The organism is Paenibacillus sp. P32E (genome assembly GCF_001909085.1).
GTDB lineage: Bacteria > Bacillota > Bacilli > Paenibacillales > Paenibacillaceae > Paenibacillus_AQ > Paenibacillus_AQ helianthi.
The window spans coordinates 173,015-230,685 of record NZ_LVYY01000077.1 but is presented as its reverse complement, the minus strand read 5'-3'; the positions used below and the strand labels follow the sequence as shown (position 1 = coordinate 230,685).

Below are 57,671 nucleotides of genomic sequence, written 5' to 3'. Positions count from 1 at the left end.
TGGTTCCCCCCTGATTGAGTTGCTCCCAGCATAACGGATACTTATTTCTAAATAACCCGCCGGATGTTTCCAAGTTGTAAACTTAAGCCCTTCAGGTCATGACGGGAAAAGACAGCTGAAACGCCGCACCTTCACCGTCCGGCTCCAGCAGGGTAATGGTTCCGTTCTGCTTCTCCACCAGATTACGGACCAGAGACAAACCTAATCCTGTCCCTCCAGACTGTCGGGAGCGGTCACGGTTTACGGTGTAGAAGGGCTCAAAAATCTTCTCTCTGAATTCTGCCGGAATGCCAATGCCGGAATCCCTGACCATGATCCAGACCCGGTGATCCCGGACCACGCTGTGAAGATGAACCGTCCCTTGCGGGACATTATATTTGATCGCATTATCCAGCAGATTGATGAAGATATGCATGAAGCTTTCCTTATCGATCCAGATCTGCGCCGGCTGTACGTCCAGCGTGATGGTGAGCCCGTACCGTTCTGCCTTGCCCTTCATGCGGCCGCAGATATCCTGCAATACGCCCGCTACCTCCAGCAGCTCCGCCTGGGATTCAAAATCATATTTCTCCAGCGCCGTCAGCTGCAGCACCTTCTCCACCATTTCATAGAGCCGCTGCGTCTCCTTCGCAATACTGAGCTTGGCATCCGACAATAGCTCGGGATCATCATCGTACATGTTCAAGAGATCGACATAGGCCTTGATTGAAGTCAGCGGCGTCTTGAATTCGTGGCTGATATTGCCAATGTATTGCTTCTGCTGCTGCTCCAGTGCCTGAAGCTTCTGCACGGCGAGCTGCAGCTTGCGCTGCTCTTCATCCTTCGCGGCAATGCTGCTGTCGATCTCCCGGCTCATGAAGTAAATGCCTTCAGCCAGCTCCCCCAGCTCATCTTTGCGCTTGACCGGGGGAGCGGAGATGTACTCGGCGCGGCGGATCGATTCCGCCGCCCTCTTCAGCCGCCCGATGGCTGCGGCGGCCTTGTTGAAATACAGGTAGCCGCCAATGAAGCTCAAGACCAAAACTGCGGCGCCCGTGGTCAGGAAGAGATTCAACAGCGTCCGCTGGAAGCTCTGGGCATCCTGCAGCGGATACTCCAGCTGGATCACCCCCATCTGTTGATCAGGCCCCTGCAGCGGCGCCAGATAGAGCATGGTATCGCCGGCGCTCTGGTAGGCGATTTTGTTCTGCAGCGCATAGGCTAGCGCTTCGGCGGGTTTCTGCTCCGCCGCTAGGTCCCCCCCCTGCCGGGATGTCCCCGCCTGCTGCCCGTCTGCATCGTACAGCGTCACCTGCAGCCCGGTGAACCCGGCCAGCTCTACAGCCAGCGCTTTCCCCCGCTGCTGCATGAATGCCTGCGGCTCAAGCCGTGTGCCGGTATAATAGGTCTGTTTGACGCGCAGATTTACTGTTTTGACATGCTGGGCGAGTGCACTCTCGATCTGTGCCTGCTGGTTACGCTCTACTCCTTGCAGTACGAAATAGCTCAGGATGCTAATCGATAGAATCAAGAGCACCGCCAGAAACAGGCTGAATTTCAGCTTGATGCTAATCCTCATGCGAAGCTACCCGCCGGAACCGCCTTGTAGCCCACCCCATAGACGGTTTGCAGAATATTCTGGTAGGGCTCGCCCAGTTTTTTACGCAGCCGCTGGATGTGAATGTCTACTGTGCGCGTACCGCCGGCATAGTCCATTTCCCAGACCTGCTCCAGGAGTTCTTCGCGCATATAGACCCGCTGCGGATGGGAGAGCAGCAGGTGCAGGAGATCGAACTCCTTCGGTGTCAGCTCCAGAAGTTCCTCTCCAAGCTGGACAGATCTCCGGTCCTGGTGAACCCGAAGCGCACCATATTCGATTAGCTCGCTTTTGGCCTCGGCCGTATTCTTCTCCAGCCTGCGCAGCAGCGCCTTTACCCGGGCCAGCAGCTCGCGGATCTCAAACGGCTTGGTCATATAATCGTCCGCTCCCAGCTCCAGGCCGACGATTTTATCGACAATGTCATTTTTGACGGTGAGCAATATAATCCCGATGTCATCACGGTCCTCCAGCTTGCGGCATACATCATACCCGTTCAGCTTCGGCATCATCACATCCAGCACCATCACATTGGGATGAAAAATTTGCGCTTTGGCAAGCGCCTCTTCGCCGTCTCCGGCGGTATCCACCTCATAACCTTCACGCCTCAGCGCGTAGGCAATCGCATTTACAATACCAGGCTCGTCATCGACTACCAGCACTTTTTTGGTCATTTGAGGTTCACCTCCTTCACTTGCGGTTATTTATTTCATGCCCGGCCTGTTCAGCCTTAATCTTGCCCCTAATTCCACATATACTTCCAGACGGACACCATGCGGAAATGTTCCCGTTGCCTGAAAATAGTTGAGACCCCGTATGATGTAAAACGTAGTATCCGGCAGAGGCCTATTCTTTAGGTTATCTTAAAGAAGAGTTAAGCTTAACCTCAGCTTTGCCGGTTACAATGAATTTAAGCATAAGTATCCTAACCCATGAAACTAATAACCCTGTGCCGATATAATATAACTTGAAAAGAGGATGAATGGTATGAATATTAAACGAGTGATGATTGTCGGGAGCATGATTGTAGCGATCTCCTTCGGTGGAACTACCTGGGGCAAACCCATCGCAAATGCGAGTCCAGTCGCCAAATGGTCTGCCACCAATGTAGCCGAGAAAGATGATTTGCTGGAAGCGTTGAATCAATCCTCCGATCAAGAGCTGTATGACGCGCTGTACGATGGCAAGTCGCTGAAGGATATCGCTGTAGAGAACGGTGGAAATATTGAAAACATCATTAATTTGCAGGTGAACCAGCTTACACAGCAGCTTAATCAACGCCTCGCCAGCGGCAACATCACCCGGCAGCAATATGCCGCACAAAAAGCCGAATTACAAGAGATCGTGACCCAAAGTGTAATGACTTCATTCGGCTGACAGAGGGTACATACACTCTATATAGTCTGGAAAAACAGGCTGTCTCCTCCGCAGAAATGAACTGCTTAGGAGACAGCCTGTTTTAGTTGGGCAACGGCGTCGTTGATGCGCCACCTGCAGCCTGCTGCGCGCCAGTAACGGCATTTATGCCGTTGTTTCAAGCCCGGTGGCCTCATCGGCTAGAATTAACAATGAGAGTATAGCAATCACTTGTGTCGATCTGTTTGAACAATATCGGATACAAACTTCTGATCAGAGAGGTGCGAATTCAAATACTAAGAACATCCATCAAGCTTCTAGTATTATGTAGTTTAGTCGTAGTTGAATCTCTTTTTCACCCAAAGTGCGCTGCCTAACCAATCGACGTTCTCGATTAATTTCGGGAGCGTTTTTATTTGCTTTCATTCTATGAGCAGGCCCATTTGTCCTTCGGACAATTCAAAAAAAGCGACATTCACACTACGGTCAGCAGGAATGTCACTTTGGTTTGGTAAAAATATAAGGATTTATAGGTTTCACGCTATAAATCATCCTTCTATTTCTCGCTGAAACGGATTCCGTCCGTATAAGGACGGCGAAGCCGTTTCCACTTGCTATTGAACTTCGGCAGGCAAGGCTTACACCTTAGGTTTATCCCGGGTAACCTCCAGAATATCGAGGAAAAAGACGAAAATAGGAATCCCAAGGATCAGACCCCATACGCCGATATAATGCTCGGAGAACAACAGCACAATGAAGGTGTAGAACATGGGCAGATTCATTTTGGAGGACATCAGCTTCGGATTCAGGAAGTAGCCTTCCATGAAATGCAGCACAGCAATCAGTCCCAGCACGTACAGCGTCATTACGAGACCACCGATATTGTAGCCGATGATACACAACGGAATGAGTGAAATCAAAAACCCAACCACCGGAATCAAGCTAAGCAGGAAGATCATGATCGCCAGCGCGAAAAGGTACGGGAACGGCTCAAAAAAGAAGCCCATGATCCATAAGCCCACCACAGTGAACAGGGTATTGAAAAGAGCAATGAGAATTTGTGCTTCAATAACCTTGCCGAAAGAAGAGATGAATTTCTTGCCAAAGTACTCCAGTTCCACATAGAACCAGGCAATCTTGCTGTCTCTCAGACGGGAAGTAAAGTTAACAATGCGGGTTTTCTCAAGGATGAAGACAAAGCTTAGAATAGTTGCTAATACGAAGGTGGTCCCCCAGTTACTAATTTTGAGCACATATCCAATGCCGTGGGTCATATAGGATTCATAATTCAAATCCTTCAACTGATTGAACAGGTACTGTGTAATTTCGTTCTGCGGGAGATCTTCAGAGGTTAGAGTGGTTAGAAAATCGGTCAACTGCTTAATCTGCGTATACACTTTGGGCAGATATTTGACGAGCGCCAGCACAATCATCGTGATTAGGGCGAGGTACAAGACGACAATAATAACCTTGCTGTTCACCTTGACGAATTTGCCGATCTGCTTGGACAGCAGCACCTGAAAGCTATTCATTACATAAGCAATCAAAAACGTCAGCAGCACCAGGTTGAGCATATCCCGGATACTGTACAGCAACAGTGCGATCAGCGCCAAAATCAAAAAGCGCCGAACTGTTAAATTCGCGTAATAACGCTTAAATACATCCATTGTTCCTCTGTTCCTCTCCATTCGCTTGCAATTAAGACTTTATCATATAGTCTACATTACCCAAATCACTTATAGCAACTGCAAGCCTCTTCAAATCTGCGAAAACACTAACTTTATGTCGGATTTCGGGAGCTGGACTGTTATATGTTATAATATGCCAGTGGAAACGGCTTCGCTTCTTGTAAAAGCTTATGCTCCTGAAGCAGCGATACTACGTATCGCTTTCAGAAATCCGTTTCAGCGGGAAATAGAAGTATGATTTATAGCGCGAAACCTATACATCCTTATATTTTAAGAACTGGAGGCTTAACCTTTATGGGGAAAATTATCTGCATCACCGGCGCATCATCCGGAATCGGGCTATCTTCGGCTCTAAAATTCGCTAAGGAAGGCTGGACTGTCTATGCGGGAACCCGCAACCTGGAACGGGATCAGGAGCGTTACAGCGAAGTGCCTCATCTGAAATTCGTAGAACTGGAAGTCACAGAACCTGACAGCATTCAGCGGGTAATCGATCAGATTGAGCAGGAGCAAGGCCGCCTGGATGTATTGTTCTGCAACGCTGGCTTCGGCTACCTCAGGGCGCTTGGACAAGCACCGATTGAAGATATCCACCGCGTATTTGACACCAATGTCTATGGGGTGATGCATACGATCCGTGCGGCGCTTCCTCTGCTTCGGAAGACCGGATATGGACATATTGTGGCGACCTCCAGCGTGGGCGGACTAGTGGGCCAGCCTATGAACGAGATCTACTGTGCCAGCAAGTTCGCTCTGGAAGGCCTGCTGGAAAGTATGGCTACCTATTACAAACCACAGTTCAACATTGATATCTCTTTGCTTGAGCCCGGGGCAATTGCCACGGAGTTCAACAACACCGTGCTTGGTCATGTAGCCAATACCGGTGGCATTCTGGAAGACGAATATAAGCCGATTCTGGATGCCTACAGAGCCACGTTCCTTGAGCGTAATACGGAGCCTCAGACCGCTGACTCCGTCGCCGAAGTGATGTGGGACCTGGTGCAAATGGAGACCAAGCCGCTCCGTATCCGCACTTCAGAGCAGGCTGAGAAATTCGTCTCCCGCAAAGTAAGCACAGACCCTACCGGCCTGGAAGGTGTGCTCAGCACCCGTAAGATCCAGTTGAATATGTAGGTCACGCTTACCCTTATTGCTGAAAAAGCACAAATAGATGAAAAAAATAACCGGACTGGGGCAGCTCTTGCCCGGTCCGGTTTTCAGTTTTACCTGCGTTTGGAACAGCCATAGGCGAATAACTGTCTATTGCCTGTCCTCACGTTTCACATCACACTTATCTCTGGATCGGCTCAATCCGGTATACTCCGGTTCCGCCAGTACCTGATGGCCCGCCTGTAATCTGCCAGCCGAAGGAGAGCACAGAAGCCAGTCTGTCTTTCTCGGCTTCGGTCAAAGCCACTTCAGCCGCTTCCTTACCTTCCTCCAGCTCCAGCTCGGCCTGCTTGCCAAGAGCAACAGAAATCCAGCTGCGAATGCCGCGAATGGTATTGTATTTGATCTGGTAGCCTTGCGTTACCGCCTGGCGGAATGTTTCCGGCTGCTCACCCGCCAGAACGGCCAGCTGGGCATAATCAAATTCATATTCACTTTCATCCACCGGCAGTTCGCCTGCCTCTACTCTGCGCAGCAGTTCGTCATCGGACCAGCCGAGGGACCGCAGAGATTCTACCAGCAGGGCATCCCATTGCGACAATTTTACTTTTTGTACGGTCTCTGTCATCTCATTACCTCCCATTATCATTGTAAATTGGTGCTGTATTCAGTCAAGAGCCACATAGTGGCCCGGGCTTACTTCACGCAGCATTGCCTGTGCAGCTGCTTCCCGTTCACCAGAATAGCCCTCCAGCCTGATTCTCTGGCTGCCCTTACGCGGGTCCGTCTCCAGAATGGAGGATAGCAGTGCCTTAGTATAGGGATGGAGCGGGTTGTCATACAATTCGTCGCTGTCCGCTACCTCAACCAGCCGTCCGCCATACATGACACCGATGCGGTCCGATATATGCCGGACCATCGACAGGTCATGGGCAATGAACAGATAGGTGAGACCGAACTCGGACTGCAGGTCCTCCAGCATATTGACGACCTGGGCCTGAACCGAAACGTCCAGCGCCGAAATGGGCTCGTCACAGACGACAAATTCTGGCCGGACCGACAATGCCCGTGCAATGGAGATGCGCTGCCGCTGCCCGCCGCTGAACTCATGGGGAAAACGGTACAGATGCTCCCGCTTAAGCCCTACCCGTTCCAGCAGTGCGGCGACCGCCTCCTTGCGTTCTTTGCCCTTATAGATGCCATGGATCTTCATCGGTTCACTGATCAGTTCAAGCACATTCAAGCTCGGATTCAGGGAAGAGTACGGGTCCTGAAAGATCGATTGAATGCGGCGGCGGAAAGGCTTGAGTCCCTTCTCCCCAAGCTTGCCAAGCGGCTGGCCATCAAAGAAAACCTCACCGCCGGTATAATCATACAACCGGAGCAGGCAGCGCCCCACTGTGGACTTGCCGCTGCCCGATTCGCCCACCAGCCCGAAGGTTTCTCCCTGGCGGATCTGAAAGCTTACGCCATCGACAGCCTTCAGCACAGCTGTATCGCGTCCGCGCATATCCTTGCCTTTAGAGAAGTGCTTTTGAAGATTATTCACATCCACCAATACTTTGCTCTCACTCACCGGAATTCCTCCCCTCAGCATGAACTGCAGTCTGATCCTGCGTACTCTCCGCCAGCCAGCACATAGAGCGGTGGCCCGGAGTGAGTTCTACTACAGGCGGGCGTTCGCTGCAGCGGGCAAAAGCATGGGGGCAGCGCTCCATGAACGGGCATCCCGGCGGCGGGTCGAGCAGATCCGGCGGTGTGCCTTCAATGGGAATCAGCCGCTCACGTGAACCACCGCCGCGCTTCGGAATCGAGCGCAGCAAGCCCTCCGTGTACGGATGCCGGGGACGGTAAAAGATATCCTCCACCGTCCCTTCCTCCATAATCAGCCCCCCGTACATCACAATCACGCGGGTGCAGACCTGGGCGACCACACCCAGATCATGGGTAATCAATGCGATGGCCGTATCAGAATTCTCTTTGAGTTCCTTGAACAGGTCCAGGATCTGCGCCTGTATCGTCGCATCCAGCGCTGTTGTCGGCTCGTCAGCGATCAGCAGCTCCGGCTGGCAGGACAATGCCATGGCGATCATTACGCGCTGACGCATTCCGCCGCTGAATTCATGCGGATACTGCTTCAGACGCTGCTCCGGATTCTGGATACCTACCTGGAGCAGCATCCTGGCTGCTTCGGCAACCGCCGCTTCTTTATTCAATCCACGGTGCCTGCGGATGACCTCCGTCAGTTGCTGGCCGATTTTTTTCACCGGATTCAGGGAGGTCATCGGGTCTTGAAAGACCATCGCGATCCGGTTGCCCCGCAGACTCCGCCACTCCTTCTCTGAAAGTCCGGTCAGACGCTCGCCCCGAAACTCGATATTCCCGGCTGTTATGCGTCCCGGAGGCGTAATCAACGACATGATCGCTTTGGCCGTGACACTTTTGCCGCTACCGGATTCCCCGACAATCCCCACCGTTTCACCAGCATCGATATGAAAGCTGACCCCCCGGACGGCCTGGTTCTCCCCATCCCGGGTAGCGAACGAAACCTGTAAATCCTCAACAGACAGCAGCCGCTTTGTCATGATGTCTTCACTCTCCCTATCTCCGCATCAGCTTCGGTTCAAAGCCGACACGTAAAATATCACCCAGCACATTAAAGCTCAGTACAGTCAGCAGGATCAAAAGACCCGGGAACAGCGCGAGATAAGGCGCCTGGGCAATATAGCCCTGCGCGCTGTTCAGCATGCTGCCCCACGTCGCATTCGGCGGCTGCACGCCAAACCCGAGAAAGCTCAGCGAGGATTCCATCATAATCGCTGAAGCGATATTGTTCGTCGCACCTACGATAATGACCGGGACCAGGCCGGGAAGAATATGCCGCCAAATGATGCCGGAGGCGCTTTGTCCTGAAGCTTTGGCATAGAGCACATATTCACGTTCCTTGATCGTCATCGTCTCCGCCCGGACGACCCGGGCCACGTTCATCCACATCAAGAGGGCAATAATAATGATAAGGTTACCGACGCTTGGCTTCAAATACACGCTGAGCAGCAGCAGAATGAGAAAGGACGGGATCGACATGATTACATCCAGCATCCGCATCAGCAGATTATCCAGCCAGCCGCCAAAGTAACCGCTGATTACACCTATGGTAGCCCCGATGCCTGTTGCCACAATCATCGAAGCGAAGCCGACCAGGAGAGAGATGCGCCCGCCGTATAGCGCTCTCGCCACATAATCGCGGCCATAATCGTCCGTACCGAACCAGTGGCCGGCACCCGGCGGCTTGAGCCGGGCCATGGCCTCCATGGCATTGGGATCATAGCCGGACAGAAAGGCAAACACTGCCCCAAGCGTGAACACGATCAGAGTCAGCAAGGCGGCGACACCCAGACCGTTCGCAAACAGCTCGTCTTTTACATTTTTCCATTTACTGCGGTTCATGAGGTCACCCCTTTAGTTGGATTCGCGGGTCCACGAAGCTGTAGAGTATATCTGCCACCAGATTGCCAAAGATCAGCATCAGGGAGGAGAACAGGGTAATCCCCATGATTAGCGGATAATCCATTCCCTTGACTGCTGTCATGCCCAGTGAGCCAATGCCCGGCCAGGAAAAAACCGTCTCCGTCACGATAGCACCCGCCACCAGATCCCCCATCGACATACCGAGCAGCGTAATCACCGGCAGCAGCACATGCTTCAGGACATGACGGAACAATATCGTTGACTTTTTGGAGCCAAAAGCATACTGAATCTGTACATATTCCTCCTTCAGCTGCCCAATAGTGCTGGAGCGGATATAACGCACATAACCGGCAAGAAAACCAAAGGCCAGCACGGAGCAAGGCAAAATGCCGTGCTTAAGCACATCCGCCGCGGATTCTACCCCAATGGTGCGCATGCCCATGCTTGGGAGCAGGTGAAGCTTGATCGCGAACAGGTACATCAGCAGAATCGCCAGCCAGAATAATGGAATGGAGATTCCAACATAAGAAATGAAGTTAATCAGCTTGTCGGCCCAGCGGTTGCGGTTCGCTCCGGCAATCAGGCCGAGCGGAATCGAGAGCAGCACAGCCAGCGCAATCGCGCTGCCCATCAGACCGGCGGTTGCCGGCAGGCGCTCCAGAATTTGCCCAAGGACGGGCTGGTGATTAACCAGGGAATACCCGAAGTTCCCCTGTGCCATTTCTTTGATCCAGATGAAATACTGAATATAGGCCGGTTTGTCCAGTCCCAGGTTATGACGGATACGCTCAATGTCATCCGCATGCATATTCGGTGTAACAAAAGACAGCACCGGATCTCCCGGAGCCAGCTTGATCATGGTAAAGCACACTACCGACACAAAGAACAGCATCGGCAGTGTTTGCAGCAATCTTCGTACGATGAGTTGTCTCATACGCAGCTTCTCCCGCTCCCCGCCGGCAAAAAAATAAGCTGGGCGGCCCAGCTTATTTTTTCCCGCACTTATTTTTCCCGCGCTTATTTCTGATAGATCTTGGACAGGTCTTCGAAAATCACGACAGGCTTCAGTACCGCTTCTTCAAGACCGCCGTAGTTCTTGGAAATAGCGACAACGGTTTTGGTATATGCGATGGGATAGATCGGCGCATCCCCGGCGACAATCTCCTGCGCTTTTTTGTAAATATCCGCACGTTTGGCTGGGTCGGCTTCGCCCGCACCTTCATTCAACAGCTTGTCGACTTCAGGATTCGCATAATGCGAATAGTTCGAAGACGCTCCCGAGGTGAACAGAATGCGGTAAGCATCTGGATCATAACCCATAATATAGCCGGTCAGGGCCAGTTCGAAATCAGTAGCCTTCAGGTCAATGAACTTCTGGACCCAGGCCGAAGAATCCATACTCTTCAGTTCAACATCCACGCCGACGGCCTTCAGCTTCTGCTGTACATACAGCGAGATGGCTTCCTGTGCCTTGTTGCCGCTCTGCACGATGAATCTCAGCTTCAGATTGCTGACTCCTGCGGCTTGGAGCATTTCCTTGGCCTTCGCTGCATCGTTATCAAAGGTTGGCACATCATTCGTGAAGTACAATGCATCCGGAGTCAGGAAGGATTTAGCCGGATCCGCATATTCACTGGAAGTGTAGGCGGTCTGGATGATTTCATCACGGCTGAGTGCCAGTGACAGGGCTTGACGGACTTCTTTTTTGGCCAGGACACCGGTATCGCTGTTCGCATTGAACATCAGATACGACAAACGTCCTTCGGCGTACGGCAGGATTTCAAAGTTGTTGGTCGCTTGAATCGTGCTTACATCCTTAGGATCAAGGTATTGCACATTAATTTCACCGTTCTGCAAGGCCAGATTGGCTGCGTTCGCATCCTTGGCAATCCGGTAGGTCACTGAATCCAGGTGCGGCTTGCCGCCGAAATAGTTGTCAAAACGCTCCAGTGTCAGATATTCGCCTGCTTTGTATTCTTTGAACTTGAATGGGCCGGAGCCTATCGGAGCAGCGTTTTTGGTGCTTTTCTCAATATCGGTTTCATTCTCAAAAATGTGTTTTGGAATCGGAGTGACCTGCACCAGCGTAGCCTCGAAAGCCGGACTGACCTGCGGCAGCTTGAATTCCACAGTCAGATCGTCCACCTTCGTGGCGGTGATTGGTTGGTCATTAATCAGGAAGTTGGCCCGCAGGAAGCTGTTCTGCTTCTCATCCAGAATCTTCTCGATAGTGAACACTACATCATCGGCTGTAAGCTTCTCCCCATCATGCCAGGTAAGTCCGCTCTTCAGCTTCAGTGTATAGGTAAGATTATCGGCAGATGGTGTCAGGCTGTCCGCCAGATAAAAGGTTTTCTTCCCATTGTTGACCTGGAACAGCGGCGCGTACAGCGCCTGGTCAATCGTCAGGCTGACACGGTCACCCGCATAGTTCGGATTAAGCACTACCGGGTCGGCTGCTACGCCGATAATCAGGCTTCCACCATCCTTCGGCCCTTCGCCCGCAGCAGGCTGCTGTGATTCCGCCGGCGTCCCGCTTGCTGCCGGTGATGCGGCGTTGTTCCCCCCGGAGCACGCACTAATCAAAAATGTTAACAATATGATAGCTATAACCCCAGATAACCCTCTGCGCATATCTTTCTCTCCTCCATTGTCTATGAGCAAGCTCACTCTTTATTTTTCTGAATTATATATCGGAATACTCGGAATTACAATGGATGTGAATTAACATAAATGTAACACGAAGGAAAAACATGGTTTGAACTCTTTATCCCGCAAAAAATGAGGGTTAGTCCAGTACCTCTGCAAATATATTGAATACATATAATCCATACATCTATCTGTACTGGAGTGGACCATGATGAACGAGAGCAAGAAGCGGGTGCTGCTTGGCAGCCCGATTCACCAGAAGCCGCAGATTCTGCAGGAATTCCTGAATTCTCTGCTGCGCTTGCGGCGCGTTAATTTCGAACTGGATTTCTATCTGATCGACGACAACGAGGATGAGGCATCCAGCCGTGTGCTTGAGGCCTTTGCAGCCCGCAGAAATGAAGTATTCCTGCAATCCTCCGGCCTTCATGACGCCTATATCCGCAATGATACAACCCATTTCTGGAACTCCAGCCTCGTCTGGAAGGTGGCGGGCTTCAAGAACCTGATGATCCGGCGGGCTGAAGCCTTCGACTATGATTATCTGTTCCTGATCGATTCCGACCTGATTCTGCACCCGGACACGCTGCTGCACCTGATTGGAACAGACAGGGACATTATTTCCGAGGTCTTCTGGACGCAATGGCAGCCGGGCACCCTGCTGCAGCCGCAGGTCTGGATGCATGATGAATACAACCAATGGGAAGCAGAGCCGGGCGAGCAGCTCAGCCAGGAGGAAATCAACCGCAGATTCCACCAGTTTCTGGCCAAGCTACAGCAGCCGGGCATCTATGAAGTTGGCGGACTGGGCGCATGTACCCTGATCAGCCGTAAGGCGATTACTGCAGGCGCAAGCTATGACAGGGTCCGCAATATCTCCTACTGGGGCGAAGACCGCCACTTCTGCATCCGCGCCGCCGCCCTGGGCATTCCACTCTATGTGGATACCCATTATCCGGCGCTGCACCTGTACAGGGACAGCGACCTTGACAAGGTGGCAGATTTCATCCGGCTCTGCGGGGTGGAACCAGAGGTTCTTGCTCAGGAGGACGCAGAGAATGAAAGAGCTGAAGAAGCGGTAGGGCAGGCTGAAGCTGAAACAACGGAAGAGACGGAGGACAGGGCCGGGGAGAACGAAGGGCACAAGCGGACTGCACCAGATGGTGCCGGGGCTGAAGCGGCTGCACCACCCGCCGCCCGGGACGGCGCCAAGCCTTGGACGGAGGCGGAGGCCCTACAGCGACTGCACAAGGCGCCGCTGCCGGAAGCGGGAACAGACAGCAACAAGGCTGCCCGTGCGGCAGCTGAATTTGCTGTATCTTTTGAAAGACGGGCTGCACTCCGCAGACCCAAGCTGACCCTGACCATGGTGGTCAAGAATGAAGGCCAGCGGTTCCTGCGGCAGGTTCTGCAGACACACCGCCAGTACATCGACGAGGCGGTTATCATCGACGACGGCAGCACCGATGGTACGGCTGACATCTGCCGGGAGGTTCTTCAGGGGATTCCGCTTCACCTTGTGCGCAACAGCATCTCCAAGTTCAGCAATGAATCCGAGCTGCGCAAGCAGCAATGGGAGGAAGTTGTGAAAACTGATCCCGAATGGATACTTAGTCTGGATGCGGATGAGATTTTTGAAGAGCGGTTTGCCGGAGACATCGACAGCCTGCTGCGTGAGGACAACTGCGATCTGTTCTGCTTCCGCCTGTACGATTTCTGGGATGACCGTCATTACCGTGAAGACAAGTATTGGCGCTCCCATCTGAGCTACCGGCCCTTTCTGATCCGCTACCGCAAGGATTTCAGCTATGCATGGAATGATCTCCCCCAGCACTGTGGACGGCTGCCGGAGAATGTTTTTGAGCTTCCCCATCTGCTAAGCAATCTGCGGCTGAAACACCTGGGCTGGTCCAAGGCAGAATTCCGGCTGGATAAATATCTGCGCTATATGCTGCTTGATCCTGATGGCCAGTACGGCTGGAAAGAGCAGTATATGTCCATTCTTGACCAGCATCCTAATCTGGTTCCTTGGACAGAGTGAGCGGTGGTATAATGAACCTCATGCGGTTAGAACCCTAACCAGGACGCACTTTAACTCCAGGAGGTACATCTTGAAAGCTGATCCGGCTCTCCATTCCGCTTCATCCAAACGCAATTATACACTGCAGCTGCTGACTGTATTCATTGGCTATCTGATCTTCGGCTTTTCAGAAAATATTAAAGGTCCCGCCATCCCGCGTATCCAGAGTGATCTCCGGCTGGATGAGATGCAGCTCGGTACCCTGCTGTCGCTGAACTCACTCGGGTATCTGCTGGCTTGCACCCTTACTGCCCTGCTGATCCGCAAGATCGGCATCAAGGCGGTCAGCTTGCTCGCCTTCGGCTCCATGGCCGTTTCCGGTGTGTTCATCTTCCTCTCCCATAGCTACCCGGCGCTGTCAGGCTCTTTTTTCCTGATGTATATCGGTAACGGCATGCTGGAAATCGGTCTCGCAGTGCTTGGAGCAAGGATCTTTGTGAAGAATACCGGGACGATGATGAACCTGTCCCACTTCTTCTATGGGCTAAGCTCAACCGTCGCTCCCTTGATCTCCTCCGGGCTGATGACGGTGACGGTATTCGGCCATATGCTGGATTGGCGCGGAGTGTATCTGATGATTCTGATGCTGTCCATGATTCCTATGATTCCAGCGTTTCTGGGCAAGTTCCCCGGCGATGCCACACGGACAGAGGACCGGATTCCGCTCTCCGCGATTTCCCGTGATCCGGTCATTTGGCTGCTGGTTGCTGTTCTTTCGTTCGGCGTGATCTCAGAGCTGGCTGTCGGCGGCTGGCTGGTCAATTTCCTGGAAAAAGCCTACGGCTGGGAAACACCAGCCGCGGCCGGCATGCTGTCCGCGTTCTTCCTCTGCTTCACGCTGGCCCGGCTTGTGCTCGGACCCCTGACGGACAAGATCGGTTTTGCGTTGTCGCTGATTGTGTTCTCTGCATTCTCGGGCATCTGTACTTTCGCTGCCATCCTCTGGGGAGAACCGGGAGCCGTGTTGTTCGCCATCGCCGGTCTCGGCATCGCGCCCATTTACCCGACAGTTATGGCGCTGATCGCTGACCGCTACCGCAATGGAAGTGATACGGCAATCACCTTCGTCGTCACCCTCATCGGTGTTGCCAGCGTGCTGGGCAACTACTTCATCGGTGCCATCACCGAAGGGATTAAGAAGCTATTCTCCTCGGGACAAGAGGAGGGAATCGGACTGCTGCGCGGACTGCAGGCTGGCTACGGCTTCATCGGACTGTGTGCGCTGTTGTGCTCTGTTTCGGCATATCTGCTGTATCGCCATATAAAAATAAAGGAGCAGCTGATGTAAGGGGGCTTGTCAGGTGCGTTAGCTCCGGCGTCTGTATCGTGACAGGTCCAAAAAAACAAGCGTCCCCAGCCTTTACGGCTTGTGGACGCTTGTTGGCCTGGAGCATAAGCACTCTAAAAAAGGCTGCTAAATATATACAGAGAAGCAGCCAGATTCACGGCGGATGCAACCAGCAGCAGCACATAATTAGCATATTGGCGTGAACCAGCTTTTGCCGGTGCGGCTCTGGTCTCAATCGCTTGAAATAAACACATCATACTTATGCTTAAGCTCGTCAATAGCAACCGTACATTTTCATTAGGCTTGATAAATACAAGAATTGCAAAGACAATGACTGCCGCCGAGAAAAAATAACGAATCCCTTTTAACAAAGATATGTTCCTGATTATCTCACCCCCGCCCGGTTCATGCGGCAAGCCGTCATTAGATTTCCAGCCATCACATCACCATCTATCTATTTTATTGGAACAAACTGGAATATGATAGAAGGAAAAATACGATTGCTTTGCTCAGTGAAATTGGGCAGCATAGCATACAGTTCAACAGCTGCGATGAATTTCGCAGCCTATTGAATTGTACGGGGTACAGCTACGCTATCTTTTTGATTTTCAAAGCGGGCTCCCGGCCACTTCATTATTTGGTGTGTAGCGCCTCTGCCGGCTTCGGATGACTGATCGATACGGACAGTTCGCCTCCAGCCTCGTTGACCTCTATTACCGAGCCTTCTTCTGCCTCACCTGCAATCAGGGCGCGCGCCACACGGGTCTCCAGACTCCGCTGGATGAACCGTTTGAGCGGTCTTGCACCATATACCGGATCAAAACCTTCTCTTGCGATAAACCGTACCGCTGACTCGCTAAGTACAAGCCCAACGCCGCGGTCTGCCAGACGCAGGCGGAGTCCGTCTACCAACTTGACCACAATCTGCTCAATTTCAGCCAACTGGAGCGGTTTGAACATCACAATGTCGTCTATACGATTCAGGAACTCCGGCCGGAAATGGCCGCTCAGCTCTTTCATGACCCGGTCCTTGACAGCATTCGTAAGCTCACCGTTGTCATCGGTGCCCTGAATCAGATGCGGCGAGCCGATGTTCGAGGTCATGATAATAATCGTATTCTTGAAATCCACCATCCGGCCCTGTGAATCGGTCAGCCGCCCGTCATCCAGCAGCTGCAGCAGGATGTTGAATACATCGGGGTGGGCTTTTTCCACTTCGTCCAGCAGCACCACCGTATACGGCTGGCGGCGTACCGCCTCTGTAAGCTGGCCGCCTTCTTCATAGCCGACATACCCCGGAGGTGCACCCACGAGACGGGAAACGCTGTGCTTCTCCATATATTCCGACATGTCGATGCGGATCATACCGTCTTCGCGGTCGAACAGCGACACCGCCAGTGCTTTGGCCAGCTCTGTTTTGCCGACCCCCGTCGGCCCGAGGAACAGGAAGGAACCGATCGGGCGGTTCGGGTCTTTAATGCCTGCTCTAGCCCGGAGTACCGCATCCGCCACAAGCCGGACGGCCTCCTCCTGCCCAACTACCCGCTCATGGAGCGTATCCTCCAGCCGTAGCAGCTTATCCCGTTCACCTTCAACCAATCTCGTCACTGGAACACCTGTCCAGCGGGATACGATATCGGCGATCTCCTCTTCGGTCACAGCCTCACGCAGCAGCCGGCTCTCCTGATCCTGCGAAGCGGCATCCTCTGCAGCCTTTAGCTGCCGCTCCAGATCGGGGATAATGCCATAGCTCAGCTCTGCAGACTTGTTAAGATCGTAGACCTCCTGCGCATCCACCAGGTCTTTCCGGGCCTGCTCCAGCTTTTTCTTCAGCTCACGCAGCCCCTGAATGGCCGACTTTTCTTTCTCCCAGCGGGCCGTCATGCCCAGATGCTTCTCCTTCAGATCGGCCAGCTCACGCTGCAGGGTTTCCAGGCGGCGCTTGCTGGCGTCGTCGGTTTCTTTTTTGAGCGCTGCTTCTTCAATTTCCATCTGCATCAGACGGCGGGTAACCTCGTCCATCTCGCCCGGCATGGAGTCAATTTCCGTCCGGATCATGGCACACGCTTCGTCCACCAGGTCGATGGCCTTATCCGGCAGGAAGCGGTCCGTAATATACCGGTTCGACAGAACACCAGCGGCTACCAGCGCGCTGTCATGGATTTTCACCCCGTGATGGACTTCGAAACGCTCCTTCAGCCCCCGCAGAATGGAGATGGTATCCTCCACATCCGGCTCGTTGACCAGTACCTGCTGGAAGCGGCGCTCCAGCGCCGGGTCCTTTTCAATATATTTGCGGTATTCATCCAGTGTCGTCGCTCCGATACAGTGCAGCTCGCCGCGCGCCAGCATCGGCTTCAGCATGTTGCCAGCGTCCATCGCGCCTTCGGTTTTACCCGCACCGACAATCGTGTGCAGCTCATCGATGAACAGAATGATCCGTCCGTCACTCTCGCGGATCTCCTTCAGCACCGCCTGCAGCCGCTCCTCGAATTCTCCCCGGTACTTAGCCCCGGCGATCAGCGCACTCATATCGAGCGAAAAAATCGTCTTATCCTTCAATCCCTCCGGTACATCCTTACGGACAATCCGGTGGGCCAGCCCTTCAACAATCGCCGTCTTCCCGACACCGGGTTCACCGATCAGCACCGGATTGTTCTTGGTTTTGCGGGAGAGAATGCGGATGACCCTGCGGATCTCCCCATCACGCCCGATGACGGGGTCAACCTTGCCCGCCCGCACCTCGGCCACCAGATCGCGCCCGTATTTCTCCAGCACCTCATAGGTCGCTTCCGGTTCTCTGCTTGTCACCCGCTGATGGCCGCGAATCTCCGCCAGCACCTCCAGCAGCTTGTCACGCGTCACGCCCCGGCTGGTAAATAGTCTGCTGAGTTCCCGGTTCCCGCTGCCGGAATCTGACACCATCGCAAGCACCGCGTGTTCCACCGCCACGAATTCATCCTGCATCTGTGCAGCTTCCTTCTCGGCCTGCTCCAGCACGGCGATCAGCGACGGCGAGGCATACCGCCGCATCGTCCCTGCGCCGGAGCCGCTGACGCTGGGCTTCCGCTGCAGTAGTTCCTCCGTACCCTGCATCAGCTCAGGTACGGGAATATTCATCTTCTGCAGCAGGCGCGGCAGAAGACCCTCATGCTGCTGGAGCAGCGCCTTAAGCAGATGGAGATTGTCAATCTCCTGATGCCCGGCGGCGGCTGCCAGCGACTGCGCTGCGGCAACCGCCTCTTGCAGCTTCTGTGTTAATTTGTTGAAGTCCATTTCCTTCATCACCTTTCTGTGGTTTTGCTTGTTCGCCGGGAACCCGGGCGACCGCGGCGCGCCCAACAACGGCGTTTCTGCCGTTGTTTCCGCCTGTTCCGGCCGCGGCGCGGGCTCGCGCCCGCCCGGCCCTTAACGCATCGCGGCTTTGCGCCGCGATGCACCCGGGCCCTTCCGCTTGGGCCCGGCCTGGAAGCTGCCAGCTTCGGACAGCTGGCGGTACAGCTTCTTCTCCGCCTCCGTCAGGTCGGCGGGGATCACAATCTCCACCGCGAACAGAATATCACCGTTCGCCCCATTCGGCCGCTTCAGGCCCCTGCCGGAGAGGCGCAGCGTCTGGCCTCCGGCCATCCCGGCCGGGATCTTCAGCTTCACGCTGCTGCCGTCCGGCAGCGGAACCTTGGCTTCGCCGCCAAGCACGGCCTGCCACGGCGCAATTTCTACCGAGCCATACAGGTCCCCGCCCTCCGGCTCATAGATTTCATGCGGCAGGAGCTGCAGCGAGATCAGCAGGTCACCGCCCTGCGCTGCTCCATTCCCGCTGCTGCCGGGAATCCGGAGTACGGTTCCCTCAGCGGCACGGGCCGGAATGTTGACATTCACGTCTCTCCCGCCAACCTGGACCCGGATGTCTCCGCCTGTATACGCCTGCTCCAGTGTGACCTCAAGCTGCGCCTGCATCGTACTGCGGGCCTCGCCAAAAGGATTGCCGGCGCCCCCGCTGCCCGAGAAGAAATCAAATCCTGCCCGGTCCGCAGCCCCCCGGCTGCCGAAAAACATGTTAAACAAATCCTCGCCCTCCATACCGCCGCCGAAGGAGGTGGAGCTGCCGCTCCAACCTGTACCAAAAGGCGTCTCCCCATACGACGCATACGAAGCTCCGCCCCGCCGCTGCCCCTTGCCGGCTGCTGCGCCGCCGAAACCATAACGGAGCTCCTCGTCATAGGATTTTCTTTTCTCATCATTGCCCAGTACTTCGTAGGCTTCCGCCGCTTCCTTGAACTTGGCTTCCGCCTCCGGTGCCTTATTAACATCGGGATGCCATTTCTTGGCGAGCTTCTGGTAGGCCTTTTTAATCTCCTGCCTAGAGGCCTTTTCCCCTACTCCCAAAGCTTCGTAATAGTTTGCCGCCAAGGATACCTCCTCCTTTCGTGAACTAGAGCCGTATTCCTTGTCTACCTTTAATTACCCTATTTTCTATTGCGGTGCTGTAGAAGCTACAGCTGATCTATTTCGTGAAAAGGCGCACCATAGCCGGAATCCCCACTACAATGCGCCTGTATGATGGTGCTATATGAAAAGCCCGGTGAATCGGCTGTTCCTGCAGGGATCTTAGGGGAACGGCGCTGGCCGCGGCCCGGAAACCCTTTTTACCAGCCCATCCGGCCGGACTTGAACGTCTGCTTCCTTCAACATTTACAATCCATTGTGCATACGCTCAGCGCGCTCCGCTTCCCCCGGATGCCTGCCACATGCCCTTCCTGATTTGCTTTTATTGAAGCTGCTCACCGGAGTTGCCGCTGTCCTGAATCTCAATGCGTTTGCCCAGTGGTTTTTGCCGTTTCGGTACTGACAGCGTTAGCAGGCCGTCCTTCAGCGAAGCGCGAATCTCATCCTCAGCAATGTCCTGTACGTAGAACCGGCGGACATACTCTCCATATCGGCGTTCTCTGCGCACCACCTGATGGTCCTTGTTTTCCTCACTGTGTTCTTCCTTGCGTACTGCCTTAATCGTCAAATAAGGACTGGCATAATCAATGTCGATTTCCTCTTTTGTGAAGCCGGGCAGTTCCGCCTCAATCAGATACGCTTGCTCACTCTCACGAATATCTGTACGGAAGGACAGGGTGGAGCTTTTCATCGGTGCAAAGAAATCATCATTAAACACTTCATTCAGGGACTTGGCCAGCACACCAAAAGCATCATCTCTGCGTTTTCCAAAAGGAACTAAATCAAACATCTCTCATTCTCCTCTCTTTGACTTTGACTTTATTTGACCTATGGCTTTATTATAGCCCCCTTTCCGGGGGAAGACAAAACCTGTATAAGCCGAAAAACCGGGGAAATCCGGCATATCAGCTCATTTTTGAACCCAAATTTTAGTGTTATTCTTTTTTTGACCTTATTTGACCTTTGTGGCTGAATAACGCTCCCGGTACTCATTCTCCAGCATGCTCATCATCACGGCGTCATGGTACTCATGGTTATAGAAAAGCGTCTGGCGCCGCACGCCCTCCCGGACAAAGCCAATGAACTCACGTGCGCTGCACGTGTATTATATGCATAAACCTCAAGTTCAATCCGGCATGCGCCATTGTAGCCATATATTCCGATTTAACAATTCTCCCCCTATTGTATGGATAATTTATTTATACGACTGTATCGCCCATTCACCTTTTTTATATACCAGCCAATATTCTGAATTAGCCTTCGCCTTATGTCGTTCCATGTTGTTATAAACATCATCAAAATTCATAATTCTTCCAATGATATTAAAAGGGATTCTCCAATGTCTTGACCTAATGGGGGTACATTCTTTCGGTAAGACTTCAATTTATTTGAAATTAGACGTCCAAATACGTCCATATATTGATTTTTATCTTTATAGAAAATTTTGTTGAACCAACCATCATCATGTGCCAAATATACAAACTTATTATTGAGTTTTTCAAAAAACGGGCTTCCGAACGGCTGTTGATAATGACCTAAATACAACAACTCCGCTTTCTCCTGAGGTGTGAGATCATCAAGGGTATTCATTTCATCAAAATCCACCCAACAAAAATCACCATAAGAATACACATTTTCTTCGTATAGGTCCTTTAGATTTTCTTTTCTTACAAATTCTAACCTTAGTCCATAATGGAAATCTTCACCTGTATATCTCGATGCAAGGAGCAAAATATTGTTCGGTTCAACTGTAAGACAATGGATAAAGTCAATAAATTCAATCCCCATTGAAGTTGTTGACTGTTCATTTTCGTTATAGATCATGTAAATGACATCTTTTGTTTTCATCTATAAACCTCCGCAATCGGATTAGTCTTAACAGGCTTCTCAATTATTCTTCACTGCTGCACTAACTATATTTCGCCAGCATTTCCGCGAGCAGGCCCTTAACCCCCGCGACTAGTTCTGGCGGTTCCTGTACCGCAGCCTCAGTGCATAGGCCAATCACGAACCGTGTGAAAAAACCCAGATCCTTGTGCGGGATCTCTCCTTCCAAGTAGCCGGTGCCGTCTTCGCGGATATGGAGCAGGGATGCCGACCATAGCTCACCCTCGCATGCCTGGACGCCTTCATGGGTTAGTTCAACGTACAACCGGACTTGTTGAGGGTTCTGGGCTGACGCCCTTCCCCGTTTCCCGTCTGCTCCTGCCTCTGAATCCTTCTGCCTCTCCGCCCGGTTCCCCTGCTGCATAGTACTGTAAGCATCTTTATTCCCCAGATGCACATCCCGCAGATCCAGCGGTGCGAGGTCAGAGGTGTCATACACCGCTGCATGTATCCGGTCACAGCGGAACACACGAATGCCGCCCCGCAGGAAACAGTAGGCCGGACAATACCACAACCCGCTGCTCGCATAGATGCCGATCGGCTGAATGGCTCTTTCCATACGTTCACCCCTGGTTTCATAAACAATCCGCAGCACTTTTTGCCCCGTTGCCGCTTCCAGCAGAATAGCGAGATATGGAAACTCGGCTTGTCTTGACGGGATTACGAAATCTATCCGGTCCTTCATCTGATCTATTCGGTCGCGGACATCCCCGGACATATAATGATAGAACTTGTGCAAAGCGGACAAGGATTCTTCCTTGAACGGCAGATAGTTGTAATGGCGCAGAGAATGGCTGGCAAAAAAAATCGCTACCGCTTCCTCCTCCGTAAAGGCAATGGGCGGGAGGATTCTCTCGTTCAGCACCTGGTATCCGCCGTGGGGCCCCACTTCGGAATAGAGCGGGACACCCAGCTCACCCAACTCCTGCAAATCCCTAAGGATGGTGCGCGTGGACACGCCGAATTCCACTGCCAGCTCTTTGACGGTGAACTTTCGCTTGCGGTTGACGGTCATCATCAGGTCCAGCAAGCGTTTGGATTTAGACATAGCACAGCTCCAATATCTTTTTATTTGTGACAATACTTGTCACTATTATACCCTACAATGAATATATAGCCCAGCCGCTGGTGGCGGGCAAATCCAACTGTAGGGAGAGATTTGAACATGACTATACAGCTGAATCCTTTTATCCTGCTCGACGGAAATGCGCAGAAGGCGATTGAATTTTATCAGGAGACGCTGGGAGCGAAGCTGCTCTTCAAGCAAACGGTAGGAGAAGGGCCGCAGAACCCCGATACACCGTTGTCAGAGGAAGCCAAAGCACGCATTGCCCATTCCGTACTGCGCGTGGGAGAGACGGATTTTTACGTAGCCGATCTGGAGGAAGGACAGGCGCTGATCCCGGGCAATGGCATCAACATTTGCATTACGGTAGACAACGCCGTAGAGGCAGAGCAGCTTTATCACTTATTAAAAGAAGGCGGACAAGTTGATATAGAGCTCGCCCCCGCCTACTTCAGTCCTGCGTTCGGCATGGTCACCGACAAGTTCGGTGTGGCTTTCCAGGTGTTCACAAAGCGCGGGCAATAATTGAAGAATCCCCTTCTGCTATTGTTAGCGGAAGGGGACTTTTTTGTTCAGAAAACAAGAATGAAAATCTTCTTTTCAATGCAGCTATAGCAGCACCTACATATCATCACTAGAAATATGCTCGTGTATTTTTGTTACATTTTGAAGACCAAAATCCAAGTTTCTCGTCAAATACCTGTTAAAAAATTCAGGCTCAATCCCTGTCAATTGATGAAAGAAGGACATTTCGGCTTTCCAGTCGTTTTCAATCATATGACAAATATCCACTAAGCCTCTCTTCGAAACGAGATCGATAATGGATTTAACCTTCATTGGCTTTTGGATCGGAATTATTTTATCAAGCGGTTCCCTTTCCAAATATTTTTTTCGGTGCATTGCCGCGTAAAAGTTCCGATGATCCTTGGGTTCCATAATCCCAAGTTGAGTTGCCCTATATCCCAACACCTGCAACGAAGTTTTCCATTTCTTTTTCAAATCGAGGTAATCGTCAGGGTTAGTGATATAGACAACATCCTTCATATCCATTGTAAATTTGTCTTCTGGCAACAATAATGCTCCAGCAAACAGATTCGCTTCATTCTCAATCATTTTGTGCTCTTTCCGGTCCAGGTTTGCAAACTCAAGGCGATAATGAAGCAACAGATGACCCAATTCATGTGCGATGTCGAAGTTTCTCCGAACAGCTGATCGTTTCATATTGCCTAAGATGATATACGGACGATCGTTTTGGGTCCAAAGGCTGTAGGCATCAATCTCCTCACCAATGGCCTTCTCAAAAACAAAAACTCCGCTTTTCTCTATCAGGAACATGAGATCATCATTTGTTGATTGTACTAAATCAAGTCTTTCTCGCGCCAAACGAGCAACATGATTGATTTGAGCCACTCTACCATCCTCTGAGTTATTTAAGTACTTAATAGCCTCGTCTCTTAACTTGAGGATTTTCAGAGTAGGAAGGCTAACTTTGGCTGTAATATAGTTCACAAAAGCATCCAAGTATTCTACATGCTTCGCTTCTGCCTGCGTTTTCGAGATAACATTCAAGATTTTCGAACGATAAGCAATTTTCATTAAGTCTATGTTGACAGGAGTCATATACCTTGCAAGCATATCTTCCGTATAAAAATATTTACTTTTCACGTTAAAAATCCGTTTCAACTCATTAACTATTTGCAATTTCGGTGATGTATATGCGTTCTCATACTGCCAGACAGCTTGTTCTGTAACACCTAACTTTTCGGAGAGCTGTTTTCTCGAATATCCATGCATGATCCGTAAATTGGCCAGATTGTCACCAATGAACATGCCTGCTCCCTCCTTATTGAGCTAAAACAATTCTGTTTTCTCATGATTGTTGTTGTTCATCTTCAAATATTCCTATATCAAATGCAGCCGGATCCATAATATCCTCATTCAGTTCCGGTGCTACTACTTCACGATCCTCATCTGTCAGATCAGCTCCGGAGATAAAGTCCGAGAGATCTTCAACTAGATAAGCGATGTTATCACTAGGATTAGGCAAATAATGCTTGATTTCAGATACCTGGTAGGCTTCATCCAGTTCATAGGTCAGTATATGAAACTGATTATAGTAAGAATTAAAATTTTCCAGTTCCTCTTTTACCCTGCTTTCTACAATCCAGAATGAAATTTGCTCAACGAGCTCATTTTTTGATGCTTCTTTGGATGAATTTCCTGTGGGAGAGAATGTTAAGTTTCTATTGATTTTTGAAAGCTCATGAAGATAGGTGCGCCGCTCCCCCTTCTTAGTACTATTGTTCGGCAGCTTTGCTTGTGAAAAAGAATTCTCATCGAAGTAAGCAGCATTCTTAATGAGAAAAAGGATTTTCGAGTCTCCATGGATGAATTGGAGATAGTCCCATGTTAATCCGGCCTTCGATTTCTTGTATATGAAGCCATGATTAACAGACTCTTCTGCAAGCCTACTTTCAATAAAATTACCCTTCGTCCAGGCAAAAGCTGAACTGATTTTCATTTTTGACTTTCGATCCTTACGATGCTCAATATAGTCGTGGTATCCATCTACAATAGCATCAACAATCATTTGATTGTGTTCATCAGTGAATTTATATTCATCCATATCAACCACTCCGATTCACAATTTTAGAGGCGTTTCTAGTGTAATCGAAATCGGAATGGATGGAAATGATTTTTTTTAAATTTTTTAAAGTTTTTTCAATAAATCCTTTAATTTTTATAGTTAAAAGGACTTTCTAGTAAATTATTCTCTTTTTCGGTAAATATTATTCATAGTTCAACAACAAGGATTCCCTAGGGCTTTTCTTTTCTGAATAGCATCAGCCCTCCTACGTATACTATGCCTCATTAGCTTATTCTAAGCGGGGGGCGCTGATAGTGAAAAAACTGGTTTATGCATACATGATTACTCTGCTCCTAATGGTTTCAGTTTCAGCACCTATGATTGAAGCGGCCGGATATACAGTAGAAGCCAAACCAGTGGACCCAGCGCTATTGGCTTCGCTCCGCCAGGGCGGGTACATCCTGTTCGTCAGACACGGTGAAGCAACAACGGGACAAGATCAACCAAACCTCGACCTCAGAGACTGCACAACCCAGAGGAATCTTTCCAATGAAGCTAGAAGGCAGGCCGTACTTTTGGGAAAAGCCATCAGGCGCCTGCACATCCCGGTTCAAACCCCGATTGTAGCCAGCCCCTTTTGCCGGACCAGGGAAACGGCAGCCTTAGCTTTTGGAGCAGACAATGTTCAGACCGATCCCTTCTGGGTCAACATTTACAATTTGAGTGGTAACGTTACCTCAGACGAACAAGAAAGCACATTAACGGCCCTGAGATCTGTATTGGAGAAGACTCCAGCTGAGGGAACTAATCAAGTGATCATTGCCCACAGCTTTCCCAGGGGTCTAGGGTTGGGAGAGATCCCCTACTTAGGGACTGTGGTCTTGAAACCCAAAGGTGAGGGTCATGGTTATGATATTGTGTCCAGGATTTCCTTGAGTGAATGGTTAAGTACACAGTGAACGCTTGGGCTCCGGCAAAAGAATGAACAAACTTACCCTAATAGGGAATCCAACATCTCATTGCCGCAGGTAACGGCATCGCTCCCCAATCAAGGGTATTTATACCTCTCATTCTACCCGCCAGCCCGATTATGGCGAGATCAGACGTATTTATACCTCTCATTCCATCCGCTAGCCCGGGTATGGCGAGATCAGAGGTATTTATACCTCTCATTCCGTCCGCCAGCCCGATTATGGCGAGATCAGAGGTATTTATACCTCTCATTCTACCCGCCAGCCCGATTATGGCGAGATCAGAGGTATTTATACCTCTCATTCTACCCGCCAGCCCGATTATGGCGAGATCAGAGGTATTTATACCTCTCATTCCGTCCGCCAGCCCGTTCACGGCGAGATCAGAGGTATTTATACCTCTCATTCTACCCGCCAGCCCGATTATGGCGAGATCAGACGTATTTATACCTCTCATTCCATCCGCTAGCCGATTATGGCGGGATCAGAGGTATTTCCGCTGAAGGATGGCTTTCCTGGTTCGGGGAGTTACACCGAGGTAGAACCATGAGCTGATTAATACAGCGCCCGCCACAAATAAAAGGTGGCATAGGCCTCCCAGCCGCGCCAGGGCTCCGCCAGCTTCAAAAGCTCTGCCGGGGTCGGCTTCCGGTCCATGCCGGTCAGGAATTTGACCGCATTCTGCAGGCCTACATCCCCCACCGGGAGAGCCGTGGTATCATCCAGACAGCGCATCCGGACATACTGCGAGGTCCACGGACCGATGCCGCGAATCTGGAGCAGCCGCTGCTCGGCAGCGTCCGGGGATGGCAGCGCAAGCAGCTCTTCACGGCTTAAGCCGCCGCTGGCAATTAGTGCCGCCACATCCAGCACCGTCCGCGCCTTGCTGCGGGTCAGCTGCAGGGCGCATAGCTCCTCCTGCTGCACATCCGCGAATACCTCCGGCCTTGGGAATTCATAATACATATGTCCTTCATATTCCAGCGATTCTCCATAGGCAGCCGTCAGCTGCTGCTTCAGCCTGTAAGCAAACGCCAGATTCACCTGCTGGCCCAGAATGGCCCAGCACAGCGCTTCGAACAGATCGGGAATGCCCACAATCCGCAGTCCCCTATGCTGCTCCGTAAGCGGCCCAAGCAGCGGATCGGCTTCTGCCAGACGGTAGAACGGTACCAGATCACGGTCCAGATCGAACCATTCCCTAATGTAGCGGGCCAGCCACGCTGCCGCTTCAGGACCAGGAGTTTCGCCGTATAGCAAGGCTACCCGCAGCTGTCCCCCCTCCGGGACCGTCAGCCGGACAAGAACCGGGTGGTTATCCAGATTGAAGTAACGGGTCACTCCCTCCTGATCCGTCCGGTACAGGCATTCAAGCGGAGAACGGTTCAGGTAATCCAGGCAGACGCCGAAATCGAAGAACTCCGGCAGCGTCAGCTCAAAAAGCAAATCGTTCATGGCCCGCCTCCCCCACATGCAGAATACCTTCCAGCGCCAGCAGCTCCTGCTTCAACTTAAGACCGCCCCGGTAGCCGGTTAATGTTCCGTTCGTGCCAATAACCCGGTGACAGGGCAGAATGACCGGAAGCGGATTCTGCCCGTTCGCCGTTCCTACTGCGCGCATCGCCTGCGGCCTGCCGATCCTCCCGGCAAGCTCCCGGTAGGTAATGACCTCACCATGCGGAATGGTCGCAAGTCCTTTCCAGACCTCCTGCTGAAACGGAGTTCCCCAGATATCCAGAGGGATATCCTTGAAGCTGACCGGTACCCCCGCAAAATAATTCTCCAGCTCCCGGGTAATCCCGAGCTGCGCGAACACAGCCTGATGCTCCTGATAACGGTGCAGCGGAGCAAAGGCTTTTAGCCATGCCCCCTCAGGCAGCTTCTCCTCTCTCCCAAAGGACAGGCGGATTAAGCCTTTGTCACTGGCCCATAGGGTCCAATCTCTATTCCCCAGGTTCAGGGTATGATGGTAAATCGTGATTTCATTCATGATGAATTCCTCCTTGGATTTGGCTGCGGTAATCGGTCGGCGCCAGGCCGGTTTTTCGCATGAACCATGCGGCAAAGTGTGACGGCCCGCGAAAGCTGACCGCTTGTCCCACCTCAGCAACCGCAAGCTCTGTATCCGCCAGCAGCGCGCACGCTTTCTCCACGCGCAGCTGATCCAGCCTCTCCGCAGGCGACCGCCCGGTGACCCGCTTATATGTGCGCTGGAGATGAAACGGGCTGACCTTCAGCTGTGCGGCAAGGGATTGGAGTGTAACCTTCTGCCCAAATTGTGCCTCCATCAGCTTATCCGTCTCGGATGCAAGCACCGCGTCCGGGCGCAGCACACCGCCTTCCTCCGGGCGGCATCTTTTGCAGGGCCGGAACCCCGCCGCTACCGCCTGCTCCAGCGAATCATAAAAAACGACATTGCCTGCCTTTGGCGTTCTTGCCCGGCAGGAGGGGCGGCATACAATATGTGTTGTCAGCACCGCTGTATAATACACACCATCATACTTTGGCTCGCGCCGCACAACGGATTCGTAGATCTGCTCGAATAACGCCTGTTCCATCGGAAATCACCTCTTACCGCCAGTATATACGATTCAATTTGCCTTATGCAGCCCTTTGAAACAGGAGAGCAAGATTACGACAGCGCTACTATAGGCCGTACTTTGCTCTGTACTCCACTCGCCCGGGGAGGTACAATAAGTTATTCATCGAACCAACTACGGTCAGGAAGAACATAATATGGTAATATTATAAATATTTCCATTAGCGAACATTCAGGAGGATCACTATGCAAAAGCACTTATGGCTATTAATCACACTTTTTCTTTCCCTTGCGTTATTTACAGGCTGCAGCTCATCCGCCTCAAGCAATGCACCTGAACCCAGCCCTACGGCCTCTGAAATTGCAGCACCCTCTTCTGAGAGCACTTCGCCTCCTGCTGAGAGTGCAGCTCCTGCACCTGAGAGCAGTACTTCTCCGCAGGACAGCACAGCCGAAACGGCAGCCGTTCAAGCCGCCACAGAGTATAAGAATTCCGAGTACACCGTCAAGGATTACGCAGATGTCCTGTCTGAGGAGAGCATTGAGCAGAGAAACGATGCGATGAGATCCTATCTGACAGAAGATTTTTATCAAAAAGCAGTCAGCACCCGTTACACGGCCCTGCCCTTGCAGGTGGTCCAGAAGCAGCAGATGTCTGTGAAGCCGGAAAATCTGAAGTTCACCCTAACGGATGGAACGAAAAAAGATATCGTCGAACTGAAGTACAACGTAGACCTGGTACTGCTCAATCAGAAGGGTAAGGAAAACAAGCGGGTGCCTATGGAGGGCATATTGACTATGTTTAATGTGGATGGGCAATGGCTGGTGCAAGGCGACCGGTTTGACAACGCCGCGTTCAACAAGCTGATCAACTAATTTCATCGGTTATTCAAAAAAAGCCCCTCCAACTTCCGCCATAACGGCGTAGTTTGAGGGGCTAAATGTATGAGGACACTCTTCTATAAACTGTATAATTTTCGTTGTTATAAGAATATATTATATGGCTGCTTTTGAAGCCTGAAGATCCGCAGGGCCGTCCGCAACCGGCGGGTTCTTCTTCTTCATGTAACCAGAGTAGTAAGCGGTAATGATTGGAACGAGGATGGAAGTCACGATAACCGATGCTGCCACGAGCGCGGTTGCTGTCTGGGCGGCTGGCAGAAATTCAGGTTTCATGTTGGCTACCAGCATAGGGTTGGCTACAGCGGCTCCGGCAGTACTGGAAGCGGCAAGTCCGGCAGTCCCGTCACCACGGCCAATGTACTTGTCAGCCAGAATCAGCGGAACACCTGTAATGATGATAACAACAATCCCCAGCAGAATGCCCAGCAGGCCTGTATCTACAATGACACCCAGGTCAATGGAGCTGCCCAGTGCGAAACCAAAGAACGGAATCAGTGTCTGTGTAGCTTTACCGAAGTAAGCGCGCAGATCATGATCCAGGTTACCCAGCAGGAATCCGACCAGGAAAGGAAGCACAGCGCCAACAAATACGTGCGGTTCGAATATGGCTACCCCGGTGCTGCCCAGGATCAGCATGGTTACAAGCGGACCGGATTCCAGCGACATCAGTACAAATGCGCCAGATTCTTCTTTCGTGCCATACTGCTGCATAATGGAAGCGTACAAGCCGCCATTGGTCATATCCATTGCGGAAATGATCGCCAGAACGGATAATCCGGCAAAAAATCCGGTTTGAACGCCGCCCTCAGGCAGGAACTGAATGGCAATTAAGGCCACCACCCAAGCTACCGCGATTTTGGTCAATACAAGTGTTCCGGATTTGCGGATTACGGTTCCGGTTGCTCTAACATCAATAGCAGCACCCATACAGAAGAACCAGACGGCCAGAATAGGTACCGTACCCGTCATCAGGCCTTTGGTGAAGCCTCCGAAATATTCGCCTGCATTCGGGAAAGCCGTGTGGATAATGGCACCAAGGAACAAAGGAATCAGCATCATGCCGCCGGGAATCTTGTCGATCGTCTGTTTGATTTTCATGTGATTGATCATACCCTTCTTTTAATAGGCTTTAAATTTTTTGCAGAAATTGATTATTTTGTCTTCCATAGGCGCAGCAAATCAGCCCCCCGAATCTAACCATCCGTTACAGTACGCAAACCTGCGGACAGCTGTCTCTGAGAGAAAATTTGCTTGACTACGCTTTCACATCACTTACGGCTAAGTCCGAGCTCCGGGATCATTTTGGCGAATAAATCGTCGCTTTCTTTTAATTGCCTGGAAAAGTCTTTGCCGTCCTTAACCATCAGTCCCAGTCCATTTACACTCATATACTCGCGGAATGCCTTGTCTTCGGTTCCTTTGATAAATGCCCCGGCGAGTATATCCGCAATGGCGTCCGGTGTGTCCTTGGGTACAGCAAGTCCCCTCCATGTACTGGTGAAGTTCACATGAATTCCAGTCTGCTCTTCCAGAGTCGGAACGCCCGGCAGCGCTTCAGAGCGCTCATCAGCGTTAATCGCCAGTGTCCGCAGCTTTCCTTCATCCACATATTTTTTCACTTCGGCGGGACTCACAGGCACCGCATCCACAAATCCGTCCATTAAAGCGGAGACGGCGGGCCCAGCACCTTCAAAGGGAATATGTGCAAACTTCACACCTGTTTCCCGTTCTAACGTTATGGCAGCTAAATGCCAAATGCTTCCCGTTCCTGCGTTTCCCATTTTCAATTCACCTGGATGCGCTTTCGCAAAGTCGAGAAATTCATTTACGGTTTGCCACGGCGCGCCTTGCCTTACGGTTATGGCGGAAGGATCAAAATTCGTTTGAGCGATGGGTTTGAACTTCTCATAGGTAATCGGCAACAGCCCCAGATGTGGAAGGATGGTTAGTTCGGCCGGCAAAAAAGTCACCGTATACCCGTCCCCCTTGGCACTCGCGCCTTCCATCAGTCCGACGGAACCTCCGCCGCCTGTGCGGTTGACAACGATAACCGGCTGCCCCAGAAACTTCTCTGTCGCTTTGGCTAATGCCCTTGCTGTTGTATCGGTTCCTCCGCCTGCAGCGTACGGCACAATTAATGTGATCGGCTTTTTGGGAAAACCAGCCTGATCTCCCTTGTTGCTGCGATCGTCCGTAACGCGGTTTCCAATAAGAAGGAGGATTACTACAGCCAGCAGCGATGCCGCCCAGATTCCTATTTGCATTCCCCGTTTCAAAAGCATCCCTCTTCTCTTATTAAAGGATATCGAGCTGCTGGCGGGAACCTGAAATCCTGCCGTATGCTCTATCGCCCCACCCCCGAATTCTCAAGCATCATAGCTGTGAAAGTTTTCTCAAATAGAACTTTATCGTATTCGGGGGTGTCCCACAATCATATTATCTTATTCTGAATCCTCAGAAACGCCGGAATGGCGCGGTTTTGGCCGATCTGCATACTCGCTGGCATATTTGTTGCTCTCCCGGAACTTGCCGGGTGTCGTCGATTTGATTTTACGGAAGGCCCGGATGAAGCTGTTCTCATTCTGGTAGCCCACCTGGAGGGCAATATCGGCAATTTTCAGACCGCTGTCCAGCAAAAGCTCACAGGCTTTATCTATTCTCAGGTTGGTAAGGTAATCATAAACGGTCGTTCCGGTCTCTTCCTTGAAGAGGGTGCTGACCGAAGATACCCCCATATTGATATGGGCTGCGATGTCCTGAAGTCCGATATTCTCCTGCAAATGACTCTCCATATACGCTATCAGGTTCTGTACCTGCAGATATTCCTTCGATTGCCGGTGTGCGCCCAGCACATTAGCCATATGGACAACAATTCGGCACAGCATGTCCTCCAGCTCGGTAAGATCCATGGTCGTCACCTGAAGCCATGTGTAATCCGCAAGCTCTGTAGGAAGCGGATGGCTCCCGGCTGCGGCAATACTCATCATTTCCTCTAACAGATCATTGATGGAACGGAACACCTTTTGCGGCTGAATACCTTTTTTGCGGGTGTCGGCTGCTCCTCTGCGAACCCACTCCAGTCCCGTCTCGGCATCCGATGACTTCAGCGCCTGCAGGACCTGCTGCCTCCAGGCATCATCGGATGGACCAACGCCTTCTGTATATTGGTTCTCTGTTTCCGAGTAAGTGTGGACAAGTCCATATCCTTCATACAGCCGGCAGGACAAGGCCAACATGGATTCGTTGTAAGAGTGGGCCACCTGGGCAATACCGGCAGAAGTGCTGCCGATCCCGATGGATACGGATATTTTCAGGACTTCCTCCAGAAGGCTAACCAGTCTGACCGCTTCCGCCTGAAGATCGCGTTCTTCCGGCGTCCGGGCCTGAAGCAGCACAGCTAGACTATCCTTCTGCGGAGCTGTGGTTACTGCTCTCCAGGAGGGTTCGAAGTATTCCAGGACAATGTTATTCATGGCGTATTTCAGCAGCATCTGGTCCTCTTCCATAAATGCCGCTGCCCATTGTGCATGGCGGTCGACCGATATCAGCAGCAGCTCAAAAGGCCCCTCCTGCCAATCTGCAAAATAATGCTCCCATTTTGTCTGTATTTCCTGCGTGCCGATGCTGCGGGTAATCAGATCATTCACATATTTGGACCGCAGCTCCGGCAGACTCCACTCCGCTACGAGCGATTTGCTCTGAAAATCACCGACCAGCTTGCCGATTACTGGCTCCAGGTCGTACAGATTGCCATGTCCAGCTGATGCTGTATCCGGAGCCAGCAGCTTGTTGATCCGTTTCAAAGGCCGGAAGGCTGCGAAATTATAATAGTAGATCGCGCAGCAGCCTACAGCGATGGAGATCAGTGACAGCATGATCATCATATTGCGTGCGGTTGTCACATTTTTGAGCAGCTGCTCCATAGGAACGAGTGAAATCAGCCGCCAGCCGGTCACATTGGAGAAGGTCTGGTTCGCCATATAGGCCTTGCCCTCGATCTTCACATGTGCGAACGGGCTTACATCGATGTCTTTCAGCATCTCGTTCATTTCCGCAAGGGGGAACGGCAGGTTCAGCTTCGGATAGATCAGGTCGCCTTCAAGGTCATACACCAATTGATAGCTCGACAGATGACTGTACATTTTGGAGAACAGCATGTCGTAATCCAGATCAATCAGCACAGCTCCTGTAACTTCACCCTCCTGGACAATCGGACGGGCTAAGGACAGCAGCTCCGTGTGGCTGAGCTGGGGATCGGTACCGGTGTATACTCTTCTCTTGATCAGCAGCGGTTTCTCCTTAATCTCCTCAATCCACGAGGTCCAGGCATGCTCCGGCGCCTCATCCCAGGAGCTCTTATAGCCGTAGCCGCTGGAAATCACGGAATGATCCTTGAATTTGATGACGCTGATCGCGTGAATGTCCGGCTCTGTTGCGAGCGTTGTCAGATAATCCTGCGGCTCGGCAGCGATGCCTGCATTCTCTGCTGAGGCTGAGTTAATGTATTTCAGTATAACCGGATGAAACGACAGATCTACCGCCTTATTGTCCGACTCCCGGAACGCCCGGTTGGTGACATCCAGATTGATCTGCAGCAACTCGATATTCGGCGTGTTCAGCTCCGTATCCAGTGCGTTCCGGTATTCCCTGTAGGAGAACAGGCCGATTAGTATAATCAGCAGCGACACACTGACGGTCAACATCAGGATCAGCCGGTTTTGTTTGTTGTTCAGCAAATATTTTAACTTAAATCGCAGCATTGGCGTTGCTTCATCCTTCCGCGGGTCTCATAGTCGAGACCATAGAGTAGCATGTTTTTTCTGTAATTCAATATGGAGCATATCATATTCTTTAAGATTTTAAACGTTTGGAGTGAAGAACATGATAAATGATATAATAGTAGAAGCAAGCGGAAACGGCTTCGCCATCCTTTTACAAGCTTATGAAGCAGCGAGGCTACGTACCGCTCACAGATATCCGTATGAAGCAACCGGATTCACACAGACTTTTGTACAGGAGATTAACCCAAATGCAGCCTAATTTGATGATCAACGATGCCGAATGGGACAAGCTCATCTCGGATGTGGCTTTTTATTTTGAGGATCTGACTCTCAAGCGGGGATTTCAATATTATAAGCAAAAACGCGTAAAGTCTCTCCGGATGATCTCATCGCGGAGAATTATGGCGGTAGTCGAGGGCAGAGAGGATTATGCCGTCAGCCTCGAGCTGGACCACTTGACGGAAAGTCATTGTGATTGCCCGGTTCAGGGGCCCTGCAAGCATATGGCGGCGGTGCTGATGAATGTCGCCGAGTCACAGGAGCGGTCTGTGAACATGCTCGCCAATGCCAAGGCCGTCATTGACCGGAAGAAGACAGAAGTCTTAGAGGCTTCCGCCGCTGCCGGTGTCTCCGGCAGCCGGCGGGAACAGGCGCAGAAACTTGCCGGGCTAATCCCAGGAGCAACGGTTGCGCAGTGGCGCGAATACATGGCACTACTTACCGCACCGCTGGCACAGTCCGTGCGCAATCCGCAGTATTCCGGCAGAGCGCTGTCCGCCATCATGGAGGTACAAGCAGATCTGGCCCCGGCTGCTGCGCTGCTGTTCCAGCTTAATGCCCACCTGTTCATTCTGGAGAGCCTGATTCAGCCCCTCCCTCCGAATCATGCAGGAACCCTCTCTTCTTCAAGCTATTCGCTCGGATATTACACGTCTATTGCGGTCTCTGAGCTTAAAGAGGCGGTTACGCGCCTTATGAAGTCGGGCCTGCCGCTGGCTTCAGAGCCGGAGGAATGGCCCCGGGTTAGAGAAACCCTGGACTACGTCCAGCTTGAAATGCTGACGGAATCACGCGACCGACTGCGGGAGCAGCCCTATTTCTCTTTCTGCTACGACCGGCTCTGGAATCACTGGATTGCCCCGAACACCAGCGGCTCGGAGCTGTATCTGGAGGAGCTTGATGCGCTGCGGGAACGCGCAAGCGGGCTCGGCGCCGCAGCGAACCGCTCCGCACTGCTGCTGGCGGAGAGCCGGATGTACTTCTACCTAAACGACGATAAAGCGGCCTGGGAACGGCTGGCTGCCGCATCGGAGCGTCCCGGCCTTCATCCGGACGAGCTGATGGGCTTCCTCCCGCCACTCGCCGAAGCCGGGCACTGGTCCCGCCTTGCGGCCTGGCTTGAAGCTACAGGCCCGCTGCTGAACAGCCGCCTCTATAATCTGCAAGGCTATGCCGCTTACTGGGAGGACGCCGTGCGTCATCTGCCGGAAGCAGAGCCCCAAATGTGGAACACTCTATCCGGGATGCTGCCGCTCTCACAGGATATCTACGAAGAGAAGCTGCTGGCTGCCGGCAAATGGCGGGAATGGATGGACTATCAGCTGGCCGCCGGCAAAGAGCCTTCCGATTTCCGGGTCAGCGACCTGCAGCCGGTGGAGAAGAACGCGCCGGAGCTGCTGCTGCCGTTCTACCATCAGGCGGCGGAACGGTTCGTGCTGGAGAAGAACCGGCACAGTTATAAGGCTGCCGTGAAGCTATTGAAGCGGCTCGCCAAGCTGTACAAGAAGATGAAGCGCGAGGCACGGTGGGAGGAATTCCTGGATGCCTTCACCGCCAGGCACAGCCGGCTGCGCGCACTGCAGGAGGAGCTGCGGAAAGGAAAGCTGATCCCATGAGTATGCACACGCGAAATATTTCCGTTCAGCTGGCCTTGAGCCAGTATGGCGATGCCCTGATCTACGGCATTAATGAGAGGGATGACTATGTTCCCGGTCTGCTGCTCAAACAGCAATTGTTCGCCTGGCACGAGGACTCCTTCTATGGAACGGAATTGACAACCCAGAGCGCCGACGGCGTCGAGCTTGTCATCCTTCCCGCCGAGCAGGTGGTCCCGTTCTTCGCGGAACTTCAGGTGCTCCGGCATATCGGCTGGAGCTGGGAAGGCAACGCTGCGCTGCTGACCGAACTAGCCCCGGTTCTGGCTGCACTGCTGGACGACAAGCAGTACGTCCCCAGCTTCTCCGCCTTCCGCGAAGGCCAGCTGCGCTGGGACTGGGACGGCCAGGCGCTTGCGCGCTCGGCCGCCGGCAGTCCCGCCGCTGCGGAAGCGCTGCGCGGGCTGCAGGAGCGCAGCGCTCTTGCGGAAGGGCTGCAGGCCGCCTTCTCGGCGGCGGTCTTTCAGCGGTATTACCGCACGGAAGCCGAAGCCGGCGACCTGCGGAGCGAATTCCCGCTGCTGTTCAGCCGCAGCGGGCCCCAGGCCGCCGGGATGGACGCGGACAGCTGGCTGATGTCCATCGGCTGGAAGGCGGACAGCGCGCCGTTCCGCCCTGCGCTGCAGCTGCTGGAGCCGGACGAGGACTCGTCCTCTTGGCGGCTGCAGCTGCTGCTCCAGGACAAGCGCGACGAATCCGCGCTTGTGCCGCTGCGGCTCTCCGATGACGGAGAGCCGCATGGCCGCTGGCCCGCGCCGTGGACGGAGCACGTCCACGAGCGGGCGGCCGGGTGGCTGTCGCGCCTGCGGGACAGCCTGCCCGGTGAGCACATCGGCCGCGGGCGCGATGTGCTGGGAGAACCGCTTAGCGACGAGGTCGCGTGGCGGTTCCTGACGGTAGACAGCCGGCGCCTGCTGGAGGCCGGCTGGCAGGTGCTGCTGCCGGCGTGGTGGGAGGCCGCCAGCCGGAAGAAGCCGCGCCTGCGCGCCAAGATCAACTCCGGCGAGGGCAGCCGCGGCGGCGGGTCGCTCTTTGGGCTGGATGCGCTGGTCGACTTCGACTGGCGCATCTCCATCGGCGACGCCGACCTCTCCGAGGCGGAGTTCGCAGAGCTGGTCGCGCGCGGCGAGCGGCTCGTGAAGTTCAGGGGCCAGTGGATTCCCCTGGACCCGGCCCTGCTGGCCCAGATTCAGCGGGCCATGGCTGGAATGGACAAGTCGCAGGGCTTGTCCTTCCAGGATGTATTGCAGCTGCATCTGCTCGGCAGCAGCGAAGAGGAGGCGGCCGAGGCCGCTGCTGAACAGGCCGAGGAGGAGGCCGCACGCTTCCGGCTGGAGGTCGAGCTGAACGCACATCTGGTACAGCTGATCGGCCAACTCGGGCAGCGCGAACAGTGGCCGCAGCCCGCGGTGCCTGCCGGACTTCACGCGGAGCTTCGAAGCTACCAGCAGGAGGGGTATGCCTGGCTGGCTTTCCTGCGCCGCTTTGGCCTCGGAGCCGTTCTGGCGGATGACATGGGCCTCGGCAAAACCGTGCAGCTGATTGCCTATCTGCTCCATCTGAAGGATCAGCAGGAAGCGGCTGAAGCGGACCCTGCTGCCGGACGGCTGCGGCAGACCGACCCGCCCGGCTGGCCCGCCCTGATTATCTGCCCGACATCCGTGCTCGGCAACTGGCAGAAGGAGCTGCAGCGCTTCGCCCCTTCCCTGAACGTAATGCTGCATTATGGAGGCAAACGCCTGGATGCAGGCTACTTCTACGGCGCCGCTTCGCAGGCCGATGTGGTTCTGACCTCTTATGCCACGGCTGCACTCGACCAGGAGCTGCTGAAGCAATTCACCTGGGCTGCCGTCTGCCTGGATGAGGCCCAGAACATCAAAAATGCAGGGACCAAGCAGTCCTCAGCCGTCCGCAGCTTTCCGGCGCTGCACCGGATCGCGCTGACGGGAACACCGATCGAGAACAGGCTCTCCGAGCTGTGGTCGATCTACGACTTCATCACACCGGGATACCTGGGCAGCGCAAAATCCTTCCAGGACCGGTTCGCAAACGCTATAGAAAAGGAACGCGATCCGAAGCGGACAGCGGATCTGCAGCGGATGGTCAAGCCGTTCATGCTCCGCCGCAAGAAAAAAGATCCGGCCATTCAGCTTGACCTTCCTGATAAAAACGAGATGAAAACCTATGTTCACCTCACTGCCGAACAGGCAGCCCTGTATGACCAGAACGTCAATGGGCTCCTGGAACGGATGCAAAAGCTGGAAGGCATTGAGCGCAAAGGGGCTATTCTGTCAGCACTGACCAGCCTTAAGCAGCTATGCGATCATCCGATGCTGCTGAGCAAAGAGGCCTTGCCTGAGGCAGATCCAGAGGGCCGCATCGAAACGGCTCCCTTGATTGAGCGGTCAGCGAAGCTGGAGCGGCTGCTGGCCATGGTGCGGGAACTGCGCGAGGAGAATGAGCGCTGTCTGATCTTCACCCAGTATGTAGGCATGGGCAAAATGCTGCAGGCTGTGCTGTCGCAGGAGCTGCAGGAGCCCGTGCTGTATCTGAACGGGAGTACGCCCAAAAGCGCCCGCGACCGCATGATTGAACGGTTTCAGGCACCCGCGCCGCAAGAGGGGGAAGCCTCAGAAGCAGGGGGGCAGCAGTCTGACCAGCCGAATATATTCATCCTCTCGCTGAAGGCGGGAGGCGTGGGCCTGAACCTGACCGCAGCCAATCATGTCTTCCATTTCGACCGCTGGTGGAATCCGGCTGTCGAGAATCAGGCCACGGACCGTGCATACCGCATGGGCCAGACCAAGGATGTGCAAGTGCATAAATTCATCTCGCTGGGAACATTGGAAGAGAAAATAGATGAAATGCTGGAGAGTAAGCAGCAGCTCAGCGATGATGTAATCGCAAGCTCCGAAGGCTGGATTACCGAGCTGTCCACCGATGCGCTGAAGGATCTGTTCACGCTGCGCCGGGAATGGGTCGGCTAACCAGACTTGGCCTGATGCGCCTTGGACTTACCACTGTTCGGACATTCTGAACACTGCTGCCAGGTTGTCTGAACCGGCAAGCGAACTGGCTACAAGTGTAATGATCTCGTCCGTCAGATCATATTGGAGCTGCTGATCCGCCAGCTCCACTGCTACATTCTGATAGGCCCCGGCTATCCCTGAGCCGATACCCTGGGTGATGACTCTTCCGCCCGTCACCGTGGTGCAGGTATAATTCACTTGCAGCGCTGTTTCCGTGACCGGTATGGCCGTAGTGGGTGTAGGATAACTGACGAAGGTTCCGTTGACGGTGCCGCCGGCCACGATTTTGTACCGGACAGGTGTAGAGGCCAGAATGTCCAGACTGTCCGGTTTGATTTCAGCGGCAACCGCCTCCGGAATCACAACCGCTGTATTTCTGCGGAAGCTGATCAGCGCGAAGTCGGATGTAGTCACAGCGATATTTTCCCGGAATTCCGAGGTGATCCGGCTGACTTCCAGCTGTTCCAGCGGAACAGGCGCCAAGATACCTGAACTGTCTACAAGGAAAATCTGGATCTGCATCTGTTCCTGGGAATAGACTGCATTGAATTGAAAATAAATATGGGTGATGTTATAGGTTTTGGTCACCACCTCCCGGTAATTCACCTCAAATAACTCCTGGGCAAACAACGTTTCCGGGGTTACATCATTATTGAGACCTGTTATATACACCACAGCTTTGGATGATCCGTTGTTGACCACTTTTACTACTACCTGGCTGATGGTTCCAAGCCCACTGGTAGGTCTGCTCGTTAATGTGTTGGTAATTAGATAAGGCACAGGTCATCCTCCTTCTAGTAACGTCGTTCTTATAGGGTATGCAGTAGAATTTGGAAGTTTCTAGATAAAACGGCAGACGTGCATGCTGATCGCATATTCGGGCACTTCCTGAATTGGTGCAAGTTGCCAGTTCCCGGCAAATGTGCTAAAATCAACGTAACTTTTTTAGAACGGAGGGTTGCGTGTGATAGACTATATCCGGATTCGTACTTTACGCGGCTAAGCTAATTGTATAGCGCGAAAGCTCTGCCCCGTGCAGAGGACTCAGGATAGGTCTATCCATTTTTGAAGGCAACCCGCAGCTTGAACTTTTGTCCGGCAGACAGGAACGGAAGCCGGCATATGCCTTTAGGAATCCTTGCATCTCCATACACCATATCAATGAACCGCCGCGGCATTCGGGTGGAGCAGCTTGCTGTTCCGCCTGGCGGCAGCATTTTCAGTACATTCATTGTTTGCTGTGGGAAGATGCTGACGGAAGAGACTGGGAGCGAATCCCTCTCCTCCATCCTATTCTGTTGTCCTCTATGAATACTGTTAAGCACAGGCAGACGGCTGCCTGTGCTTTTTTTATGGATTAGAAGAATAATTCATCACATTTACTCGTGGAGGTTGTAATAATATATGGAAACTGAAACTGTACAGCAAAAGGCAGTGATCGTCGGTGTTCAGCTGCAGAATGACAAGGATTTCGCATATTCCATGGAGGAGCTGCGCAATCTGGCCGCTGCCTGTGAGCTGGAGGTGGTTGGCGAGCTGAGCCAGAAATCCAGCCGGATTAACCCGTCGCATTATATCGGGACAGGTAAAATCACCGAACTGAGTGCCCTTATGGAGGCGCACGATGCTCCGGTGGTTATCTTTAATGATGAGTTGTCGCCTTCCCAGATCCGTAATCTGGAGTCGGCGCTGGATCGCCAGGTCATCGACCGGACCGTGCTGATCCTGAATATTTTTGCCGAGCGTGCCAAGACAAAGGAAGCCCAGCTCCAGGTGGAGGTGGCACAGCTGCAGTATATGCTTCCCCGGCTGACCGGGATGCGTGAGTCCCTCGGCAGACAAGGCGGCGGCGCAGGACTGAAGAACCGCGGTGCCGGGGAAACCAAGCTTGAGCTGGACCGGCGCAGAATTGAGGAGCGAATCACGGCGCTGCAGCTGGAGCTGCAGACTCAGGTAGCGCGGCGGCAGATCCAGCGGAAGCAGCGGCGCAAAAACGAGGTGCCCGTGGTCTGTCTTGTCGGTTATACCAATACCGGTAAATCCAGTCTGATGAATACCCTGGTAGATACCTTCCACCCCGGTTCGGAAAAAGGGGTCTTGGCCAAGGATATGCTGTTCGCCACACTGGAGACCTCGGTACGCAGTATTGAGCTGCCGGACCACAAGACCTTCCTGCTGACCGACACGGTCGGTTTTGTCAGCCAGCTACCCCATCATCTGGTCAAAGCCTTCCGTTCTACGCTCGAAGAAGTGACCGAAGCTGACCTGCTGATTCATGTAGCCGACATTTCCGATCCGCAAGTCAGCCAGCATATGACCGTAACGGAGGAGACCCTGAAGGCGCTGGGTGCAGATGGAATCCCGGTCGTTATCGCTTATAACAAAGCCGACCTGACAGATCTGCCTTATCCCGTGGTGACTGAGAATTCCGTTACCCTTTCCGCTAAGCAAAATAGCGGAATCGCCGAGCTGATCGGGCTGATCCGCGGGCATGTGTTCAATGATTATATCCAGTGTGAAATTCTCGTTCCGTTCGGCCGCGGCAGCGTGGTCTCCTACTTCAATGAGCATGCCGATGTGCAGTCGGTCAGCTATGAGGAGGAGGGCACACGCCTGAAGCTGGAATGCCGGATTGCCGATTACGAACGGTTTAAGGACGATTTTATTGCAATTCCGCAGTAGAAGCAGATATAGCTCTCAAATGACAGGTTAAGCAGACCAAAGACTCCGCACCAGCCTCACTTGGCTACTGCGGAGTCTTTTTATTTTAGTTTTAGCAGATCCATTATTTATTTAAACGAAGCATAGCCTTCATCAGCCATAACAACGCTGCCGTTGATTGCACTGGCCTCATCCAAGGTAAGCAAATAGACGGAATCGGCTACCTGTTCGGGTGTTGTCAATTTATTTCCGATGACCTTGGCTTTCATGGATTCGACCAAGCCCTGATCTTTATATCCCTGAATAATAGGTGTATCCACCGCACCCGGCGCAACCGCAACTACTCGTATTCCATATGGGGACAATTCTAATGCAGCTGATTTAGTCATCATAATGACAGCGCCTTTGGAAGCATGATAGGCAAAGGTACCGGGGGATGCCAGAAAACCGAAAACAGAGGCTGCATTGATAATCACACCTTTAATTCCGAGCTCTCTCATTTTTTTGCCGGCGGCAATGATGCCATAGGCAACACCATGCTGATTGACATTGATTACACTGTGATAGTCATTCAGGTTCTGATCCAGAACAGGCGTATTACGCCCGATGCCCGCATTGTTAAACATCACATCGATTCTGCCAAAAGCAGCAACTGCTTGTCCAATAAGCGCCTCGACCTCTTCATATTTTGACACATCCGTCCGGACAAAAATAGCTTCGCCGCCCGCTTGCTTAATGAATTCAACCGTCTTCTCGCCGCCCGCTTCATTAAAATCAGCGACAACCACCCGATCGCCTTTACTTGCAAATTTCAAGGCTGTGGCTCTCCCTATTCCGCTTGCACCACCTGTGATCACTGCTACTCTTGTACTGCTCATCAACTTCTCCTCCTCTACGGTGATGTAATAGACTAAAATAGTAATGGGAACCATAAGAGTTATCTTCCATTGAAAGTACTTTCATATACAGTGTAACTCTCCCTAAATTTAAATAAAATTTAATTATATTCACTTATAGTTAATCAAAGCTTAATAAGGAGAGCTGACGATGAATCTTGAACAGATTGAATACATTGTAGAGGTTGCGAAAAAGGGGTCTTTTACAAAAGCTGCTCAGGATCTGCATGTCACTTTATCGGCAATCAGCCAATCCATCTCGTTACTGGAAACCGAATTAGGCATGACCTTATTCACCCGTTCCCGTGGTTTAGGCGCTGTACCCACGATAGAAGGAAATCAAATCATCCAAAAGGCAAGTGAAGTCCTGCTAAAAGTGAACGAGCTAAAAGAAGAGGCTAAAAGCTGCAGCAATACTTTGAGCGGGGAATTGAAGATAGCTACCATACCAGGTCCTATGCATTTACTCGTAGATGTTGTTTCCACATTCAAGGAAGACTACCCCCAGGTCAAAATAGAAATTTTCGAAAAGGGACCGAGGGAGATATTAAATGATCTGGAACACAGCAACATTGATATTGGATTAATCGTGTTAGCGGAGGATTTTATCGAAAGAAGCGAGCATTTGACCTTTGAGAAGCTGTTAGAAGGGAGAATGGTTGTAGGTGTAAGTAAAGATTCGCCGCTGGCCTTTGAAAAGAAAATAACGCCCGAGCAATTAGTTGGACAACCGTTGGTCTTGTATGATGATGAGGATCTATGGGACCATACCAAAGCATTAATCTCCAGATTTGGCCAAGCAAACATCCTTTTTACAACAAATAATACGAAGGCCATTCAAAATGCAGTGAATCGCGGGCTCGCTATTACCATCGGACTGGAGTACTCCTTCACAGATATCCTGCCTGAGATTGTCCCTATAGCGTTTGATATGCCAAGCTTAACCCCTGTACAATATGGATGGGTTCTCCATAAGGGAAAACATCCTTCCCAGGTATCAAAAAGGTTCATCCAAAGACTTCAAATGGAATTCTATTGATTTCGCTTTATCATGGACACAACGAAGAAGACAGGAATGCTCCTGTCTTCTTCGTTGTGCTTTTGAGCAGCTTAACGGGCCGCTCCCTGCAAGCTCTACTCCGCCGGACCAGGGCGCAGATGGAGCGTGAACGCTTCCGTCTCCTCCCCGCTGCAGCATACCCACAGGTTTCCGTCATCTGTCAGCTCCAGCTCCGGCCCGGATTCATCCGGTGCCTGCTGGATATCCAGCGAGAATACCATGGCCGCTTGCTGCAATGCCTTGAAATCAATGGTCCGCCGTGGTCCCGAATAGAGGATCAGCTCCACCAGGAGTAAATCCGCAGTCTTTTGAATCTCCCATGTCCAGTCGCGTTGTGCCCCTGAATGTCCTGCAAATGCTGCAAACCAAGTCGTCAGCATACACTCGGTCTCTCCGATTCGGAGGATCGCCCCTTCCCTGGTGGAAACGGCAGAGACCCCATCCAAATGGCCGCCAATCTCCAGCCGCAGCCGTAAATCATCAGCCTCGATGGCGCCCCCGGTAGGGTCCAGATTGGGATGGGTATCTCCACCATCGGTGATAAAATCAATACCGAACAGCACCTGACCCTGATCCTGCTTCGATTTGAAGCGGGCCGAGCAGTAATCATACCCGTCATGCAGACAGCGAAGCTGAATATAGGCCGGCAAGCCGTTATTATCCACGTACGCCAGCAGCGGTCTTCTCTGATTCCATAAATCACTGGCGGTAAAAGATCCTACACTCACCTGCGGGGTCATATAGGTAACCGCCCATCTGCCGCTGCCATCCTCTGGATTCCCTTCATAGAGCTGTCTGATTTCCTGTGTGCGCGAAACGCAGAAGGCCTCCACAAAAGCAGCCGGACACTCGAAGCCGCTCTTATACCATTCCTCTTCGTACGGCAGCTCTTCCCAGTCAAAAAACATCACCCTCCCCTTAGTTGCCAGTTGCAAAAACGCCTTGCTCTGATCATTGATCAGCGTCTGATAACAACGGGAATGCGGCCCGGACCACTGCGCAGTAGCAGGGTGATAATACCCGGCCACCGTCCTCCAGCTCAGATCAATCAGCCCGCGGCTGAGCATCCGCACCTGGTCATCTATGGTTTCGGCATGAAGCTTGGACAGCTCCAGGATGGCAATGTACGTATAGACCGGGCTGTTGTATTCCTGAAAAGCACCGCGTTCCATCGTATAGTCGTACAGCTTCTGCAGACGCTTCAGTCCATATTCCGCGTAATCTCTGCGGCCCAGCTGTTCCCCCGCGATTCTGGTGACGAAGGCGCCCAGTATCGCGATGTTCGTATAGTCCGGCCCGACATTCCGTTTGATAATTGCCTCACAGGCATACTCAATGGATTGGGCAACCGCCATCCGCAGCGACTCGGGCAACCTGCGGCCGTGGCGCGAGAGAGCCTGAACCAGCCGGCTGCCGCAGAAATCAGCCCAGTTCCAGTCTGGCGGCGCCATCTGTGCCAGCGGTTCTTCGTAGAACCAGGACCAGATGCCGAAGGTATCATGGCTGCGGTCGGTGTCCTGGAGGGACACTACCTGAGCGATAATATCAAAGGCCCGCTGCTCATACGCTGGCAGCTCCGTATCCAGCAGCCCCAGCGCATAAGACAGCGAATCCCGCGTAGAATGGATGAACTCAGCCTCACGCAGCGTGGTATGATAGCCCGGACTGCTGAACGGGGACCAGAGCAAGTGAAGCTCCGGGTCATACCGGGGCTCCAGCATTTGCATTTTACGGATCAGCATCCGCTGATGATCGATGCCCTCATGCTTATAGGCCGTTTCCTCCTTACCCGGTGTTTCAGGAGCCTTGCTTCCCTCTGCGGTTTTCTTCACAATGATCTTCCTTTCCTTTAGGTAGGGGAATCCTAACCACACTTTCCTGTTAACCGCTCCCTCTGGGGAGGACTCATTGTTCAGCTGCGGTTCCAGTCTACAGTTGGCGATCTTTCAGATCCAGTTCCTGCGCAAGCAGCTGCATCACCAGCCCCTGCCCGTAGAGCGAAGGATACACTTCAATTGTATTGTAGGCTTCTTCCGAAGGCATAACGGGCGTGCCGCCTGAGACTCCCTGCACTTGACCATTCTCCGCAATTAGCGGAAGAATACCACTCACCGCAAGCCTGGCAGAGTCCAGAAAAGAGGAATCCAGCAGGCCATTCCTCACTCCCTTGAAGAATCCGCAGGCAATGCCCGCACTGCCTGAAGTCTCCTGAACGTAATCCGGTCTATTCAAGACCGTATGCCATAGTCCGTTTCCGGCTTGGCAGGACCGCAAGGCTGCCGCAAGCGATGAATACCGGCTGTGCAGCTCTTCCGGTATGTCAGCCACGCCTTGAACTTCCATCACAATCTGCGGAACCGCCAGGGTAATCCATGCATTGGCCCGCGCCCAGCGGACCGCAGACATATGATTGCCCTCACGGCTGTTCCAGCCGTGATAGAGCAGTCCCGTAGCCGGGTCCTGGAGCAGCTGCAGGTGAAGCAGCGTCTGCCGCAGTGCGGCATCGGCCAGCCGGGATTCTCCCGTTAGCCCGCCCATACGCGCCAGGAACAAGACGGCCATAAATACCGTATCTGCCCATACCTGTTCCGGGAAATCCACATTTTCCGTAACGGTATGCTCCAGCGCCCCTTCCCGCGTGACCGGCGCAGTGTTCAGCATCCAATCCGCGGTGGACATCGCTTTTTGCAGAAACCACGGGTCACCGGTCTGGCGGTACAGTTCAGGAAAAATCGCGAACGGAGCGAGCGCATTAATGACTTTGACCCCATCGGCCTTGTGCTTGTTCCGGTTCACCCACTGCAGCAGATACTCTATAACCTTTTCCTGCCCGCCAACTGTGGCGTACTCCATGAGTGAAATCACACCCACCCCCGGCACCCAATCCCAGTGGTCAATGTCCATGCCCCAGTCACCCCGGTGCGCCCCCGAGATCATGTATTGAAACAAACGGTCCAGCGCCTCCGCAGGCTTCCGCTCAGTGCTCAAAATGATGCATCCCCCTTAGATCAAGTGAACCACCCTGCGGGTCTGTCTTCACCGGAGACCGTCCCTGAAAAGGCAGCTCCCCGAACAGTGATTTGACCGTAAGCTCCACGGTCTCCTCATGCAGCGAATAGGCATTGACCAGCGCATCCAGAAACGGCATATCCTGCAGCAAATATGGGGTGGCAAAAGAAATCCCGATGGGCCGGATGGTCTCTGCATGCTGCATTGCCCATATCGCTTTGGCCGCCTCGCCTACCGGACGGGCCGTATTCATCATGCCGTGCAAGGGCAGAAAGTAAGGTGCAAAAGCAGCATCCCAGCGAATCCCCGACAACTCCCATTTCCGGATCGTGCCCAGCGGCTCAAATTCATCCAGTATATCTACCTGAAGCCCCCTCGCCCGTAAAAGATCTACAAAAACATTCATCCGCTCATACTTGCGGCCTTCCGTCACTTTGTTCAGCAAGATCACTAGCACCCGGCGGGTAGTCTGCGGATCAAGCGGCAGAATATGGCCACGGTTGCGGACAAGTGTAATACAACGCTCCGCGAGGGACTGGCTCAGGCCCCTTGCTTCCAGATCCAGCTCCGGCGGCAACTTGTCGTTCAGCAGCGGAAGTGCCCGCGGGTCCCGGCCTTCTTCATCTATACCATACATACCCAGCCTGGCCTTGAGCTGCAGAATGCGGCGGACACTCGCATCCAGCTGCTCCATGCGGACGGTGCCCTCCCTGACGGCCCGCTCCATCACCCCGAAATAATCCACACCCGGCCACAGCAGCACATCCGTTCCACAGTTGAAGCAGTCGATCATCCGTTTCTCATAACTGCCCCAGGCCAGAAATCCGCCCATATCCAGCGCATCCGACAGCACCACACCTTCAAACCCCATACGTTCCCGCAGCAGTTCCGTTGTGATCCGCTCTGATACCGTTGCCGGTACTGGCTTCTCCCCCTGATCTCCTTCCATCCAGGGAAGAGCAATATGCCCGGTCATGTACGACAGTACGCCCTGATCAATCATAGATTGGGACACCTGCCCGTAGGTGGCAACCCACTCATCCTCGGTCAAGCCGTTAATGGTGGTCACAATATGCTGATCGCGGTAATCCACCCCGTCCCCCGGAAAATGCTTCGCACATGCTGCCAGGCCATGGTCCTGCATCCCCCGCATGACTGCACCCGCTAGCCTTGCCGCCCGCTTGGGGTCATCCCCCAGGCAACGCGTTGTAATGACCGGATTCATCCAGTTCAGCAAAAGATCTGTGCCAGGTGCCAGCGCCCAGGTAAAGCCCGCCGCCCGCCCTTCCAGTGCCGTAAATTTACCGTATTCATAGGCCAAGGCCTCATCGTCCACTGCGGCCAGCGCGAGGAGCGGCGGGAACGCGGTTAAGCTTTTGACTGCCGATCCCGCGCCGAATTCCAAATCACCGGAGAACAGCAGCGGATATTTGCTGATCCGCTGCAGCTGCTCCGTCCACTCCCGGTACTCCGCCGCCTTGCCCGACGCCTTCTGAATCACCTCACCGCCGATAAAAAAACTGCCCACCGGATACGTCTTCAAATAGGCCGCAAGCGCCTCAGTATCGTTTCCCTTAAACGGCAGCCGCCCTGCATGATCCTGCATCGTTTGCCCAATCTTTTCCCGCAGGCTCATGGACGCGAGCATCCGCTCTACCCATTCCTGCTCCTCCCTTGTTAGAGGCCTTGGCATGGTTGCACTTCCTTTTGAGTGATTTTCGATCCACCTAACTGATTTCGATCCCCCTAAATCCCCCTTAGCCAAGGGGGACCCCAAGGGCCCCGGCCCTCTGGACACCCGGATGGCTGGCGTGGGCGGAGGGATTGTGCTCCCGGGCTGCAGTGTGCGGAGAGCGCTTTACCCCTGCGGGGACGCTTTGGCTGCATTTCACCTGCGTAAGTGCAAGGGGATGCTCCGCTCCCCCCAAACCGTTAACTGCAAGGGGACGCTCCGCTCCCCACAAACCGTAACTGCAAGGGGACGCTCCGCTCCCCCCAAACCGTAACTGCAAGGGGACGCTCCGCTCCCCACAAACCGTAACTGCAAGGGGACGCTCCGCTCCCCCCCCAAACCGTAACTGCAAGGGGACGCTCCGCTCCCCCCCAAACCGTAACTGCAAGGGGACGCTCCGCTCCCCCCCAAACCGTTACTGCAAGGGGACGCTCCGCTCCCCCCAAACCGTCAGATCGTTCTAACCCTGTATAATTTCATCACTACCTTAAGTGTAGCCGGGGAACGGAGGAGACTAAATAAGGTCATCTATAAAAAAAGTTCGAAATCCTACAGAGTCTCAAAGGGAATAACATCTAATAAATGCAATACTCAACCATCTCAATGCTAGAGCAGCACCTCAACAAGGTGGAAAAAGTATCACTAATTCTCGATTTCTGGTCTGCAGTCGAGGTTTAGTTGGAATTTGTTTACTTAATAATGGTTCTAATAGCAAACTGAGGCGTTTTCGGCATAATTAGTTATACTAATTCCACCTCGAACTCGCAGCAGCACAAGTTTCCATAAACTAGTTTTCCTATTTCCACCTAAATTCATTTTCCCCTGGGAGCAACCTCCACTAGCGAGTACATTCAGGTACATTAGGCTTAAACCAGCTTATCTTCCGCCCTTCCACTCAACCAGGTTAACGTCCACCTCAACTCGCGTAACTTCCGCTCAACCCGCTAACTTCTATTTGAACCAGCTTAGCTTCTGCAGGGAGGCAGAAGCTAAGCTTTACAGCATCTCATCAGATATCAGTCCAGATTAATAGCTCTACAGCGTCTTCATCAGCTTTCAATCCAGACTAATACTTAGTGTCTCGCTCAATTTGTTATTCTCCTTGTTCATCTCCTCATACCTCCAGATATCATTCACGAAGAAGGTGATGGTGAAGCCGCCTATGGTCGGAACTGTCCATTTGGGCGTGCCTTGGGCGCTGCTGTTGGCGGTCAGGGTAACCTCTTCTCCAGGCTGGATCACTGTATTGTTCGTGTCCGACCAGGATACGACACCGCCGTTGACGGAGAAGGCACCGCCCGTAATTTGACCCAATCCCGTGGAGGTGTTCAGCGGGGTCGGGCGCACTCCGATATTTTTCACCTTGGCCCAGAAGATTAAGGAATCCCCGAGTTGCGGCGTGGTATGGGAGGATGGAGTGCCATCGCTGTTCACGATATTCCAGCCGATATCTGTAACGATCAGGTCCGCAAGCGGTGCCGGAAGGGTGGCCTCGTAGCTCTCGAACTCGAACCCATGGACCATCACCAGCCCGTTGGTCCCCTTGATCTCGATCCGGTGCAGCCCGTACTCCAGACCGGCAAGCTCATAGACGATCCGGTTCTCTCCCTCAATGCCAGCCTGAGGAATGACTACGGTCTGTATATATTGCCCATCGACGTAGACATCAGCGCTGCCCATATCGCTTTTGATATCCGATCTCCAGCGGACCCCGATGCCCCTGAAATTGAACGTTGCTGTGGCGTCAGGTGCATAGGTCACGTGAGAGACACCGTTGGAAGCGGTCGTAAATCCGGTATAGTCGATATAAGGATGATTATGCTCTGCGGTATACCAGGCCGAGACCGGAACATATGCGCCTTCCTCAAGCTTGAAATAATCGAGGTTAGCGCCGTTTCCGGCGGAGGTAAAGCTGATCATGTTATACCCCGGCTGGAGCGTAATGCCATATTGCCTCGCGGTAAAGTTGCTGTTCCAGCTTCCGGTGGACGGCAGCGTCACGGTCGTTTGCTTTTGTCCGTTAATGAGGATATTTTTCTTCGACTCCTGATTGGAAGCGTATGCAATAGTTAAAGTGTAGCTTCCGCCGCTCTCGGAATAGAATCCCTGAATCGTCAATCCGCCGGCATGGGTCTGCTCCACAACCCTTCCTCCAGAAGCGCTGCTGTAGTAGCCGATTTTGAGCGGCGGGGCAAAGGACGTGGCTTCGGCCTCGAATTTGGTTGGATCTCCAGCCACATGCGGCGTAATCGGCATCGGCAGTGTGGTTGCGGATACGGCTGCGGTCAACGGCGAGACGTTGCCGAAATCATCCACGGCCTGAACCCTGTAGCTATATACGGTCTCAGGAGCTACCGTGTAGTCATTGTAAAACGTAATCCGGCCCGGAACGGTCATCACCGGTTCTGCTCTATCATCCCGGTACACATTGTAGCTGACAACCCTGTCGTTGTCGGTCGAGGCATTCCAGGTCACCTTCACCTGCTCATGGCTTACTGCCACCGCGGCCGGACTGGTTGGAGCCGTTGGCGAAGTGGTCTCTAGCTCATCGAGAATATACTGGACGGTTTCACCAGCGCCCAGGGTAACCGAGAGCGTAAGGTCCGGCGCTGCCGTAAGCTGGACATTGGAGTGGGCGGCGGCATAGGTATCGCCCGGTCCAAACCGTTCTCCGGCATACTGCCCGCTGCCGGGCATGGTGACCCTCACCTGCATCGTCACGGGCTGCGTCTCAAAGTTCACGAAATTCAGCAGAATTTTGTCTGCAGAAGCCCCTATGGCCGAGGTGCCCAGCGCTGAGGTATCAACCGCGCGGAAATACGCTTTTTTCTCATTCAGTTCAGATGGATTCAGGATCTCGTAGCTGAGCGGGCGCCCGTGGGTGGCATACGCAGCGGCCAGCCTGCGGAACGTCTTCAGCCGCGTTTCACCAAGCTCATTACTGTTCGCGGCTACAGCTACCGTATCCTCGAAGCGGTGTGTATTCCAGTTGATCGCGGAATCAAATAATCCGAACTCGGTCCCGTCATTGAAGAAGGCCGCATGCTGCATGATATGATCGACATAGCCGATATCTCCGCGAAGCTCCCGGTCAAAGGCGGAAGCGAACCTGTACGCATAGGTGCCGTATTTCGTACTGTCGGAATGATTGTCATTGCTGCCGGTTTCACTCATGGCCATCTCTTTGCCAAAGCCCTCATCCGCTTCATGATACACCTGCAGATTCTCATACAAGCTGCCGCCCGGCAGCGGCTGGACACCGGTTCCGCCATAGCTGTGGCCGTTCGTCACATCTGAAAGCGCTTCAATTTCTTCGCGCTGGGCAGCGTCCCGCTCCCACCCGTCAGGAATTCCGTTATATGGCCAATAGGCCCAGCCGGGCGCCACAATTTTCAGATAGGGCTGGGTGTTGGTCTGGCGCTCCTCATCCATCAGCTCATGAATGGCCAATATGGATGCCCGGGACCAGCCGAATAATCCGGGTTCGTTGCCTGTCTCCGCGTATTGGTACAAATCCCCGAATTTACTGACAAAAGCGGCATAATAACTCCTCAAAGCCGTGCTGATCGTACCGCCCGCCAGATCCGCATTGTTCTTCCAGTTGCCTCCGATAATATTGACCATTGGCGTAAGGTTCAGATCACGCATCGTCGCCAGATAGTTCCGCCCCTGCGGGTCCCAGCCTGCGCTCGTATCCGACCAGAAGGAGGCGCGCATCCAATTGCCGCTGTAGGCGATGCCCATCCATTTGGTCATGGGCGCCAGATGGCGGATCGCGTTCTCATCATATTTGAAGGTATTTGCGGCAAGCGTAGTTCCCAGATGTACATACCGCCCATGTATCGGTTCATCCGCCTGCTGAGGCCGGGATTTCAGCTTGATATAATCCCATTCGAACCATAAATAGGAGTCTCCGTTATAACCGGGAGCCTGGGGGTCCGCATACAGTCCGCGGTCGACCACCAGCTTAAGCACGTTTGAGCCAATATGAAGCTGCTCTTTGGGAATATACAGTCTGTAGGTTTGTTTCCAGGTATGCTCCAGAGAGGTTTCGCCGTTATTCAGACCTGTGATTTGAATCAATCCGCTCATGAGGCCATTTGTGAACACGGCAAGCTGGGGAATCGCGGTGCTTGCATCAATCACCTTGAAGCTGAGCTCGGCTCCATACTGGGGAACCGCCGCCAATTCAAACGTAAAATTCATCGTTCCATTGACATCGGCCTTCATTCCTTTGGGGATCGTATTATAGCTGCAAGCTGGAAGAGGCAGGGCAAAATCGTTATACACATTATTGTAAACTGTAAATTCAGCAGAGCTGTCGTCCGGCTCGCCTACCTGCCACAGCAAGCCCGATGGATTATAGGTGGCGGTTGTGGCGGTCACCGGCAGCGAAGCCTTGGAGGCTCTACTTGAGCCAGACTCTTGTTTTACTTTCACCACAGGACCCGAAATTTGCTGTTCTATCGCTGCTATCCCTGGAGGATCAGCGGAAACGCTATGATCATTTGGCATCAAAACCGTCGTCAGCACACAGAACACAAGAGACAGTAACGCTATATTTTTATACATTCGCACATTAACACCCTCTTCTATTCAGAATAGAAACAGGGCCCCCAACTGCTAACTTTTGCGAATAGGAATACCCGACATCCTGGCAAGCGGCCGCTGCAAACTGACAGTAAGAATCAGGGAGGCGGCCGAACTTTACCGGATATCGGGTCTGCTAATCATTCAACATCTTATTTGGCGGCCAAAAATGCATCCATTTGCGACTGAATTTCGCTTATCACGGCATCCAGTCCAGCGGCCTTCAGCTTGCTGTTCATTTCCTTCAGGATCGGCTCAGGATCTTTTTCCCCGGAATAGAGGGTATTCTTATATTGCTTCGTAATGTTGATCAGCGCTCCGATCTGCGACTGTACCTTGGTTGAGTCAAAGACAAATCCGATCACCGGGGATACCTTGGAGTTTTTATTCCAGTCGGTATAGAGCTGCACGCGTTTGGGATCTTCATCCTTGTTCAGGTAGTTCAGCAGCACATTCCCGATCATCCACGAGGATACAGAGTTGTAGCCGCTGTCCGGAATAAATTCAACCGTGTTGTCGCCTACCTTCTTATAATGCTTGCCTTCAATCCCGAAGGTTAACAGGTTATACAGGACGGGATCGGTATGAATCAGGTTCATGAACATCATGGCCCGCTCCGGGTTTTTGGAGGTTCTGGAGATGGCGAGCATGGAGCCCTGCAGGCTTTTCGTGCTGACCTGTACCGGCAGGAGGGTTTTGATGATCATCGGTTTCTCCGCGAGACGGGTCCAGTCATTGGTGGACGTTGGATTCATATTGCCGTAGGTGAACCAGGCCTTGCCGCTTTTCACGGCATCCTTCAGCTCTGTTTTGTCCGTAGCGCCATTCTTGTTGATATAGCCCGCTTTGTACCATTCCCGGATCAGCTTTAGCCGTGCGAGTATCTCTGGAGTATCATATTCGTTAAAAACCTTCATCGTCTTGTAATCGAGCAGCGTCGGAATTTCATTACTGCCATCGAGGTCCTCGCTTTCGGGGTACACGGTGAACCAGTTCAGACTGTCGGTATGGTTCATAAAGAGCGGTGTGATGCCCGGTTCTTTCTCCTTAATCGTCTTCAGCATCGGTTCAATATCCTCAAGCTTCGCGATGCTGTTCACATCGAACCCGTACTTGTCGACAATCGCCTTGTCAAAAGCAAAGCCTACCGACTGGCCCAGTTCCTTCTCGGTTGGAACCGCATACAAATGTCCGTTGACGGTAGCGGCCTGCAGGTAAGCCGGATTAATCTGTGCTTTGGTCTCCTTAGCGTAGGTGTCCAGCAGCTCTTCGAGCGGCAGATAAGCGCCCTTGGCGGCATTGGTCATGAAGTTCCAGGTGTAGACCATGTCGAATACTTCGCCGGACTGGATCATCAGATTCACCTTGTCTGCCGGTTTATCCCAGCTAAGCTGATTGATCTTGATCGTGGCGTTAATCTTATCCTTCAGATAATCATTGATCGCCTGTTCTACGGAGGCTACATCCTTATCCGGCCCGCCAGGCAGATAGAGCGATAGCTCCACTTGCTCCAGCACATTTGTCTTTTCAGTGGCTGTGGCTGTAGCTGTATCCGAGGCGGCTGGTGCGGTGGTGCTATCCACCTTTGTCCCGGTCGGCTCAGCTCCGCTGTTGCTGTTATTGCCCCCGCATCCGCTTAGTGAAAGTCCTATCAGCAGTACAAGTGAAAGCAGTAGACCCGTGCCCTTTTTTCCTGCCATAGCTTGTTTCCTCCCCTTGATGGTCAATATATGCTAATCGGATGAATCCGAGGTTAGCCTTTAATGGAGCCCAGCGTCAACCCTTTGATAAAATACCGCTGGAAGAATGGATAGGCCAGCACAATCGGGCCAATGCCGATCAGTGCCATAGCCATGCGGATGGTTTCACCCGGCAGTTTCGCCAGCTCCGTCGCCGAGCCTTGAATCAAAGCCCCGTTGCGGCTCAGGTAGTCCGCCTGGGAGATCATTTTGTACATCAGGTACTGCAGGGAATAGAGGTCTGTGTCCGTAATGAAGATCATGCTGTTGAACCAGTCATTCCAGTAATGCAGGGTGTTGAACAGACCGATCGTAGCGAACACCGGCAGTGACAGCGGGAACACAATCTGGAAGAACGTCCGCAGCTCACCGGCACCGTCAATCTTGGAGGCTTCAATCAGCGCGGGCGGGACACTCATCTGGAAATAGGTCTTCATAATCAGCACATTGAACGGGGACAGCAGCATCGGAATAACCAGGGACCAGATGGAGTTCTTCAGATCCAGCACCTGGGTGTAGACCATATACCAGGGCACCAGCCCGCCGCCGAACAGCATGGTGAAGAAGATCAGGAAGGCGAAGAACCCTCTGTACCGGAAGTCCGTCCGCGAGAGCGGATAGGCATACAACGAAGAGATAAATACGCTGAGCAGCGTGCCGGCAATGGTTACGAAGAACGACACGCCGTAGGCTTTTACAATGACGGTATAGTCCTTAAAGATATAAGCATATGCCTCCAGACTGAACTTCTCGGGGAAAAATTGATACCCGTTCAGCACAATGGAATCGTAGTCGGTAATTGAGATCATGAACACCAGCACAATCGGCAGCAGACAGGTGATCGACAGGATGATAAAAATTATATGGAGTATCACATTCGTCGGCCGGGATATTTCATTATTGGTCACCGGTTCCATCCCCCTTTTCTTCAAAATCCCTCTCCAAAGGTGTTGTTCGTAACTGCGGTGAATGTTTGGACTTCCGGCCGCTGTTATTTTGGTTTTCTCTGATTTGAAACCGCTGCTTGCGGTAGAAATCCAAACCTTGCTTATGCTTACGAAGCCAGCTTTCCTACGGAAAGCTTTCAGGCGGTCGCTATCGCTCCTGCAGTTTCAAACTTCACCTCCGTACTCTCACCTTTCATAGTGTTAAAAAACAGCCTGGTCCTTGTCGACCTTGCGTACGATCCAGTTCGAGCCCAGGACCAGGAAGAAGCCGACGATGGATTGGTATAGACCCGCTGCGGCGGACATGCCCAGGTTGCCCATATTGATCAATGCGTTATAGACGTAGGTATCAATGACGAGTGTCGTCGGATACAGCGCCCCGGAGTTCAGTGTGGTCTGGTAGAAGAGCCCGAAGTCGGAGCGGAAAATCCCGCCGATGGCCAGAATAGTGGTGATGATGATGACCGGGCGGATGAGCGGGATCGTAATATGGAGGATCTGCTTCCATTTGCTGGCCCCGTCGATCAGCGCGGCTTCATAATATTCGTTGTCAATGCCGATAATCGCCGCAAGGTATATGACGCAGCCATACCCTACGCCTTTCCAGAGGTTGATCAGCGGCAGAATAAACGGCCAATACTTTGGCTCGGAATACCAGTTCAGCTCATTCAGCCCAAACATCGCCAGAATGCCTTTGTTCATGAAACCGTATTCAACATTCAGAAAAGCGAACACGAGGTAGCTCACCACCACCATCGACAGGAAATACGGAAAGAACATAATACTCTGATAAAATTTGGCGGCCAGCTTATTCTTCAGCTCATTCAGGGCAATCGCGATGGATACCGCTATCACCAGGTTGAGAATGATGAACACAAAATTGTACAGCACCGTATTACGGGTAATGATCCAGGCATCCGATGTGGCGAACAGAAACTTGAAATTATCCATCCCCACCCATGGGCTTCCGAGTATCCCGTCTACGTAGTTAATATTTTTGAAGGCTATGATGATCCCGAACATCGGCAGGTAGTTGTTAATGAGCAGGAAAATCACACCCGGCAGCAGCATCAGCAGCAGCACCTTGTGCTTCAGCAAATGCCCCAGCATGGAGCTTCTTTTCGCATGTATCCGCACTGGCAACCGCTGCCCGGTGTCCAGCGCGTTTCTTTTCTCATGAGTGATCATCGCTTACGCCTCCTGATTCCTTCAGCAGTCTCTCTTTTCCATGTTTCAAGTGTACCCGGAGAGCGGCAGATGCTAAATAAGGTCATCTATAATAAAAGTTCGATAATCTACAGAGTTTGGTGATAGCTGCTTCCAGGCAAGTGGAAACGACGGCTACACTGTCCTTATAAGGACGGCATCCGTTTCAGCGAGAAAGAGAAGGATAATTTATAGCGAGAAACATATACATTCTTATCTTTCAAAAAAGAGGCCTTCACCCCATGGATGTCGGCCCCTTTTGGCTGCAGCTAATAACTCAGTTCTTCTTATGACAGCATTAGATAAATCTGTGGACGGACCAGATCACGCCCGAGGAGGCGCCTCCCAGATTAAGCGGAACCGTTAAACCATCCGCCTCATAGAAGAGGCCGATCACATCTCCTGCTGTCAGATCAAACTCACCCGTCAAGGTGACTGTACCGTTGCCCAAGATCGTTCTCAGGGTCAACAGC

47 protein-coding genes (1 of these 47 cut by a window edge) are annotated in these 57,671 nt (G+C 52.7%); 12 read left to right on the top strand and 35 right to left on the bottom strand.

Annotated elements, in window-relative coordinates:
• Window positions 1–91: 91 nt before the first annotated feature.
• A complete protein-coding gene (locus A3848_RS30980) occupies window positions 92–1,558 on the bottom strand; it encodes a sensor histidine kinase (protein WP_074088864.1) in 1,467 nt (488 codons plus the stop codon).
• The gene (locus tag A3848_RS30975) at window positions 1,555–2,250 is read right to left on the bottom strand and encodes a response regulator transcription factor (protein WP_074088863.1); all 696 of its coding nucleotides are present in this window, start codon (window positions 2,248–2,250) and stop codon (window positions 1,555–1,557) included. Before A3848_RS30975 ends, A3848_RS30980 begins: the two co-directional genes overlap by 4 nt.
• 313 nt (window positions 2,251–2,563) lie before the next feature.
• Between A3848_RS30975 and A3848_RS30970 the strand changes: the two genes are divergently transcribed.
• Window positions 2,564–2,953 (top strand): hypothetical protein, encoded by a 390-nt coding sequence (locus tag A3848_RS30970; RefSeq protein WP_074088862.1) that lies wholly within the window; start codon window positions 2,564–2,566, stop codon window positions 2,951–2,953.
• 617 nt (window positions 2,954–3,570) lie between these two features.
• Here the strand turns inward: A3848_RS30970 and A3848_RS30965 are convergent.
• Complete coding sequence (locus A3848_RS30965) at window positions 3,571–4,599, bottom strand: AI-2E family transporter (protein ID WP_074088861.1); 1,029 nt, start codon at window positions 4,597–4,599, stop codon at window positions 3,571–3,573.
• A gap of 315 nt (window positions 4,600–4,914) precedes the next feature.
• Here A3848_RS30965 and A3848_RS30960 point away from each other — a divergent pair, with 315 nt between their 5' ends.
• Window positions 4,915–5,754: an SDR family oxidoreductase gene (locus A3848_RS30960; RefSeq protein WP_074088860.1), complete on the top strand. Its 840-nt coding sequence runs from the start codon at window positions 4,915–4,917 to the stop codon at window positions 5,752–5,754.
• Between the two features lie 157 nt (window positions 5,755–5,911).
• Here the strand turns inward: A3848_RS30960 and A3848_RS30955 are convergent, their stop codons facing one another.
• The 6 genes from A3848_RS30955 to A3848_RS30930 form a co-directional block, all read right to left on the bottom strand.
• Entirely contained in the window at window positions 5,912–6,358 is a 447-nt protein-coding gene (locus tag A3848_RS30955) for a hypothetical protein (protein ID WP_074088859.1), read from the bottom strand.
• A gap of 39 nt (window positions 6,359–6,397) precedes the next feature.
• Window positions 6,398–7,327, bottom strand: a complete 930-nt coding sequence (locus tag A3848_RS30950; RefSeq protein WP_074088858.1) for an ABC transporter ATP-binding protein — start codon at window positions 7,325–7,327, stop codon at window positions 6,398–6,400.
• Entirely contained in the window at window positions 7,299–8,315 is a 1,017-nt protein-coding gene (locus tag A3848_RS30945; RefSeq protein ID WP_074088893.1) for an ABC transporter ATP-binding protein, read from the bottom strand. Before A3848_RS30945 ends, A3848_RS30950 begins: the two co-directional genes overlap by 29 nt.
• Before the next feature lie 16 nt (window positions 8,316–8,331).
• A complete protein-coding gene (locus A3848_RS30940) occupies window positions 8,332–9,177 on the bottom strand; it encodes an ABC transporter permease (protein ID WP_074088857.1) in 846 nt (281 codons plus the stop codon).
• Between the two features lie 4 nt (window positions 9,178–9,181).
• A complete protein-coding gene (locus A3848_RS30935; RefSeq protein WP_074088856.1) occupies window positions 9,182–10,132 on the bottom strand; it encodes an ABC transporter permease in 951 nt (316 codons plus the stop codon).
• Between the two features lie 83 nt (window positions 10,133–10,215).
• The gene (locus A3848_RS30930; protein ID WP_074088855.1) at window positions 10,216–11,832 is read right to left on the bottom strand and encodes an ABC transporter substrate-binding protein; all 1,617 of its coding nucleotides are present in this window, start codon (window positions 11,830–11,832) and stop codon (window positions 10,216–10,218) included.
• 226 nt (window positions 11,833–12,058) lie between these two features.
• On the opposite strand from A3848_RS30930, the gene A3848_RS30925 reads away from it, so the two are divergent.
• On the top strand, window positions 12,059–13,888 hold the full coding sequence (locus A3848_RS30925) for a glycosyltransferase family 2 protein (protein WP_074088854.1): 1,830 nt from the start codon (window positions 12,059–12,061) through the stop codon (window positions 13,886–13,888).
• Window positions 13,889–13,958: 70 nt separating this feature from the next.
• Complete coding sequence (locus A3848_RS30920) at window positions 13,959–15,215, top strand: MFS transporter (RefSeq protein WP_256702603.1); 1,257 nt, start codon at window positions 13,959–13,961, stop codon at window positions 15,213–15,215.
• A gap of 113 nt (window positions 15,216–15,328) precedes the next feature.
• Here the strand turns inward: A3848_RS30920 and A3848_RS30915 are convergent, their stop codons facing one another.
• From A3848_RS30915 to A3848_RS30890, 6 genes are all read right to left on the bottom strand, one after another.
• The gene (locus tag A3848_RS30915; RefSeq protein ID WP_074088853.1) at window positions 15,329–15,586 is read right to left on the bottom strand and encodes a hypothetical protein; all 258 of its coding nucleotides are present in this window, start codon (window positions 15,584–15,586) and stop codon (window positions 15,329–15,331) included.
• 262 nt (window positions 15,587–15,848) lie between these two features.
• Window positions 15,849–18,491, bottom strand: a complete 2,643-nt coding sequence (gene clpB / locus A3848_RS30910; protein ID WP_074088852.1) for an ATP-dependent chaperone ClpB — start codon at window positions 18,489–18,491, stop codon at window positions 15,849–15,851.
• A gap of 132 nt (window positions 18,492–18,623) precedes the next feature.
• The gene (locus tag A3848_RS30905) at window positions 18,624–19,625 is read right to left on the bottom strand and encodes a DnaJ C-terminal domain-containing protein (RefSeq protein WP_074088851.1); all 1,002 of its coding nucleotides are present in this window, start codon (window positions 19,623–19,625) and stop codon (window positions 18,624–18,626) included.
• A 358-nt stretch (window positions 19,626–19,983) separates the two neighbouring features.
• On the bottom strand, window positions 19,984–20,451 hold the full coding sequence (locus A3848_RS30900) for an Hsp20/alpha crystallin family protein (RefSeq protein ID WP_074088850.1): 468 nt from the start codon (window positions 20,449–20,451) through the stop codon (window positions 19,984–19,986).
• Between the two features lie 512 nt (window positions 20,452–20,963).
• Window positions 20,964–21,509: a hypothetical protein gene (locus tag A3848_RS30895; protein WP_074088849.1), complete on the bottom strand. Its 546-nt coding sequence runs from the start codon at window positions 21,507–21,509 to the stop codon at window positions 20,964–20,966.
• A 61-nt stretch (window positions 21,510–21,570) separates the two neighbouring features.
• Window positions 21,571–22,596, bottom strand: coding sequence for a helix-turn-helix transcriptional regulator (locus A3848_RS30890; protein WP_074088848.1), 1,026 nt, complete (start codon window positions 22,594–22,596; stop codon window positions 21,571–21,573).
• 117 nt (window positions 22,597–22,713) lie between these two features.
• Between A3848_RS30890 and A3848_RS30885 the strand changes: the two genes are divergently transcribed.
• Window positions 22,714–23,139 carry a VOC family protein gene (locus A3848_RS30885; RefSeq protein WP_074088847.1) on the top strand — a complete coding sequence of 142 codons (426 nt, stop codon included), beginning with the start codon at window positions 22,714–22,716 and terminating at the stop codon, window positions 23,137–23,139.
• A gap of 96 nt (window positions 23,140–23,235) precedes the next feature.
• On the opposite strand, the gene A3848_RS30880 is transcribed toward A3848_RS30885, so the two are convergent.
• The gene (locus A3848_RS30880; protein WP_074088846.1) at window positions 23,236–24,444 is read right to left on the bottom strand and encodes a spr1629 family repressor/antitoxin; all 1,209 of its coding nucleotides are present in this window, start codon (window positions 24,442–24,444) and stop codon (window positions 23,236–23,238) included.
• 40 nt (window positions 24,445–24,484) lie between these two features.
• Entirely contained in the window at window positions 24,485–25,240 is a 756-nt protein-coding gene (locus tag A3848_RS30875) for a spr1630 family ClpXP-sensitive toxin (RefSeq protein ID WP_074088845.1), read from the bottom strand.
• 275 nt (window positions 25,241–25,515) lie between these two features.
• On the opposite strand from A3848_RS30875, the gene A3848_RS30870 reads away from it, so the two are divergent.
• Window positions 25,516–26,160 carry a histidine phosphatase family protein gene (locus A3848_RS30870; RefSeq protein WP_305953454.1) on the top strand — a complete coding sequence of 215 codons (645 nt, stop codon included), beginning with the start codon at window positions 25,516–25,518 and terminating at the stop codon, window positions 26,158–26,160.
• A gap of 37 nt (window positions 26,161–26,197) precedes the next feature.
• On the opposite strand, the gene A3848_RS30865 is transcribed toward A3848_RS30870, so the two are convergent.
• The 4 genes from A3848_RS30865 to A3848_RS30850 all read right to left on the bottom strand — a co-directional run bounded on the left by A3848_RS30865 (window position 26,198) and on the right by A3848_RS30850 (window position 28,730).
• Window positions 26,198–26,629 carry a hypothetical protein gene (locus A3848_RS30865; RefSeq protein ID WP_074088843.1) on the bottom strand — a complete coding sequence of 144 codons (432 nt, stop codon included), beginning with the start codon at window positions 26,627–26,629 and terminating at the stop codon, window positions 26,198–26,200.
• A gap of 98 nt (window positions 26,630–26,727) precedes the next feature.
• Entirely contained in the window at window positions 26,728–27,627 is a 900-nt protein-coding gene (locus tag A3848_RS30860) for a DNA-3-methyladenine glycosylase family protein (protein ID WP_074088842.1), read from the bottom strand.
• Entirely contained in the window at window positions 27,608–28,162 is a 555-nt protein-coding gene (locus tag A3848_RS30855) for a methylated-DNA--[protein]-cysteine S-methyltransferase (protein ID WP_074088841.1), read from the bottom strand. The genes A3848_RS30860 and A3848_RS30855 overlap by 20 nt, the downstream gene beginning before the upstream one ends.
• Entirely contained in the window at window positions 28,155–28,730 is a 576-nt protein-coding gene (locus tag A3848_RS30850; RefSeq protein ID WP_074088840.1) for a bifunctional transcriptional activator/DNA repair enzyme AdaA, read from the bottom strand. Before A3848_RS30850 ends, A3848_RS30855 begins: the two co-directional genes overlap by 8 nt.
• Window positions 28,731–28,957: 227 nt before the next feature.
• On the opposite strand from A3848_RS30850, the gene A3848_RS30845 reads away from it, so the two are divergent.
• Window positions 28,958–29,587 carry a hypothetical protein gene (locus A3848_RS30845; protein WP_074088839.1) on the top strand — a complete coding sequence of 210 codons (630 nt, stop codon included), beginning with the start codon at window positions 28,958–28,960 and terminating at the stop codon, window positions 29,585–29,587.
• 120 nt (window positions 29,588–29,707) lie between these two features.
• On the opposite strand, the gene kdgT is transcribed toward A3848_RS30845, so the two are convergent.
• The 3 genes from kdgT to A3848_RS30830 form a co-directional block, all read right to left on the bottom strand.
• Complete coding sequence (gene kdgT, locus A3848_RS30840) at window positions 29,708–30,712, bottom strand: 2-keto-3-deoxygluconate transporter (RefSeq protein ID WP_074088891.1); 1,005 nt, start codon at window positions 30,710–30,712, stop codon at window positions 29,708–29,710.
• Window positions 30,713–30,882: 170 nt separating this feature from the next.
• Complete coding sequence (locus tag A3848_RS30835) at window positions 30,883–31,896, bottom strand: tripartite tricarboxylate transporter substrate binding protein (RefSeq protein ID WP_074088838.1); 1,014 nt, start codon at window positions 31,894–31,896, stop codon at window positions 30,883–30,885.
• Window positions 31,897–32,055: 159 nt separating this feature from the next.
• Window positions 32,056–34,374 (bottom strand): helix-turn-helix domain-containing protein, encoded by a 2,319-nt coding sequence (locus tag A3848_RS30830; protein WP_074088837.1) that lies wholly within the window; start codon window positions 34,372–34,374, stop codon window positions 32,056–32,058.
• A gap of 121 nt (window positions 34,375–34,495) precedes the next feature.
• On the opposite strand from A3848_RS30830, the gene A3848_RS32585 reads away from it, so the two are divergent.
• The 3 genes from A3848_RS32585 to A3848_RS30820 are packed head-to-tail and all read left to right on the top strand — an operon-like array spanning window position 34,496 to window position 39,316.
• The gene (locus A3848_RS32585; protein ID WP_178382118.1) at window positions 34,496–34,654 is read left to right on the top strand and encodes a hypothetical protein; all 159 of its coding nucleotides are present in this window, start codon (window positions 34,496–34,498) and stop codon (window positions 34,652–34,654) included.
• The gene (locus A3848_RS30825) at window positions 34,644–36,290 is read left to right on the top strand and encodes an SWIM zinc finger family protein (RefSeq protein WP_074088836.1); all 1,647 of its coding nucleotides are present in this window, start codon (window positions 34,644–34,646) and stop codon (window positions 36,288–36,290) included. Before A3848_RS32585 ends, A3848_RS30825 begins: the two co-directional genes overlap by 11 nt.
• Complete coding sequence (locus A3848_RS30820) at window positions 36,287–39,316, top strand: DEAD/DEAH box helicase (RefSeq protein ID WP_074088835.1); 3,030 nt, start codon at window positions 36,287–36,289, stop codon at window positions 39,314–39,316. Before A3848_RS30825 ends, A3848_RS30820 begins: the two co-directional genes overlap by 4 nt.
• 27 nt (window positions 39,317–39,343) lie before the next feature.
• On the opposite strand, the gene A3848_RS30815 is transcribed toward A3848_RS30820, so the two are convergent.
• Entirely contained in the window at window positions 39,344–40,138 is a 795-nt protein-coding gene (locus A3848_RS30815) for a hypothetical protein (protein ID WP_074088834.1), read from the bottom strand.
• Window positions 40,139–40,413: 275 nt separating this feature from the next.
• Window positions 40,414–40,590, bottom strand: coding sequence for a hypothetical protein (locus A3848_RS30810; protein WP_167374722.1), 177 nt, complete (start codon window positions 40,588–40,590; stop codon window positions 40,414–40,416).
• Window positions 40,591–40,762: 172 nt separating this feature from the next.
• On the opposite strand from A3848_RS30810, the gene hflX reads away from it, so the two are divergent.
• Complete coding sequence (gene hflX / locus A3848_RS30805) at window positions 40,763–42,040, top strand: GTPase HflX (protein ID WP_074088832.1); 1,278 nt, start codon at window positions 40,763–40,765, stop codon at window positions 42,038–42,040.
• A 107-nt stretch (window positions 42,041–42,147) separates the two neighbouring features.
• Here hflX and A3848_RS30800 read toward each other — a convergent pair whose 3' ends face one another.
• A complete protein-coding gene (locus A3848_RS30800) occupies window positions 42,148–42,897 on the bottom strand; it encodes an SDR family NAD(P)-dependent oxidoreductase (protein ID WP_074088831.1) in 750 nt (249 codons plus the stop codon).
• 169 nt (window positions 42,898–43,066) lie between these two features.
• Here A3848_RS30800 and A3848_RS30795 point away from each other — a divergent pair, with 169 nt between their 5' ends.
• Window positions 43,067–43,954 carry a LysR family transcriptional regulator gene (locus A3848_RS30795; protein ID WP_074088830.1) on the top strand — a complete coding sequence of 296 codons (888 nt, stop codon included), beginning with the start codon at window positions 43,067–43,069 and terminating at the stop codon, window positions 43,952–43,954.
• 95 nt (window positions 43,955–44,049) lie between these two features.
• Here A3848_RS30795 and A3848_RS30790 read toward each other — a convergent pair whose 3' ends face one another.
• The 8 genes from A3848_RS30790 to A3848_RS30755 form a co-directional block, all read right to left on the bottom strand.
• Entirely contained in the window at window positions 44,050–45,807 is a 1,758-nt protein-coding gene (locus A3848_RS30790; protein WP_074088829.1) for a hypothetical protein, read from the bottom strand.
• A gap of 97 nt (window positions 45,808–45,904) precedes the next feature.
• On the bottom strand, window positions 45,905–46,963 hold the full coding sequence (locus A3848_RS30785) for a glycoside hydrolase family 88/105 protein (protein ID WP_256702602.1): 1,059 nt from the start codon (window positions 46,961–46,963) through the stop codon (window positions 45,905–45,907).
• Complete coding sequence (locus tag A3848_RS30780) at window positions 46,953–48,677, bottom strand: glycoside hydrolase family 3 protein (RefSeq protein WP_074088828.1); 1,725 nt, start codon at window positions 48,675–48,677, stop codon at window positions 46,953–46,955. The genes A3848_RS30785 and A3848_RS30780 overlap by 11 nt, the downstream gene beginning before the upstream one ends.
• A 1,095-nt stretch (window positions 48,678–49,772) precedes the next feature.
• Window positions 49,773–53,288, bottom strand: a complete 3,516-nt coding sequence (locus A3848_RS30775) for a carbohydrate-binding domain-containing protein (RefSeq protein WP_074088827.1) — start codon at window positions 53,286–53,288, stop codon at window positions 49,773–49,775.
• Window positions 53,289–53,458: 170 nt separating this feature from the next.
• Entirely contained in the window at window positions 53,459–55,006 is a 1,548-nt protein-coding gene (locus A3848_RS30770) for an ABC transporter substrate-binding protein (RefSeq protein ID WP_074088826.1), read from the bottom strand.
• A 53-nt stretch (window positions 55,007–55,059) separates the two neighbouring features.
• A complete protein-coding gene (locus A3848_RS30765; protein ID WP_074088825.1) occupies window positions 55,060–55,962 on the bottom strand; it encodes a carbohydrate ABC transporter permease in 903 nt (300 codons plus the stop codon).
• 231 nt (window positions 55,963–56,193) lie between these two features.
• Window positions 56,194–57,180, bottom strand: a complete 987-nt coding sequence (locus A3848_RS30760) for an ABC transporter permease (protein ID WP_178382116.1) — start codon at window positions 57,178–57,180, stop codon at window positions 56,194–56,196.
• 316 nt (window positions 57,181–57,496) lie between these two features.
• A protein-coding gene (locus A3848_RS30755; RefSeq protein WP_178382120.1) for a beta strand repeat-containing protein crosses the window boundary here: on the bottom strand, window positions 57,497–57,671 show its final stretch. Its footprint extends 2,726 nt past the window's final position; the window shows 175 of its 2,901 coding nt (coding positions 2,727–2,901); the start codon falls outside the window, past its right edge — the gene reads right to left on this strand; the stop codon is at window positions 57,497–57,499.

What these genes read in the sequence shown, in the direction of transcription:
- A3848_RS30970 (WP_074088862.1), top strand. Translation starts at nt 2,564, where the DNA reads ATGAATATTAAACGAGTGATGATTGTCGGGAGCATGATTGTAGCGATC.
- A3848_RS30865 (WP_074088843.1), bottom strand. Translation starts at nt 26,629, where the DNA reads ATGAGAGGTATAAATACGTCTGATCTCGCCATAATCGGGCTGGCGGGT.
- A3848_RS30940 (WP_074088857.1), bottom strand. Translation starts at nt 9,177, where the DNA reads ATGAACCGCAGTAAATGGAAAAATGTAAAAGACGAGCTGTTTGCGAAC.
- A3848_RS30975 (WP_074088863.1), bottom strand. Translation starts at nt 2,250, where the DNA reads ATGACCAAAAAAGTGCTGGTAGTCGATGACGAGCCTGGTATTGTAAAT.
- A3848_RS30770 (WP_074088826.1), bottom strand. Translation starts at nt 55,006, where the DNA reads ATGGCAGGAAAAAAGGGCACGGGTCTACTGCTTTCACTTGTACTGCTG.
- A3848_RS30860 (WP_074088842.1), bottom strand. Translation starts at nt 27,627, where the DNA reads ATGAACGATTTGCTTTTTGAGCTGACGCTGCCGGAGTTCTTCGATTTC.
- A3848_RS30895 (WP_074088849.1), bottom strand. Translation starts at nt 21,509, where the DNA reads ATGAAAACAAAAGATGTCATTTACATGATCTATAACGAAAATGAACAG.
- A3848_RS32585 (WP_178382118.1), top strand. Translation starts at nt 34,496, where the DNA reads ATGATAAATGATATAATAGTAGAAGCAAGCGGAAACGGCTTCGCCATC.
- hflX (WP_074088832.1), top strand. Translation starts at nt 40,763, where the DNA reads ATGGAAACTGAAACTGTACAGCAAAAGGCAGTGATCGTCGGTGTTCAG.
- clpB (WP_074088852.1), bottom strand. Translation starts at nt 18,491, where the DNA reads ATGGACTTCAACAAATTAACACAGAAGCTGCAAGAGGCGGTTGCCGCA.
- A3848_RS30880 (WP_074088846.1), bottom strand. Translation starts at nt 24,444, where the DNA reads ATGTTCATTGGTGACAATCTGGCCAATTTACGGATCATGCATGGATAT.
- A3848_RS30955 (WP_074088859.1), bottom strand. Translation starts at nt 6,358, where the DNA reads ATGACAGAGACCGTACAAAAAGTAAAATTGTCGCAATGGGATGCCCTG.
- A3848_RS30890 (WP_074088848.1), bottom strand. Translation starts at nt 22,596, where the DNA reads ATGTCTAAATCCAAACGCTTGCTGGACCTGATGATGACCGTCAACCGC.
- A3848_RS30945 (WP_074088893.1), bottom strand. Translation starts at nt 8,315, where the DNA reads ATGACAAAGCGGCTGCTGTCTGTTGAGGATTTACAGGTTTCGTTCGCT.
- A3848_RS30825 (WP_074088836.1), top strand. Translation starts at nt 34,644, where the DNA reads ATGCAGCCTAATTTGATGATCAACGATGCCGAATGGGACAAGCTCATC.
- A3848_RS30980 (WP_074088864.1), bottom strand. Translation starts at nt 1,558, where the DNA reads ATGAGGATTAGCATCAAGCTGAAATTCAGCCTGTTTCTGGCGGTGCTC.
- A3848_RS30795 (WP_074088830.1), top strand. Translation starts at nt 43,067, where the DNA reads ATGAATCTTGAACAGATTGAATACATTGTAGAGGTTGCGAAAAAGGGG.
- A3848_RS30765 (WP_074088825.1), bottom strand. Translation starts at nt 55,962, where the DNA reads ATGGAACCGGTGACCAATAATGAAATATCCCGGCCGACGAATGTGATA.
- A3848_RS30850 (WP_074088840.1), bottom strand. Translation starts at nt 28,730, where the DNA reads ATGGAACAGGCGTTATTCGAGCAGATCTACGAATCCGTTGTGCGGCGC.
- A3848_RS30900 (WP_074088850.1), bottom strand. Translation starts at nt 20,451, where the DNA reads ATGTTTGATTTAGTTCCTTTTGGAAAACGCAGAGATGATGCTTTTGGT.
- A3848_RS30935 (WP_074088856.1), bottom strand. Translation starts at nt 10,132, where the DNA reads ATGAGACAACTCATCGTACGAAGATTGCTGCAAACACTGCCGATGCTG.
- A3848_RS30960 (WP_074088860.1), top strand. Translation starts at nt 4,915, where the DNA reads ATGGGGAAAATTATCTGCATCACCGGCGCATCATCCGGAATCGGGCTA.
- A3848_RS30930 (WP_074088855.1), bottom strand. Translation starts at nt 11,832, where the DNA reads ATGCGCAGAGGGTTATCTGGGGTTATAGCTATCATATTGTTAACATTT.
- kdgT (WP_074088891.1), bottom strand. Translation starts at nt 30,712, where the DNA reads ATGAAAATCAAACAGACGATCGACAAGATTCCCGGCGGCATGATGCTG.
- A3848_RS30835 (WP_074088838.1), bottom strand. Translation starts at nt 31,896, where the DNA reads ATGCTTTTGAAACGGGGAATGCAAATAGGAATCTGGGCGGCATCGCTG.
- A3848_RS30775 (WP_074088827.1), bottom strand. Translation starts at nt 53,288, where the DNA reads ATGTATAAAAATATAGCGTTACTGTCTCTTGTGTTCTGTGTGCTGACG.
- A3848_RS30760 (WP_178382116.1), bottom strand. Translation starts at nt 57,180, where the DNA reads ATGATCACTCATGAGAAAAGAAACGCGCTGGACACCGGGCAGCGGTTG.
- A3848_RS30885 (WP_074088847.1), top strand. Translation starts at nt 22,714, where the DNA reads ATGACTATACAGCTGAATCCTTTTATCCTGCTCGACGGAAATGCGCAG.
- A3848_RS30810 (WP_167374722.1), bottom strand. Translation starts at nt 40,590, where the DNA reads ATGAATGTACTGAAAATGCTGCCGCCAGGCGGAACAGCAAGCTGCTCC.
- A3848_RS30830 (WP_074088837.1), bottom strand. Translation starts at nt 34,374, where the DNA reads ATGCTGCGATTTAAGTTAAAATATTTGCTGAACAACAAACAAAACCGG.
- A3848_RS30950 (WP_074088858.1), bottom strand. Translation starts at nt 7,327, where the DNA reads ATGCTGAGGGGAGGAATTCCGGTGAGTGAGAGCAAAGTATTGGTGGAT.
- A3848_RS30855 (WP_074088841.1), bottom strand. Translation starts at nt 28,162, where the DNA reads ATGAATGAAATCACGATTTACCATCATACCCTGAACCTGGGGAATAGA.
- A3848_RS30820 (WP_074088835.1), top strand. Translation starts at nt 36,287, where the DNA reads ATGAGTATGCACACGCGAAATATTTCCGTTCAGCTGGCCTTGAGCCAG.
- A3848_RS30845 (WP_074088839.1), top strand. Translation starts at nt 28,958, where the DNA reads ATGCAAAAGCACTTATGGCTATTAATCACACTTTTTCTTTCCCTTGCG.
- A3848_RS30800 (WP_074088831.1), bottom strand. Translation starts at nt 42,897, where the DNA reads ATGAGCAGTACAAGAGTAGCAGTGATCACAGGTGGTGCAAGCGGAATA.
- A3848_RS30925 (WP_074088854.1), top strand. Translation starts at nt 12,059, where the DNA reads ATGAACGAGAGCAAGAAGCGGGTGCTGCTTGGCAGCCCGATTCACCAG.
- A3848_RS30965 (WP_074088861.1), bottom strand. Translation starts at nt 4,599, where the DNA reads ATGGATGTATTTAAGCGTTATTACGCGAATTTAACAGTTCGGCGCTTT.
- A3848_RS30780 (WP_074088828.1), bottom strand. Translation starts at nt 48,677, where the DNA reads ATGCCAAGGCCTCTAACAAGGGAGGAGCAGGAATGGGTAGAGCGGATG.
- A3848_RS30875 (WP_074088845.1), bottom strand. Translation starts at nt 25,240, where the DNA reads ATGGATGAATATAAATTCACTGATGAACACAATCAAATGATTGTTGAT.